Source organism: Neisseria sp. 20925_1_37 (assembly GCF_041433255.1).
GTDB classification, from domain to species: domain Bacteria; phylum Pseudomonadota; class Gammaproteobacteria; order Burkholderiales; family Neisseriaceae; genus Neisseria; species Neisseria flavescens_D.
The window spans coordinates 1-56,532 of sequence record NZ_JAPWBC010000007.1 but is presented as its reverse complement, the minus strand read 5'-3'; the positions used below and the strand labels follow the sequence as shown (position 1 = coordinate 56,532).

General features: G+C 48.3%; 58 protein-coding genes, 3 tRNA genes and 2 pseudogenes (1 of these 63 only partly in view). 31 read left to right on the top strand and 32 right to left on the bottom strand.

Annotated elements, in window-relative coordinates; translation table 11 throughout:
- Positions 1-286, top strand: partial view of a methyltransferase gene (locus tag O3661_RS07090; protein WP_371492808.1) — the 3' end only. It extends 830 nt beyond the left edge of the window; the window shows 286 of its 1,116 coding nt (coding positions 831-1,116); its start codon lies off the left edge, out of view; it ends in the stop codon at positions 284-286.
- 121 nt (positions 287-407) lie between these two features.
- Here O3661_RS07090 and bfr (O3661_RS07085) read toward each other — a convergent pair whose 3' ends face one another.
- Together bfr (O3661_RS07085) and bfr (O3661_RS07080) are read right to left on the bottom strand one after the other, a co-directional pair.
- Complete coding sequence (gene bfr, locus O3661_RS07085) at positions 408-881, bottom strand: bacterioferritin (RefSeq protein WP_371492807.1); 474 nt, start codon at positions 879-881, stop codon at positions 408-410.
- Between the two features lie 29 nt (positions 882-910).
- A complete protein-coding gene (gene bfr, locus O3661_RS07080; protein WP_049322266.1) occupies positions 911-1,375 on the bottom strand; it encodes a bacterioferritin in 465 nt (154 codons plus the stop codon).
- A gap of 419 nt (positions 1,376-1,794) precedes the next feature.
- On the opposite strand from bfr (O3661_RS07080), the gene typA reads away from it, so the two are divergent.
- Complete coding sequence (gene typA / locus O3661_RS07075) at positions 1,795-3,606, top strand: translational GTPase TypA (RefSeq protein ID WP_107696847.1); 1,812 nt, start codon at positions 1,795-1,797, stop codon at positions 3,604-3,606.
- A gap of 101 nt (positions 3,607-3,707) precedes the next feature.
- Here typA and O3661_RS07070 read toward each other — a convergent pair whose 3' ends face one another.
- The gene (locus tag O3661_RS07070; protein WP_371492876.1) at positions 3,708-4,664 is read right to left on the bottom strand and encodes a cupin domain-containing protein; all 957 of its coding nucleotides are present in this window, start codon (positions 4,662-4,664) and stop codon (positions 3,708-3,710) included.
- A 128-nt stretch (positions 4,665-4,792) separates the two neighbouring features.
- On the opposite strand from O3661_RS07070, the gene O3661_RS07065 reads away from it, so the two are divergent.
- Both O3661_RS07065 and O3661_RS07060 read left to right on the top strand, forming a co-directional pair.
- Entirely contained in the window at positions 4,793-5,128 is a 336-nt protein-coding gene (locus O3661_RS07065) for a carboxymuconolactone decarboxylase family protein (RefSeq protein ID WP_003686488.1), read from the top strand.
- Between the two features lie 112 nt (positions 5,129-5,240).
- Entirely contained in the window at positions 5,241-5,609 is a 369-nt protein-coding gene (locus tag O3661_RS07060; protein WP_371492806.1) for a rhodanese-like domain-containing protein, read from the top strand.
- A 55-nt stretch (positions 5,610-5,664) separates the two neighbouring features.
- Here the strand turns inward: O3661_RS07060 and O3661_RS07055 are convergent, their stop codons facing one another.
- Positions 5,665-6,003: a hypothetical protein gene (locus O3661_RS07055; RefSeq protein ID WP_371492804.1), complete on the bottom strand. Its 339-nt coding sequence runs from the start codon at positions 6,001-6,003 to the stop codon at positions 5,665-5,667.
- Between the two features lie 98 nt (positions 6,004-6,101).
- Here O3661_RS07055 and surE point away from each other — a divergent pair, with 98 nt between their 5' ends.
- From surE to htpX, 6 genes are all read left to right on the top strand, one after another.
- The gene (surE, locus tag O3661_RS07050) at positions 6,102-6,857 is read left to right on the top strand and encodes a 5'/3'-nucleotidase SurE (RefSeq protein ID WP_371492803.1); all 756 of its coding nucleotides are present in this window, start codon (positions 6,102-6,104) and stop codon (positions 6,855-6,857) included.
- A 93-nt stretch (positions 6,858-6,950) separates the two neighbouring features.
- Complete coding sequence (locus tag O3661_RS07045) at positions 6,951-7,862, top strand: peptidoglycan DD-metalloendopeptidase family protein (protein WP_070608900.1); 912 nt, start codon at positions 6,951-6,953, stop codon at positions 7,860-7,862.
- 78 nt (positions 7,863-7,940) lie between these two features.
- Entirely contained in the window at positions 7,941-9,464 is a 1,524-nt protein-coding gene (locus O3661_RS07040; RefSeq protein WP_371492802.1) for a phospholipase D family protein, read from the top strand.
- 43 nt (positions 9,465-9,507) lie between these two features.
- On the top strand, positions 9,508-10,041 hold the full coding sequence (locus O3661_RS07035) for a C40 family peptidase (protein WP_371492800.1): 534 nt from the start codon (positions 9,508-9,510) through the stop codon (positions 10,039-10,041).
- A 197-nt stretch (positions 10,042-10,238) separates the two neighbouring features.
- Entirely contained in the window at positions 10,239-11,147 is a 909-nt protein-coding gene (gene hemF, locus O3661_RS07030) for an oxygen-dependent coproporphyrinogen oxidase (protein ID WP_371492798.1), read from the top strand.
- 189 nt (positions 11,148-11,336) lie between these two features.
- On the top strand, positions 11,337-12,176 hold the full coding sequence (htpX, locus tag O3661_RS07025) for a protease HtpX (protein WP_371492796.1): 840 nt from the start codon (positions 11,337-11,339) through the stop codon (positions 12,174-12,176).
- Between the two features lie 48 nt (positions 12,177-12,224).
- On the opposite strand, the gene hpnC is transcribed toward htpX, so the two are convergent.
- Genes hpnC through miaA form a run of 3 tightly spaced genes read right to left on the bottom strand, consistent with a single transcriptional unit; the run spans position 12,225 to position 14,761 of the window.
- A complete protein-coding gene (gene hpnC, locus O3661_RS07020; protein ID WP_371492795.1) occupies positions 12,225-13,040 on the bottom strand; it encodes a squalene synthase HpnC in 816 nt (271 codons plus the stop codon).
- 53 nt (positions 13,041-13,093) lie between these two features.
- Positions 13,094-13,816, bottom strand: a complete 723-nt coding sequence (gene tadA, locus O3661_RS07015; RefSeq protein WP_371492793.1) for a tRNA adenosine(34) deaminase TadA — start codon at positions 13,814-13,816, stop codon at positions 13,094-13,096.
- A gap of 3 nt (positions 13,817-13,819) precedes the next feature.
- The gene (gene miaA, locus O3661_RS07010) at positions 13,820-14,761 is read right to left on the bottom strand and encodes a tRNA (adenosine(37)-N6)-dimethylallyltransferase MiaA (RefSeq protein ID WP_371492792.1); all 942 of its coding nucleotides are present in this window, start codon (positions 14,759-14,761) and stop codon (positions 13,820-13,822) included.
- Between the two features lie 217 nt (positions 14,762-14,978).
- Between miaA and bioB the strand changes: the two genes are divergently transcribed.
- Positions 14,979-16,031, top strand: a complete 1,053-nt coding sequence (gene bioB / locus O3661_RS07005) for a biotin synthase BioB (protein WP_003746495.1) — start codon at positions 14,979-14,981, stop codon at positions 16,029-16,031.
- A 44-nt stretch (positions 16,032-16,075) separates the two neighbouring features.
- Here the strand turns inward: bioB and O3661_RS07000 are convergent, their stop codons facing one another.
- The 4 genes from O3661_RS07000 to O3661_RS06985 form a co-directional block, all read right to left on the bottom strand.
- A complete protein-coding gene (locus O3661_RS07000; protein ID WP_371492791.1) occupies positions 16,076-17,086 on the bottom strand; it encodes an adenosine deaminase in 1,011 nt (336 codons plus the stop codon).
- A 77-nt stretch (positions 17,087-17,163) separates the two neighbouring features.
- Positions 17,164-17,943, bottom strand: a complete 780-nt coding sequence (locus tag O3661_RS06995; protein WP_128582580.1) for a ferredoxin--NADP reductase — start codon at positions 17,941-17,943, stop codon at positions 17,164-17,166.
- A 98-nt stretch (positions 17,944-18,041) separates the two neighbouring features.
- Positions 18,042-18,485 carry an META domain-containing protein gene (locus O3661_RS06990; protein WP_371492790.1) on the bottom strand — a complete coding sequence of 148 codons (444 nt, stop codon included), beginning with the start codon at positions 18,483-18,485 and terminating at the stop codon, positions 18,042-18,044.
- Positions 18,486-18,554: 69 nt separating this feature from the next.
- Positions 18,555-19,712, bottom strand: coding sequence for a PLP-dependent aspartate aminotransferase family protein (locus O3661_RS06985; RefSeq protein WP_314574890.1), 1,158 nt, complete (start codon positions 19,710-19,712; stop codon positions 18,555-18,557).
- 177 nt (positions 19,713-19,889) lie between these two features.
- On the opposite strand from O3661_RS06985, the gene folE2 reads away from it, so the two are divergent.
- The gene (gene folE2 / locus O3661_RS06980; RefSeq protein WP_003685690.1) at positions 19,890-20,663 is read left to right on the top strand and encodes a GTP cyclohydrolase FolE2; all 774 of its coding nucleotides are present in this window, start codon (positions 19,890-19,892) and stop codon (positions 20,661-20,663) included.
- A gap of 217 nt (positions 20,664-20,880) precedes the next feature.
- On the top strand, positions 20,881-22,686 hold the full coding sequence (locus O3661_RS06975; RefSeq protein WP_371492789.1) for a protein-disulfide reductase DsbD: 1,806 nt from the start codon (positions 20,881-20,883) through the stop codon (positions 22,684-22,686).
- A gap of 61 nt (positions 22,687-22,747) precedes the next feature.
- On the opposite strand, the gene O3661_RS06970 is transcribed toward O3661_RS06975, so the two are convergent.
- Positions 22,748-23,920, bottom strand: a complete 1,173-nt coding sequence (locus O3661_RS06970; RefSeq protein ID WP_371492788.1) for an L-lactate dehydrogenase — start codon at positions 23,918-23,920, stop codon at positions 22,748-22,750.
- Positions 23,921-24,281: 361 nt separating this feature from the next.
- Here O3661_RS06970 and iscR point away from each other — a divergent pair, with 361 nt between their 5' ends.
- The 7 genes from iscR (at position 24,282) to iscA (ending at position 28,116) form a co-directional block, all read left to right on the top strand.
- Positions 24,282-24,728 carry a Fe-S cluster assembly transcriptional regulator IscR gene (iscR, locus tag O3661_RS06965; protein WP_300480923.1) on the top strand — a complete coding sequence of 149 codons (447 nt, stop codon included), beginning with the start codon at positions 24,282-24,284 and terminating at the stop codon, positions 24,726-24,728.
- A 51-nt stretch (positions 24,729-24,779) separates the two neighbouring features.
- The gene (locus tag O3661_RS06960; protein ID WP_004519895.1) at positions 24,780-25,994 is read left to right on the top strand and encodes an IscS subfamily cysteine desulfurase; all 1,215 of its coding nucleotides are present in this window, start codon (positions 24,780-24,782) and stop codon (positions 25,992-25,994) included.
- 76 nt (positions 25,995-26,070) lie between these two features.
- On the top strand, positions 26,071-26,679 hold the full coding sequence (locus O3661_RS06955; RefSeq protein ID WP_070588455.1) for a hypothetical protein: 609 nt from the start codon (positions 26,071-26,073) through the stop codon (positions 26,677-26,679).
- A gap of 113 nt (positions 26,680-26,792) precedes the next feature.
- The gene (locus O3661_RS06950; RefSeq protein WP_004519897.1) at positions 26,793-26,921 is read left to right on the top strand and encodes a hypothetical protein; all 129 of its coding nucleotides are present in this window, start codon (positions 26,793-26,795) and stop codon (positions 26,919-26,921) included.
- Positions 26,922-26,989: 68 nt separating this feature from the next.
- Positions 26,990-27,376: a Fe-S cluster assembly scaffold IscU gene (gene iscU, locus O3661_RS06945; protein WP_003674559.1), complete on the top strand. Its 387-nt coding sequence runs from the start codon at positions 26,990-26,992 to the stop codon at positions 27,374-27,376.
- Between the two features lie 107 nt (positions 27,377-27,483).
- Entirely contained in the window at positions 27,484-27,729 is a 246-nt protein-coding gene (locus tag O3661_RS06940; protein WP_371492787.1) for a recombinase RecA, read from the top strand.
- A gap of 66 nt (positions 27,730-27,795) precedes the next feature.
- A complete protein-coding gene (gene iscA, locus O3661_RS06935; protein ID WP_003680782.1) occupies positions 27,796-28,116 on the top strand; it encodes an iron-sulfur cluster assembly protein IscA in 321 nt (106 codons plus the stop codon).
- Here the strand turns inward: iscA and O3661_RS06930 are convergent.
- Positions 28,076-28,298, bottom strand: a pseudogene (locus O3661_RS06930) (alternative ribosome-rescue factor A). The gene iscA and the pseudogene O3661_RS06930 overlap by 41 nt on opposite strands.
- Before the next feature lie 79 nt (positions 28,299-28,377).
- Here O3661_RS06930 and hscB point away from each other — a divergent pair.
- Entirely contained in the window at positions 28,378-28,878 is a 501-nt protein-coding gene (gene hscB, locus O3661_RS06925) for a Fe-S protein assembly co-chaperone HscB (RefSeq protein WP_101755215.1), read from the top strand.
- A 152-nt stretch (positions 28,879-29,030) separates the two neighbouring features.
- On the opposite strand, the gene O3661_RS06920 is transcribed toward hscB, so the two are convergent.
- The 8 genes from O3661_RS06920 to O3661_RS06885 form a co-directional block, all read right to left on the bottom strand.
- Positions 29,031-29,603 carry a 50S ribosomal protein L25/general stress protein Ctc gene (locus O3661_RS06920; protein ID WP_004519902.1) on the bottom strand — a complete coding sequence of 191 codons (573 nt, stop codon included), beginning with the start codon at positions 29,601-29,603 and terminating at the stop codon, positions 29,031-29,033.
- Between the two features lie 65 nt (positions 29,604-29,668).
- Positions 29,669-30,652, bottom strand: a complete 984-nt coding sequence (locus tag O3661_RS06915; protein WP_101755247.1) for a ribose-phosphate pyrophosphokinase — start codon at positions 30,650-30,652, stop codon at positions 29,669-29,671.
- 176 nt (positions 30,653-30,828) lie between these two features.
- A tRNA-Gln gene (locus O3661_RS06910) sits at positions 30,829-30,904 on the bottom strand.
- A gap of 11 nt (positions 30,905-30,915) precedes the next feature.
- Positions 30,916-30,991: transfer RNA gene (locus O3661_RS06905), tRNA-Gln, on the bottom strand.
- Between the two features lie 10 nt (positions 30,992-31,001).
- Positions 31,002-31,077, bottom strand: a tRNA-Gln gene (locus tag O3661_RS06900).
- 5 nt (positions 31,078-31,082) lie between these two features.
- Positions 31,083-31,958, bottom strand: coding sequence for a 4-(cytidine 5'-diphospho)-2-C-methyl-D-erythritol kinase (ispE, locus tag O3661_RS06895; protein ID WP_371492786.1), 876 nt, complete (start codon positions 31,956-31,958; stop codon positions 31,083-31,085).
- On the bottom strand, positions 31,940-32,524 hold the full coding sequence (gene lolB / locus O3661_RS06890) for a lipoprotein insertase outer membrane protein LolB (protein ID WP_371492785.1): 585 nt from the start codon (positions 32,522-32,524) through the stop codon (positions 31,940-31,942). The genes ispE and lolB overlap by 19 nt, the downstream gene beginning before the upstream one ends.
- Positions 32,525-32,580: 56 nt before the next feature.
- Positions 32,581-34,443, bottom strand: coding sequence for a tetratricopeptide repeat protein (locus O3661_RS06885; protein ID WP_371492783.1), 1,863 nt, complete (start codon positions 34,441-34,443; stop codon positions 32,581-32,583).
- A gap of 175 nt (positions 34,444-34,618) precedes the next feature.
- On the opposite strand from O3661_RS06885, the gene O3661_RS06880 reads away from it, so the two are divergent.
- Entirely contained in the window at positions 34,619-35,224 is a 606-nt protein-coding gene (locus O3661_RS06880; protein WP_049336772.1) for a CoA pyrophosphatase, read from the top strand.
- Between the two features lie 53 nt (positions 35,225-35,277).
- Here O3661_RS06880 and cysG read toward each other — a convergent pair whose 3' ends face one another.
- Positions 35,278-36,675, bottom strand: coding sequence for a siroheme synthase CysG (gene cysG / locus O3661_RS06875; protein ID WP_371492781.1), 1,398 nt, complete (start codon positions 36,673-36,675; stop codon positions 35,278-35,280).
- A 299-nt stretch (positions 36,676-36,974) separates the two neighbouring features.
- On the opposite strand from cysG, the gene aroA reads away from it, so the two are divergent.
- Complete coding sequence (gene aroA / locus O3661_RS06870; protein WP_371492780.1) at positions 36,975-38,267, top strand: 3-phosphoshikimate 1-carboxyvinyltransferase; 1,293 nt, start codon at positions 36,975-36,977, stop codon at positions 38,265-38,267.
- Positions 38,268-38,414: 147 nt separating this feature from the next.
- Positions 38,415-39,461 (top strand): recombinase RecA, encoded by a 1,047-nt coding sequence (gene recA, locus O3661_RS06865; RefSeq protein WP_003680794.1) that lies wholly within the window; start codon positions 38,415-38,417, stop codon positions 39,459-39,461.
- Between the two features lie 95 nt (positions 39,462-39,556).
- Here the strand turns inward: recA and fghA are convergent, their stop codons facing one another.
- A complete protein-coding gene (gene fghA, locus O3661_RS06860) occupies positions 39,557-40,405 on the bottom strand; it encodes an S-formylglutathione hydrolase (protein WP_371492778.1) in 849 nt (282 codons plus the stop codon).
- Between the two features lie 496 nt (positions 40,406-40,901).
- On the opposite strand from fghA, the gene O3661_RS06855 reads away from it, so the two are divergent.
- Entirely contained in the window at positions 40,902-42,614 is a 1,713-nt protein-coding gene (locus tag O3661_RS06855; RefSeq protein WP_371492777.1) for a proline--tRNA ligase, read from the top strand.
- A 66-nt stretch (positions 42,615-42,680) separates the two neighbouring features.
- Here the strand turns inward: O3661_RS06855 and pflA are convergent, their stop codons facing one another.
- The 5 genes from pflA to O3661_RS06830 form a co-directional block, all read right to left on the bottom strand.
- Positions 42,681-43,487: a pyruvate formate lyase 1-activating protein gene (gene pflA, locus O3661_RS06850; RefSeq protein ID WP_070827042.1), complete on the bottom strand. Its 807-nt coding sequence runs from the start codon at positions 43,485-43,487 to the stop codon at positions 42,681-42,683.
- Positions 43,488-43,626: 139 nt separating this feature from the next.
- A complete protein-coding gene (gene pflB, locus O3661_RS06845) occupies positions 43,627-45,912 on the bottom strand; it encodes a formate C-acetyltransferase (protein WP_371492776.1) in 2,286 nt (761 codons plus the stop codon).
- Between the two features lie 303 nt (positions 45,913-46,215).
- Entirely contained in the window at positions 46,216-47,514 is a 1,299-nt protein-coding gene (locus tag O3661_RS06840) for an adenylosuccinate synthase (protein ID WP_371492774.1), read from the bottom strand.
- 43 nt (positions 47,515-47,557) lie between these two features.
- The gene (locus O3661_RS06835; protein ID WP_371492773.1) at positions 47,558-48,715 is read right to left on the bottom strand and encodes an ATP phosphoribosyltransferase regulatory subunit; all 1,158 of its coding nucleotides are present in this window, start codon (positions 48,713-48,715) and stop codon (positions 47,558-47,560) included.
- Between the two features lie 331 nt (positions 48,716-49,046).
- On the bottom strand, positions 49,047-49,850 hold the full coding sequence (locus O3661_RS06830; protein WP_003680807.1) for an outer membrane protein assembly factor BamD: 804 nt from the start codon (positions 49,848-49,850) through the stop codon (positions 49,047-49,049).
- Between O3661_RS06830 and rluD the strand changes: the two genes are divergently transcribed.
- The 6 genes from rluD to O3661_RS06800 all read left to right on the top strand — a co-directional run bounded on the left by rluD (position 49,849) and on the right by O3661_RS06800 (position 54,609).
- Entirely contained in the window at positions 49,849-50,973 is a 1,125-nt protein-coding gene (gene rluD / locus O3661_RS06825; RefSeq protein WP_249551780.1) for a 23S rRNA pseudouridine(1911/1915/1917) synthase RluD, read from the top strand. The two genes, O3661_RS06830 and rluD, sit on opposite strands and share 2 nt — an antisense overlap.
- Positions 50,974-51,053: 80 nt before the next feature.
- A complete protein-coding gene (gene pgeF / locus O3661_RS06820; RefSeq protein WP_128582564.1) occupies positions 51,054-51,824 on the top strand; it encodes a peptidoglycan editing factor PgeF in 771 nt (256 codons plus the stop codon).
- Between the two features lie 120 nt (positions 51,825-51,944).
- Positions 51,945-52,424 (top strand): LPS assembly lipoprotein LptE, encoded by a 480-nt coding sequence (gene lptE / locus O3661_RS06815; RefSeq protein ID WP_371492772.1) that lies wholly within the window; start codon positions 51,945-51,947, stop codon positions 52,422-52,424.
- Positions 52,424-53,425, top strand: coding sequence for a DNA polymerase III subunit delta (holA, locus tag O3661_RS06810; protein WP_371492770.1), 1,002 nt, complete (start codon positions 52,424-52,426; stop codon positions 53,423-53,425). Before lptE ends, holA begins: the two co-directional genes overlap by 1 nt.
- 148 nt (positions 53,426-53,573) lie before the next feature.
- A complete protein-coding gene (locus tag O3661_RS06805; RefSeq protein WP_003746427.1) occupies positions 53,574-53,993 on the top strand; it encodes a hypothetical protein in 420 nt (139 codons plus the stop codon).
- A gap of 91 nt (positions 53,994-54,084) precedes the next feature.
- A complete protein-coding gene (locus O3661_RS06800; protein ID WP_371492769.1) occupies positions 54,085-54,609 on the top strand; it encodes an RDD family protein in 525 nt (174 codons plus the stop codon).
- A gap of 82 nt (positions 54,610-54,691) precedes the next feature.
- Here O3661_RS06800 and O3661_RS06795 read toward each other — a convergent pair.
- From O3661_RS06795 to O3661_RS06780, 4 genes and pseudogenes are all read right to left on the bottom strand, one after another.
- Positions 54,692-54,835 (bottom strand): annotated as a pseudogene (locus tag O3661_RS06795) (beta-ketoacyl-ACP synthase); the annotation flags it as partial.
- An 89-nt stretch (positions 54,836-54,924) separates the two neighbouring features.
- Entirely contained in the window at positions 54,925-55,254 is a 330-nt protein-coding gene (locus tag O3661_RS06790; RefSeq protein WP_371492767.1) for an NGK_0946 family protein, read from the bottom strand.
- 40 nt (positions 55,255-55,294) lie between these two features.
- Positions 55,295-55,543, bottom strand: coding sequence for a hypothetical protein (locus tag O3661_RS06785; RefSeq protein ID WP_371492765.1), 249 nt, complete (start codon positions 55,541-55,543; stop codon positions 55,295-55,297).
- Positions 55,544-55,772: 229 nt separating this feature from the next.
- A complete protein-coding gene (locus O3661_RS06780) occupies positions 55,773-56,429 on the bottom strand; it encodes a cytochrome b/b6 domain-containing protein (protein WP_371492764.1) in 657 nt (218 codons plus the stop codon).
- Positions 56,430-56,532: the final 103 nt, after the last annotated feature.

The window sequence follows — 56,532 nt, the reverse complement described above, 5'->3', positions numbered from 1 at the left end:
TGCCCTTTACGACCCCAATCATGCCATGCTAACTACGTTCCTCAACGGCGTACGTCATCACTTAAATCCAAACGGCGAAGCCTGGCTGATTATTTCCGACTTGGCAGAACACTTGCATTTGCGCGACAAAGACTTTCTAAACCAATGCTTTCAGACGGCCTCGCTCAATGTAGTCGATATTTTGAAAACCAAACCGAAACACAAAAAAGCAATAGATGAATCCGATCCTTTGGCATTTGCCAGAAACAAGGAAACTACTTATCTGTACCGTTTAAAAGTGATATAAAATCAAGGCCGTCTGAACATTCAAACGGCCTTTAAGCATTTCTATAAAAGAAAACGGCATATCCGTAAAGATATGCCGTTGATGGGAGCAGGGACTGCTATATTTGGCAGTGGTTTGTGTTTTAGTCCTCTTGCGCCGCTGTTTGCAGGTAGTTTGGCAAACCAACTTTACCAATCAATTCCTGCTGAGTTTCGAGCCAGTCGATGTGTTCTTCGTTGATGTCTTTTTGTTTTTCCAACAAATCACGGCTGACGTAGTCTTGTTGCTCTTCTGCAAGAGCGATGGCTGCAACCAGAGCATCATGTTTTTCATACTCTTTTTTCAGATCGCAGGCAATGATTTCTTCGGTAGATTCACCGATCAACAGTTTACCCAATTCTTGCAGATTAGGCAGGCCTTCCAAGAACAAAATACGCTCGATCAAATCATCTGCGGATTTCATTTCGCGGATGGATTGTTTGTAGAAATGACTACCCAATTCTTCAAAGCCCCAGTTTTTCAAAATGCGGGCATGCAGGAAGTATTGGTTAATGGTAATCAGCAACAAACCTAAGTTTTTGTTCAGCTCGCGAATAACTAAGCGATCGCCTTTCATATTCAGCTCCTTATATGTTATAGGCTAGATTACAGTTGGCTTTGGTAGTAGTTGCCTTCGCCGACCAATTCGATCAGACGCAGTTGTTGTTCCAACCAGTGAGCGTGATCTTCTTCAGTGTCTTTCAGTTGGGCAACCATCAAATCGCGGGTAACGTAGTCTTGAGCTTCTTCGCACAATTTGATGCCTTTTTTCAGCGCATCGCGTACTTCGTATTCAGTGTTCAAGTCTGCTTTCAGGCAAGAGATTACGTCAGTACCGATATTCAGTTCGGCACGGGTCATTTTAGGCGTACCGCCCAACATCAGGATACGACGGATGAAGTCTTCGGCGTGAGTGGTTTCTTCTTCCATCTCGTGGCTCAAACGTTCGAACAGTTTGGTGTAACCCCATTCAGAGTACATGCGAGAGTGGATAAAATATTGGTCGCGAGCAGCCAACTCACCAGACAATAATTCGTTCATGTAATCAATAACTGCTTGGTTGCCTTGCATAATTCTTTCTCTTTCTTTTAAAAGTTGATAATCACGAAATGAAGATTCGTGTGTTGTAATGGAATGAGGTAATTGTATGCACAAGTAGCACTTTTGACAAATTTTCTATTTAAAATACAAACAATTATCAAAAAATTTAACCCGCCTAAAAGGCCGTCTGAAAAATTAATCCCCTGTTTTTAATAACAATTTTTTGACATTGGTATTAAGAATCCATTGCATTATTCAAAAACATTTACATTCGTTAACCATAAATAAAAGCAAATAATCCAACAAAATCAATCAAATTTAATTATGAATTATTCTCAACTGCTTTTGCCTTATTTTTTTGAATCTTCTACTCGGTCAATACTTAGGAATCGTGCTATAATTACCAGTTATCTTTTTTTTAAGCACCTAGCTGAAACACATAAATCATCATGAAACAAATCCGCAATATTGCCATCATCGCCCACGTCGACCATGGCAAAACCACATTAGTTGACCAATTGCTGCGTCAGTCCGGCACATTCCGTTCCAACCAGCAAGTCGAAGAACGCGTCATGGACAGCAACGATCTTGAAAAAGAACGCGGCATTACCATTCTCGCTAAAAATACCGCCATCGAATACGAAGGCTACCACATTAACATCGTAGATACCCCGGGACACGCCGATTTTGGTGGCGAGGTGGAACGTGTATTGGGCATGGTTGACTGCGTCGTACTATTGGTTGACGCACAAGAAGGCCCTATGCCGCAAACCCGTTTCGTGACCAAAAAAGCCTTGGCTTTGGGTCTGAAACCTATCGTTGTTATCAACAAAATTGACAAACCGTCTGCCCGTCCAAGCTGGGTTATCGACCAAACATTCGAATTATTCGACAACTTGGGCGCAACAGACGAACAATTGGACTTCCCTATCGTTTACGCTTCCGGCCTCTCCGGCTTTGCCAAATTGGAAGAAACCGACGAGAGCAACGATATGCGTCCTCTGTTTGAGACCATCTTAAAACATACGCCTGCACCAAGTGGCAGTGCGGACGAAACGCTGCAACTGCAAATTTCCCAACTGGACTACGACAACTACACCGGCCGCCTCGGTATCGGCCGCATCTTGAACGGCCGCATCAAACCCGGCCAAGTCGTTGCTGTTATGAATCATGAAGAACAAGTCGCCCAAGGCCGCATCAACCAGCTGTTGGGCTTCCAAGGCTTGGAACGCGTACCTTTGGAAGAAGCTGAAGCCGGCGACATCGTGATTATTTCCGGTATCGAAGACATCGGTATCGGCGTAACCATTACCGACAAAGACAATCCTAAAGGCTTGCCTATGTTGAGCGTGGACGAGCCGACCCTGACCATGGACTTTATGGTCAACACTTCTCCTTTGGCCGGTACTGAAGGCAAATTCGTGACTTCCCGCCAAATCCGCGACCGCCTGCAAAAAGAATTGCTGACCAACGTTGCCCTGCGTGTTGAAGATACTGCCGACGCTGATGTATTCCGCGTTTCCGGCCGTGGCGAATTGCACCTGACCATTTTGTTGGAAAACATGCGCCGTGAAGGCTTTGAATTGGCAGTCGGTAAACCGCGCGTGGTATTCCGTGAAATCAACGGTCAAAAATGCGAGCCTTACGAAAACCTGACCGTGGACGTACCGGACGACAACCAAGGCGCCGTTATGGAAGAGCTTGGCCGTCGCCGTGGCGAATTGACCAATATGGAAAGCGACGGTAACGGTCGTACCCGTTTGGAATACCATATTCCTGCACGCGGCCTGATCGGTTTCCAAGGTGAATTTATGACCTTGACCCGCGGTACCGGCTTGATGAGCCACGTTTTTGACGACTATGCTCCGGTTAAACCTGATATGCCCGGCCGTCACAACGGCGTACTGGTTTCTCAAGAGCAAGGTGAAGCTGTTGCTTACGCCCTGTGGAACTTGGAAGACCGCGGCCGTATGTTCGTTTCTCCAAACGACAAAGTCTACGAAGGCATGATTATCGGTATCCACAGCCGTGATAACGACTTGGTGGTAAACCCTCTGAAAGGCAAAAAACTGACCAACGTCCGTGCCAGCGGTACAGATGAGGCCGTGCGCCTGACTACGCCTATCAAATTAACTTTGGAAGGTGCAGTTGAGTTCATCGACGATGACGAACTGGTTGAAATCACGCCACAATCCATCCGCCTGCGTAAACGCTACCTGAGCGAATTGGAACGTCGCCGTCATTTCAAAAAACTGGACTAATACCGTCTGATTGACGCATTTTAAAATTAAGGCCATCTGAAAAGTGTTTTAGAAATCCTAGATTTCTTTTTTACACTTTCAGACGGCCTTTTATCATCTGTTCAAATAAAATAAATCGGCATTTCTTCCGCTTGTGCTGCCGCTTCATCAGTACGATCATTTTTTCGATATTGCCCCGGCGATATTCCATATTGCTTTTTAAATGCCTTGCCAAAATGCGTTTCCGATTGAAAACCGACCGAGAGCGCAACCGATAAAACCGAATCCGCCGTCTGTTTCAACAATAATGCCCCCTGCTGTAAGCGGATACTGTTTACAAAGGCATGCGGGCTTGTTCCCGTCTGCTGCTTAAATACCCGCATTAACTGGGCGCGAGACAAGTTGGCAATCGCGGTCATTTTCTCGATATTCCATTCCTCTTCCGGCTTATCCACTACTGCCTGAAGCAGATTCCGCAGGCGTTTGTCCTGCCAACCATTCAGCAAACCGCTTAATTGTGCTTCCCCATTTTTCTCCAGGCTAGCTCGAAGTAGAAATACCAGCAACACAGAAGCCAATGCATTCACAACCGCTACCGAACCGGACAAAGCCTGGCTGCTCTCATATTGCAACAATGCCACCAAATACTGTAAAGAAGGATGGTTGATATTCAGCAAAACTGTGTCAGGCAGCCCCACCATAATATCTGCCTGCGCTTCATATTCAAACCGCGCGCAGAAAAGATGCAAAGCCGCATCGCCTCCTGCATGACTCTGCTTGACTTTAAATGCGCCTTTTTCACTCGTCAGCACGTTGACGCCGAGATTTTCACAACTGCTGTCGCTACTCAAAGTATGCCCTACGCTTCGCGGGAAAAAAATGATATCCCCCGCACTCAGCAGCCTAGCCTCTTGCTCCCCATCAATTCGGATATAACCCGAACCGGCAGTTACGATATGTACCAAACCATGCGCACGCTTTGATTCATGCCGTACATACCACTCCCCCTGAAACAGACATTGAACATCCACGCTGCCTCTTACCTGCGCCAATTCGACCAGCCTATCCAAAATATCCATAGTGTTTTTTACCAATAAATGAGATGTTTTGACGATTTTATTCTTCCAATTATTGCAATAATACACACACCAAACACAAACGGATAGGATTTTTTATCTTATCCACTCACATTAAGAAAGGACATATCATGTTTAAAGACTGGCCTGAACATACCGCCTTGGTAAAAAAAGCATTCGGCGAACTGGGTAAAAACCATCCTAAAATGCTGCAAGCCTACGGCGCACTGGATCAAGCAGCCGCTGCCGAAGCACTGGATGCCAAAACACGCGAACTGATCGCCATTGCCGTTGCCATTACCACGCGTTGCGAAAGCTGCATCAGCGTGCATGCAGCCGCCGCAGCCAAAGCTGGGGCAACCGAAAGTGAAATCGCCGGCGCATTGGCCACTGCTATCGCCCTGAACGCAGGTGCCGCTTATACCTACGCTTTACGCGCTTTGGAAGCAGTAGAAACCCAACGCTAATCGGTTTGTAAAATCAGGCCGTCTGAAAGCCAACTCCCCTTTCAGACGGCCTGATGAAATGCTAAACTGATAAAGTTATCATATTGTTTTCTGTCTAATAGGAGATTGAACCATGAAGGAACTGCTGACCGCCGTACTTTTTGCCGCCGCTATTGCCACTCCTTTGGCCGCTTCCGCAGCCTCTATGCCTAAAGTTGAAAAAAGCGCGGCACAACCTGCAAAAGCAAAAGGCGTTTGGATTGATGTCCGCTCTGCCGAAGAATTTAAAGAAGGCCATTTGCAAGGTGCGCTCAATATTCCGCATGACCAAATCGTTGACCGCATCAAATCCGTCAGCCCGGATAAAAACGCACCGGTAAACCTCTACTGCCGCAGCGGCCGCCGAGCAGAAGCTGCGCTGACTGAGCTGAAAAAAGCCGGCTACACCAACGTAACCAACCATGGCGGTTATGAAGACTTGGTGAAAAAAGGTTTGAAATAAATCTAGTTGATTTTAAAAAGGCCGTCTGAAACTTTTCAGACGGCCTTTATTGCCATTACAGACAGCAACTTCCAAATCTCAAACGTTTGCTGAGACCTGTTTCGTGAATTAATTGTTTGATAACCAAAATATTGGTGTTATCAGCTAACGCGCGAATGCTGTGCGCTTCCATCGGCTCAAGACGGATAACTTGCAAGCCTTCAGTCTGCAAAACTTCGTCCACCGTTTTGATTTCGGCTTTGCCGTTTAAAACCAAAAGCAAAATAATCGCATCCGCCTCATATGCCGGAATTTCATTGTTCTTCTGCAGTGAAAGCTGAACAATCTCCTGATTGCCGTCTGAAGCAATCACGCTGCCCAATAAAGCTTTGGGGTCTAACTCATAATGTTTCATTATTATCCTTTCCGCCCAAACGTTGCCGATTCGTGGACAATCGCTTAAGCAAACCAGTACAATACCGCCCATCTTACCGATAGACACAATATTGTCACATGAACATATTAATCTCAAACGACGATGGTTATCTTGCGCCCGGTTTGGCTGTTTTGGCAAGAGTGTGCGCAGAATTTGCCAATGTCAGGGTGGTTGCGCCCGAACGCGATCGCAGCGGCGTCAGCAATTCCCTGACTTTAGACCGTCCTTTACAACTGAAACAGGCGGAAAACGGGTTTTACTATGTTAACGGTACTCCGACCGACTGCATTCATGTCGGCCAGCATGCCCTTGCCGACTTCAAACCCGACTTAGTCTTGTCCGGCATTAACAACGGCGCGAACATGGGCGACGATACGCTTTATTCCGGTACGGTTGCCGCCGCGACGGAAGCCTATTTAATGGGCATTCCTGCCATTGCTTTCTCGCTTGCCGACTCCAGCGGCCGTTATTGGGAAACTGCAGAAAAAGCCGCTTGGATGCTGCTTTCCTACTTTCTCAAACGCCCTATTTCCGAACCCATCTTATGGAACATCAATATCCCTGCCGTCGCACCTGAGGATATCCAAGGCATAAAAATGACACGGCTTGGTCGTCGCCATCATGAACAAAGCATTGTTCCCATGTATAATCCACGTGGCGAACAAATTTATTGGATTGGGCCGGTCGGCGATGTTTCCGACAGCGAAGAAGGTACCGACTTTGGCGAATGCGCGTCCGGCTTCATCACGATTACCCCCCTGCAAGTCGATTTGACTGCCTACGGACAAATGGAGCAAACCGCTTCCTTTTGGTCAGAAATCCCTGCGCCTTAACAGTCCCTAACAGCCGAACACTTGAGAAACAAGCATATTTTTATTATGATATGCTCCGACGAGAACAATTACCCGAATACGAAAGTCATTAACATGTTGAAAAAAAGTGTATCTTATGCCGGATCGGCAGCTTTGGTTTTATTACTTGCAGCCTGTGCCAGCCAACAACCGGCTCCTGTAGTCGTCGGCACACAAAGCGGTGGTTCAACAACAGGCTCTACCGCTGACAATCCTTACGGTGCAGCGCCTTACAATACCAACACCAGCCCAGCGGCAGATGCTCCATACACTCCGCCGGCAAGTACACCTGCTCCAACATACAACAGCGGCAGCACCGGCACTTACACGCCTTCTTACGCGCCTGTTGATATTAATGCAGCGACACATACTGTTGTTCGTGGTGATACCGTTTACAACATCTCCAAACGCTACAACATTACCCAAGACAATCTGCGTGCATGGAATAACTTGGCCGACAACACTATCAGCATTGGTCAAACCCTGCGCGTGAAACCTGAAGGCTACGTTGCACCTGCAGCTTCAGCAAGCAAACCTTCTACTCCAACAACGACAACCACTGCTCCGGCCCCAAGCACTCCTGCCAATACGCCAACCGTATCTACTGGCAGCAGCCGCAACGTAAGCGGCATCACATGGCAGCGTCCGACTACCGGTAACGTTATCGCCAACTTCGGCGGCAGCAACAAAGGTGTGGATATCGCCGGTACGCAAGGCCAGCCTGTTGTTGCAGCGGCAGACGGTAAAGTCGTTTACGCAGGCTCAGGGTTACGCGGTTACGGCAACTTGGTCATCATCCAACACAACTCCTCATTTTTGAGCGCATACGGCCACAACCAACGCCTGCTGGTTAATGAAAACCAAACCGTGAAACGCGGCCAAACCATTGCGCACATGGGTAATACCGATGCATCTCGTACCCAGTTGCACTTTGAAATCCGTCAAAACGGCAAACCGGTCAATCCGGCAAATTATGTTGCCTTCTAAGCTGATTCAAGCAACCTAATTTCAATTCGATCCCTGCCTAAATGTCATTTAGGTAGGGATTGTTTGTACCGGTTTCCCATGAAATTTCATCTTCCCTTTCTTTATACCCTGCTATTGGGCGGTTGCGCCGCGTTTTTGCCATCACTGGACGAACGCACCCAAAGCAGTTATCTTGACATCCCTTCAACGCCGCGACTGGACAGTGCCTTAAGTATTCCTTCTACCCCCTCCAATGCCAATATTTCCCATATCTATCTGCTGAACGATGCCCATGAAGCCTTTGTTGCCCGAGCAGCCTTAATTGAATCCGCCGACCATACCCTCGATTTGCAGTACTATATCTGGCACAACGACATCTCCGGCAAGCTTCTGTTCAACCTGATTCATCGCGCGGCCGAACGCGGCGTCCGTGTGCGTTTGCTTCTGGACGATAATAACACCAACGGCATGGATGATCTCCTTCTGGCACTCGACAATCATCCCAATATTGAAGTCCGTCTGTTTAATCCCTTTATTTTCAGAAAATGGCGTGCACTCGGCTACGTTGCCGACTTCCCGCGACTTAACCGCCGGATGCACAACAAATCGTTTACCGCCGATAACCGTGCCACCATTTTGGGCGGACGCAATATCGGCGACGAATATTTTAAGGTTAACGACGATACCATCTTTGCCGACCTCGATATCCTCGCCACAGGCCGCGTAGTAACCGAAGTTTCCCAAGACTTCGACCGCTATTGGGCAAGCCATTCCGCCTATAATGCGACCAGTATCATCAAATGGGGAAACCTGCAAAAAGGACTGGCCGAACTTAATTACACTGACCAAGATAAGAATCAAACGCTCATCCGCTATCGCCAAAGCATCGAGCATTCCAGTCTCTATCAAAAAATGCAGAGCAACCTTATGGAATGGCAAAGCGTCAGCACACGTTTAATCAGCGACGATCCGGCCAAAGGCTTAGACCGCGACCGGCACAAACCACCTATTTCCGAACGCCTGCAAGATGCCCTCAAGCAACCAGAAAAAAGCGTTTACCTTGTCTCCCCTTATTTTGTACCCACAAAATCAGGCGTTAAGGCCATAGAAAAGCTGATTCACAACGGCGTGGACGTTACCGTCCTGACCAATTCCCTTCAGGCGACCGACGTTGCTGCCGTCCATTCCGGCTACGTCAAGTACCGCAAACCCTTGCTTAAAGCCGGGGTCAAACTTTACGAGCTCCAGCCAAACCACGCCGTTCCGACCTCCAAAGACCGCGGCTTGACCGGTAGCTCCGCCACCAGCTTGCACGCCAAAACATTCATCGTAGACGAGAAACGTATTTTCATCGGCTCATTCAACCTCGACCCACGTTCCGCACGGCTCAATACCGAAATGGGTGTCGTCATCGAAAGTCCTGAAATTGCAGGCCAAATGCAGCGCACCCTCGTTACAACCACCCCAAACTACGCCTATCAGGTAACGCTTGGCAATTACAATAAACTATACTGGTATGACCCAAGCGAAAAACGAACTTACGCACAAGAACCAGAAGCCAAATTCTGGAAACGGGTTACTTCAAAAATCCTGTCCATCCTGCCCATAGAAGGATTATTATAGAGGCCGTCTGAAAACATAAATCATGCGGCCGGAGGAATTCATCATGTCTCGACTCATCTGCAAAACCCTATTTGTTTGTACTACCGGCCTATTGTTGGCCTCCTGCGGCACCACCGGCAAGCACAAATCCCACAAGCCGCAAACAACCGCCAGAAAAGTCCAACCTGTCCGCATTTCCCATATCAACCGCACACAAGGTTCGCAGGAATTGATGCTTCACAGCATGGGTCTGATCGGCACGCCCTACAAATGGGGCGGCAGCACCACAGCCACAGGCTTTGACTGCAGCGGCATGATCCAATTCGTCTATAAAAACGCCCTCAATGTTAATCTGCCACGCACCGCACGCGATATGGCCGCCGCCAGCCGTAAAATTTCCGATGACAAATTAAAAGCCGGCGATCTGGTCTTTTTCAACACCGGCGGCGCACACAAATATTCCCATGTCGGCCTCTACATCGGCAACGGCGAATTTATCCACGCACCCAGCAGCGGCAAAACCATCAAAACCGAAAAACTTTCCACCCCGTTTTACGCCAAAAACTATTTGGGCGCACATACTTTTTTTACTGAATAAATCAAGGCCGTCTGAAAGGTATCGCCACATCATCGATACCTTTCACTCTATTGCTGATGAGTCAAGCTTGATTACAAGATAAGCTCATGCAAAAATTTACCCATAACAAAGCAATAGTAAAATAACACTCAGTTTTAAAAGCTTAAATCATCTTTCGCCCTGTCATTTTGTAAGTACAAAACCATCAAGGAAATATCATGCACACAGAATCTGTTCTAAACCTCCTCAAAACCCTGCAAAACCAAATCTGCGCCGCTTTGGAGCAAGAAGATGGCGAAGCCGAATTTGTGCATGAAGCATGGACGGGGAAACTGGGCATCGGCGAAACACGCGTATTGAAAAACGGCGCAGTATTCGAGCAGGCCGGTGTGAATTTTTCTCATGTGAAAGGCAGCAAAATGCCTGCTTCTGCCACGGCCCATCGTCCTGAACTGGCGGGCGCGGCGTTTGAAGCCATGGGCGTGTCGCTGGTCATTCATCCGAAAAACCCTTATGTCCCGACCAGCCATGCGAACGTGCGCTTTTTTATTGCCTATCCTGAAAATGCCGAGCCGGTTTGGTGGTTTGGTGGTGGCTTTGATTTGACGCCGTTTTATCCTTTTGAAGAAGATATTGTGCATTGGCACACCGTAGCGCGAGACGTATGCGCGCCATTTGGTGAATCGGTTTATCCTGAATTCAAACAATGGTGTGACGAATATTTCTACTTGAAACACCGTAACGAAACACGCGGCGTGGGCGGTCTGTTTTTTGACGATTTAAACCGCTGGGATTTCGATACCTGCCTGAATTTTATCAAGACAGTTGGGGAAGGCTATATCGCAGCGTATCTGCCGATTGTGGCCAAACGCAAAAACACGCCTTATGGGGAACGTGAACGCGATTTCCAACTCTACCGTCGCGGACGCTATGTGGAATTTAACTTGGTTTGGGACAGAGGCACGCTGTTCGGCCTGCAAAGCGGCGGACGCACGGAAAGCATTTTGATGTCCCTGCCGCCTTTGGTGCGCTTTGAGTATCAATATGCGCCGGAAGAAGGTTCGCCCGAAGCACGCCTCAATCAATTCCTCATACCGCGCAACTGGCTGGAAGAAGCCGGCAGATAGTTTTACCTATCAAAGACCGTCTGAAAAGCGATTCTCACTGATTGAGACTGCCTTTTCAGACGGCCTTTGCTTCAATTGCTTTGAATTTGCATACCTTTGCCTATCATGCTGTTTCATCTCTATAGAGTTTTTGAGACAATGCGCCCATATAAAAATCACCTCACAAACCGCACTAAAAAGGAATAATCGGTGAAACGCATTTTCTTGTTTATCGCAACCAATATCGCCGTTTTGGTTGTCATCCGTGTTGTTTTGGCCATCTTGGGCATCAACAGTACCGACCAAGTCGGCAGCCTGTTGGCGTATTCCGCAGTCGTCGGCTTCAGCGGCTCGATTGTCTCCCTGCTGATGTCGAAAACCATCGCCAAACATTCGGTCGGCGCCACCGTCATCAATCAACCCCAAAGCGAAGAAGAAGCTTGGCTGTTAGCAACCGTTGAAGCGCAAGCCCGCCAATGGAATCTGAAAACGCCGGAAGTCGCCATTTACAACTCGCCCGAGCCTAACGCCTTCGCAACCGGTGCCACCAAAAACAGCTCGCTCGTCGCTGTCAGCACCGGCCTGCTCGACCACATGACCCGCGATGAAGTCGAAGCCGTTTTGGCACATGAAATGGCACACATCGGCAACGGCGATATGGTAACGCTGACACTGATTCAAGGTATTGTGAATACTTTTGTCGTCTTCTTGGCACGTATCGTTTCCAGCATGGTGGCGCGAAACAATGACGGCAGCACTTCTCAAAGCACATATTTCATGGTCAGCATGGTCTTGCAGGTTGTATTCGGCTTCCTTGCCAGCATTATTGTGATGTGGTTCAGCCGCCAACGCGAATACCGTGCCGATGCGGGTGCTGCAAAACTGGTGGGCGCGCCGAAAATGATTGCCGCCCTGCAACGCTTGAAAGGCAACCCCAGCGATTTACCGCAAACCATGACGGCAATGGGCATTGCCAGTGATGCCAAAGACTCTTGGTTCAGCACCCATCCTTCTTTGGACAACCGCATCAGCCGTTTGAAAAACCGCTAATAGAAAACATCAAGGCCGTCTGAAACCTCAATTTCAGACGGCCTTTTTTTATTTCTTCATCAAAGCCCGTTTGATGATAATCATCCAGTCTTTTTTATCCAACAGCGGCCGCTGGTTAAACAAATCATATTTGCAACCGTCCAGCTTCTGTAAAATCAACTGGCCGCCGACAATAATCATGCGCAGCTCAAAACCGATTCGCCCTTTGAGGGTTTTGCCCAACGGCGAGCCGGCCTTCAGCATTTGAAAAGCACGTTGGCACTCATGCGCCATCAGCCGTTGAAAAGCAAAGTCGGCTTTGCCGGCCGCAATCTGCTCTTCACTAACTTTAAACTTCTGCAAATCTTCCTGAGGGATGTACACGCGACCTTTTTGCCAATCTACCGCCACGTCCTGCCAGAAATTAATCAGCTGCAAGGCAGTGCAAATGCCGTCGCTTTGCGCCATACTCACTTCATCGGTTTGCCCGTACAAATGCAGCATAATGCGCCCCACCGGATTGGCGGACAAACGGCAATAAGCAATCAATTCGCCAAAGTTTTCATAACGGGTTTTGACCACATCCTGACTGAACGCCGCCAGCAAATCATAAAACGGCTGCAACGGCAATTGAAACGGCACAATCGCTTCGTTGTACAAACGCTGCATCAAAGCCGTTTGCGGTTTCCCGTCTTGTGCAATACGGTCTAACTCTGCCTTTAGTTCGTCCAGTTGGCGCAGGCGTTCGGCTGCTTCGGCATTGCCTTCGTCGGCAATATCGTCCGCCGTCCGTGCAAAAGCGTAAACGGCGTGAACCGGCTTGCGCAAACGGCGCGGCAGCACAATGGAGCCGACTGGGAAGTTTTCGTAATGATTGACTGACATGGGAAATCCGAAAATTTAAAATAAAGTATTTTTGCCGACAGGCCGTCTGAAATTCAGACGGCCTTCCGTTTGGCCGCAAAGAAATCCTGCAATACGCTTTGGCATTCGTCTGCCAATATACCGCCGAAAATTGCGGTATGCTTGTTCAGACGTTTGTCGGCAAACAAATCAACCACGCTGCCTGCCGCGCCGGTTTTGGGTTCAGCCGCACCATAAATCACGCGCCCGACCCGTGCCTGTATCAAGGCAGAGGTGCACATGGTGCAAGGTTCTAATGTGATGTACACATCGCAATCTTCCAAACGATAGTTTTGCAAGGCCTTACCTGCGGTGGCAAGCGCATTGATTTCGGCGTGGTGACTGACATTGTGGTCGCCAATGCAGGTATTGTGTGCTGCTGCGATTACCTCGCCTTGATGTACGATGACCGCGCCAACGGGTACTTCGCCCAATGCCGCCGATTGTCTGGCCTGTTCTATCGCCAACCGCATAAAGGCTTCCATATCGTTTTGCGAAGGGAAAACGGCAACAGGCGGATGGTTTTTCAAGGCCTCGCCCAGCTCCGTCTTTCTCTCCTCGGAAATATGCCGGACATCCACACCTGAAACCAACGCATCCAGTTGCCACAAGGTGCTTTTGGTTATGGTCAAACCCGATGCTTTCAGCAATAGAAACGCGCGGACTGCGCCGATTTTTTGCAAATCTTCCAGTGTGTAAATACCTAATTCTTTTAATGCGGCCAACGTCTTAGGCGCAAGTGGTGGCGTGGTCAGCATGGATTATTCCTGAAAATGCCGACGCGCCAAGGCTAAGGCCGTCTGAACATAATCGCTGTCTGCGTAAGGATCTAACGTGTGCGCCAAAGGAATTTTCCGTAACCAGGTCAACTGGCGTTTGGCAAGCTGGCGCGTGGCGATAATGCCTTTTTCGACAAAGGTGTCATAATCGGTTTCGCCTTCGAGATAATCCCAAGCCTGACGGTAGCCCACGCAGCGCATAGACGGCATGTCGGCATGCAGTTGCGGATAATCACGGCGTAAGGCGTGCATTTCATTAAGGAAACCGTGTTCCAGCATATTTAAAAAGCGTTTTTCGATTTGGCGGTGTAACAAATGACGGTCTTCGGGAATCAGGGCAACCGTACATAAATCCAATAAAGGCGCGGCCTGCTTCTGCTCTGTAAAATGTTCGCTCAAAGGCTTGCCGGTCAGAAGATAGACTTCCAAAGCGCGTTCAATACGCTGGCTGTCATTGGCTTTCAGACGGCCTGCCGTAATCGGGTCCACTTCCTGCAAACGGCGATACAGTCCTGCCAGACCGTGTTCGTTCTTTTCCGCCTGAAGCTGTGCGCGCACCGCCGCATCCGCGCCGGGCAAATCGTTCAAACCTTCCGTCAGCGCGTGGAAATACATCATCGTGCCGCCGACAATCAGCGGATAGCGACCGCGCGCATGTATTTCGTTCACCAAGCGCACGCAGTCGCCGACAAAATCCGCCGCGCTGTAACTTTCCAGCGGCGAGATAATATCAATCAAATGATGCGGTACGGCGGCAAGCTCTTCGGCAGTCGGCTTGGCCGTACCGATGTCCATGCCGCGATACACCAGCGCGGAATCCAAACTGATGATTTCCACCGGCAACGATTGGGCAATATTTAAGGCCAGTGCGGTTTTACCGCCGGCTGTCGGGCCGAGTACGGCGAAGGCTTTGGGCGCGTTCATAAGAAAACGGAAAAATTAAAAATGCGATTATAGCAAACCCGGGCAGACCATATTTCAGGCCGTCTGAAACATTTGCCCTACATTATCAAAAGCGTTACACTTGCTGCGCCGTTTCAGACGGCCTTTTATATTGATTTCAAACCTGCTGCTGCCGTCATTGCGCCGGCAGTCAAGCCGTCAGCGACACTGCGCCGCTGTAAACACGAAAGAACACACTATGACCGTATCTCCCGTAGCCTTGCGCCGTCAAACCGAGCGCAAGCCGCATCCGACTGCGCGTTATTGGAAAAAATGCGATGTCGAGGCTTTATTCGGACTGCCTTTCCTCGACCTCGTTTTCCAAGCCGCCGAAATCCACCGCCAAAACTTCAATCCGCGCGAAATCCAACTCTCCACCCTGCTCTCCATCAAAACCGGCGGCTGCCCTGAAGACTGCGCCTACTGTCCGCAATCGGCACACCACAACACCAATCTGGGCAAAGAGCAGATGATGGATGTGGACGAAATCGTCGAAAAAGCCAAAATTGCCCAATCGCGCGGCGCCAGCCGTTTCTGCATGGGCGCGGCATGGCGCGGCCCTAAACCTAAAGACGTGGCTGTCGTTTCCGAAATCATCAGCGCGGTAAAAAGCTTGGGCATGGAAGTGTGCGGCACCTTCGGCATGCTCGAAGACGGCATGGCGGAAGACTTCAAAAAAGCCGGCCTGGACTACTACAACCACAACCTCGACACCGACCCCGAACGCTACAACGACATCATCCACACCCGCAAACATGAAGACCGCATGGATACTTTGGGTAAAGTCCGCAATGCCGGTTTGAAAGTCTGCTGCGGCGGCATCGTCGGCATGAACGAAACCCGCGCCGAACGCGCAGGCCTGATTGCCAGCCTTGCCAACCTCGACCCGCAACCCGAAAGCGTGCCGATCAACCAGTTGGTCAAAGTGGAAGGCACGCCGCTGGCCGATGCCGAAGATTTAGATTGGACGGAATTTGTCCGTACCATCGCCGTCGCGCGCATTACCATGCCGCACAGTTACGTCCGCCTATCCGCAGGCCGCAGCAATATGCCCGAATCCATGCAGGCCATGTGTTTCATGGCGGGTGCAAACTCGATTTTCTACGGCGACAAGCTGCTGACTACGGGCAATCCAGACGAAGACGGCGACCGCCTGCTGATGGAAAAATTGAATTTGTATCCGCTGCGCTTTGAATTGGAAGAAGAATACAAAGCCGCGCAGGAAACGCCTAAAATTAAAGTCGACTATTAACCGCCATGATAAAAGGCCGTCTGAAACTTTCAGACGGCCTTTTATCATGATTCAACATGAAAACTTTCAATCTTCCGTATCCATTCTTCCTTTTCCGCCTCACTTAAAAACGAAGCGCGGAACGAATTGGCGCACAAGGTTTTGATTTCTTCCACACTCAAATCCAAAGCCTCGGCAAGCGCTTCAAAATTGCGGTTCATATAGCCGCCGAAATACGCCGGATCATCGGAATTGACGGTTACCAACACGCCGCGTTGCAACATACGGCGCAAATTGTGTTTTGCCATTTCAGGGAACACTTTTAATTTCAAATTGCTCAATGGGCAAACGGTCAACGGCATTTGCTCTTTAATCAAACGCGTCATCAATGCCTCATCTTCTTCCGCCCGTACGCCATGATCGATACGGCGGACATGCAGCAAGTCCAAAGCCTCGTAAACATATTCCGGCGGACCTTCTTCTCCGGCATGTGCCACCGTCAACAAACCCTCCGCCCGCGCCTGCGCAAACACGCGCTCGAACTTGGACGGCGGATGCCCCTGCTCGCTCGAATCCAAGCCTACGCCAATGATGTGTTCCTTATAAGACAAAGCCTGATTTAAGGTTTCAAATGCGCTTTCTTCCGACAAATGACGCAGGAAACACATAATCAAACGCGTGCTTATTCCCCATTGCTGTCCGGCTTCATGACAGGCGCGGACAATGCCGTTAATCACGGTTTCAAACGCCACACCCCGCGCAATATGGGTTTGCGGATCGAAAAATATTTCCGTATGCACGACATTGTCTTCACGGCAACGCTCAAGATACGCGCGGGTCAAATCGTAAAAATCCGCCTCGTGCAACAATACGCCGGCACCGGCATAATAAATATCCAAAAACGACTGCAGATTGTGAAAATCATAAGCCTGCCGTACCGCATCGACATTTTCATAAGGAATTGCTATATGGTTGCGCTTGGCGATTTCAAACATCAGCTCCGGCTCGAACGTCCCTTCGATATGAACGTGCAACTCGGCTTTGGGCAGGGCTTGGATAAATTGTTTGATATTCATATTTTCTCTGATTTTCTGTTTATATTTAATATTGAAGGCCGTCTGAAACTTTCAGACGGCCTTTGACCATTTATCTGTTAAAAACCATTTTCCATCATGATTTCGCCGGGGATGCGGTTGCGGTGCATGGCGTAGCCCAAATCCATCAGGGCTTGGAAAGTATCTTTGACCATTGCCGGATTGCCGCAGACCATAAAGCGCGTATCGGCTTTGGTAAACTTGAAGCCGACTTTTTCTTCCAAGCCGCCATTCTTCAGCAATTCGGGAATCCGTTTACCGCTCAATGCGCCTTCCGTTTCCTCACGCGTGGTGACCGGAACAAAAGTGAATTTATGGAAATATTCTTCAATCAGCGGATGCCCTTTCAAATCAGCAAGGCGCTGGTTGAAAATCAACTCGTCGGCATAAGAGACGGAATGCGCCAAAACCAAACGGTCGAAACGCTGCCAAATTTCAGGCTGCTCGATAATGGAGAGGAAAGGCGCAATGCCGGAACCCGTGCAGAGCATGACCAAGTCTTTGCCGTCGGGGAATCGCTCGGGCAAGAGGAAACCGGTAGCCGTTTTATCCAGCAAAATGGTGTCGCCCTCTTTCATCGCAGCAAAACGCGCCGACATCGGGCCGCCTTCGATTAACACCGCGAAATACTCAAGCGTATCGGCGTATTCGGCAGACACGACGGAATACGCACGCCAAATAAAGCCCTCGCCGTCACGGAAACCAAGGCGCGAAAACTGCCCTGCCGAAAAACGGTAGGACTCGGGACGGCTGATGGCAAAAGTCATCAGCTTAGGTGTATGGTGTTTGATCCACAAGACTTTTTCTTCGGTAAACTTGGCTTCTGGAGAAGCTGCCATAATAGGTTTCCTTGATATTCGGTATCAGTTTCAAATAGGGCTTATTATAAAGATTCAAAAGGCCGTCTGAAATATTTATTTTCAGACGGCCTTTAAGATTATTCACGACGCAAACGGATACTGATGCCTTTTTGTTCCAAAATCAAATCGTTACCGTCAAAACGATAGTTCCACACGCTTTGTTTGCGCAAAAACGCATCTTCCAGCTTCATGTCTTCACACAGCATCATGCTTACCGCAATATGGCCAAAATCAATTTTGCCCGCTCCGATTACATTCGCTTGAAACATCATACCGTTGCAACCCATATTGCCATAAGCCTTAGGCATTTTGCTGAAATCCAAATAGGCGTTTTTATCTGCCAATTCTTTTTCAGCGAATTTATTGAAAGCGACAACACGCCATTTGGCGGCTAAAGTAGGTTGCGCAGCTTGTTGAGTTTGTACCTGCGCTTTAGAGGCTTGTTCAGGCTGAGATGCTGAAGGAGATGTACAAGCTGCCAAAACTACCACACTCATTAATGCACCGAATAATGTTTTCATATCTATTCCTTGTTTATTGCTAAAGGCCGTCTGAAAACTATCCACCTTCAGACGGCCTTTAAGCCTTATTTACAAAGTTGTATCCAATGCTTTGGAAATATCGTTCCAAATATCGTCCACATCTTCGATACCGACAGAGAAACGCAGCAGGCCGACTTTGATGCCCATTTCCATTTTCACATCATGCGGCACGCCGCTGTGGGATTGGGAATAGCAATGGTTGACCAGACTTTCCACGCCGCCGAGGCTGGAAGCCATTTTGACCAGTTTCATGTTTTTAATCACGCTATTGGCCGCTTCACGCGTGTCGTTTTTGAGATAAACCGTTACCACGCCGCCGATGCCTTTGGGCATTTGTGCTTGAGCGAGTTCGTAATGTTCGTGCGACGGCAGGCCGGGATAGAACACTTTTTCAATGGCAGGATGACCTTCCAAACGGCGCGCGATTTCGAGTGCGTTTTGACAATGGGCGTTCATGCGCAGAGCCAGCGTTTTAATACCGCGCAACACCAGCCAGCAGTCCATCGGCCCTGCAATCGCGCCGGTATGTACCATCATGTCGTGCAAAGGCTGTGCCAGCTCTTTGGTTTTGGCCACAACGATGCCCATCAATACGTCGGAATGGCCGCACAAATATTTGGTAGCGGAATGGAACACAAAATCGCACCCCATATCCAGCGGCTGTTGCAGATACGGCGTGGCAAAAGTGTTGTCGATGCCGACCAGCGCACCGGCCGCTTTGGCTTTCGCGGCCAGCGCTTTGATGTCTACCAAACGCAAAAGCGGATTGGACGGCGTTTCCAGCCACACCAGTTTGACATTGTGCACTTTGAGCAACTCGTCCAAATTGTCAGGATTGCCCAAATCGGCAAAAACAACGTTCCCCCCCCATTTTTGATAAACATCGACCAATAAATCATAAGCGCCGCCGTAAATATCGGCGACGGCAACAATGGTATCGCCAGGTTGCAGGAAAGTGCGCCACACGGCATCAATCCCCGCCATACCGCTGGAAAACGCAAAACCGGCCGCACCGTGCTCCAAATCGGCAACTGTATCTTCCAAAACTTGGCGGGTCGGGTTGCTCAGGCGCGAATAGCGGTAAGGCACATTTTCGCCAATCTCATGCAACGCAAACATACTGTTTTGATAAATCGGCGGCATCAGCGCGCGGTTGTGTTCGTCGCAATCGTAGCTGGAATGGATGGCTTTCGTGGCGAATTTCATTTGGTCTCTGCCTATGTAGATGTGAATAATCGAAGATTTTATCACTATCTGAAAAATAGAAACAATCAATGCAGGCAGATAAAGCAAGTGATATAATCTCGCATTTGCAAATCGGCCGACACGAGCCGATTCCCCTACACGCATCTCAACAATCCTATCATGAAGGACATACAACGCATGAACGCCATTGCAGACGTGCAATCCAGCCGCGATTTACGCAACCTGCCGATTAATCAGGTCGGCATCAAAGACCTGCGCTTTCCGATTTCCCTCAAAAGCAAAGAAGGCGAACAATCCACCGTCGCCCGCCTGACCATGACGGTTTTCCTGCCTGCCGACCAAAAAGGCACGCATATGTCGCGCTTTGTCGCCCTGATGGAAAAACAAACTGATGCTTTGGATTTCGATACGCTGCACAAGCTGACCGCCGATATGGTTGCCCTGTTGGATTCGCATTCCGGCAAAATCAGCGTTTCCTTCCCGTTTTTCCGCAAGAAAAGCGCGCCTGTCTCCGGCATCCAATCGCTGCTCGACTATGATGTTACCCTGACCGGTGAAATCAAAAACGGTACATACAGCCACAGCCTGAAAGTGATGGTTCCGGTTACTTCATTGTGTCCGTGTTCCAAAGAAATTTCTCAATACGGCGCGCACAACCAACGTTCGCATGTAACGGTCAGCCTGATTGCGAATGCGGATGTAGGCATTGAAGAAATCATCGATTACGTTGAAGCACAGGCAAGCTGCCAGCTCTACGGCTTACTCAAACGCCCTGACGAAAAGTATGTAACGGAAAAAGCATACGAAAATCCGAAGTTTGTCGAAGACATGGTTCGTGATGTGGCCACGGTGTTAATAGCCGACAAACGCATTGAATCATTTGTCGTCGAAAGCGAAAACTTCGAATCGATACACAACCATTCCGCTTACGCTTATATCGCTTATCCTTAAAGTTAAGCCAAATAGCAACAAAGGCCGTCTGAACGTTTCAGACGGCCTTTGGCATAAATTGAACGATAACATGAGACTATCGCTCATGTACGGTTAACTGTAATCCGATATAATTCAAAAGAATTAGACAACTCGCGTAATCTTTAACTTAAATTAAGCCGATTGTTTTCCCCATCATTTATAATGACGGTTTCTCAACGGCATATCCGTAGATACTATGAAAAAATTCCTTTATTTCCTCATTGCATTTTTAGGCTTGAGCAGCTTCGCATTCGCAGTAGATGCCAATGATTTGCTGCCACCCGAGCAAGCCTTTGTGCCTCAAGTCAATGTAACTGATCAAGGCGTCAGCGTGCAGTTCAAAATCGCTGACGGCTACTATATGTACCAGTCCAAAATCGTTGCGGCGACCGATCCGGACAAAGTCTTGGGTGAACCCAAATTCAGCAAAGGCGAAGAAAAAGAAGACGAATTCTTCGGCAAACAAACGGTTTACCACCATACCGCACAGGTTGACCTGCCTTACAAACAAGCCGCGCCGCAATACAAACTGACGCTGACTTATCAAGGCTGCGCCGAGGCCGGTGTGTGTTATCCGCCGGTGGATACCGAGTTTGACGTAAAAGGCAACGGGGTTTACCAGCCGCAAAGCGATGAGCCGGTTTCCGCCAAAGACCGCTTTTTGCAACCGTCCGCCTCTTCAGACGGCCCAATGCCTGCCCAGCCCAGTGCAAACAATCCCGACAGCAGTCGCTTCAAGCTCTCTTGGGATACTTTAAACGCCAATCTGTTGGCGTTTTTTGTCGCAGGTTTGGGCTTAAGCTTTACTGCCTGCATGTATCCGCTCCTGCCGATTGTTTCCAGTATTGTCGTGGGCGATAAAAAAGCCGGCAAAGGCCGCGCGTTTACCTTATCTATGGTTTATGTACAAGGTTTGGCACTGACCTATACCTTGGTCGGCGTGATTGCCGGTTTGACCGGCGCGCTGTTGACCGTATGGCTGCAGCAGCCGTGGGTCGTACTTGCCTCCGCCGCGTTGATGGTGGTACTGGCAATGTCCATGTTCGGCCTCTTCAACATCCAACTGCCCAACTCCGTCCAATCCTATTTCCAAAACCAAAGCAACAAACTCTCCGGCGGCAAAATCATTTCCGTCTTCATCATGGGTATTTTGTCCGCGCTGATTGTCGGCCCTTGCGTTGCACCTCCGCTGGCATTTGCTTTGGGCTATATCGGCCAGACCGGCGATGCCGTCTTGGGCGGTCTTGCGCTTTATGTCTTGGCACTCGGCACCGGCGTGCCGCTCATCATCATCGGCACATTCGGCGGCCATATCCTGCCTAAAGCAGGCGACTGGATGAACGGCATCAAATACGCATTCGGCTTCATCTTGCTGGCCGTTGCCGTATACCTTGCCACACCGCATCTACCTTATTTAGCAGTAGTCAGCCTCTACACCTTGCTGATAATTGTTCCCGCCCTTATGCTTTTGGCGAAATCCGGCAAACAAAAAGGCCGTCTGAAAACAGTTGCCGCCGTATTGGGCTTTTTACTGTTGATTGGCGGCTCGTGGTTTGGCTGGCAAAGCTTCAATAAACAAACCACCGCCCTGCACCACTTCTTAACGCTGGTTCCGCCATCCGAAGCCGGACAAGAAACCGACCACGGCAAGATGTTTACCGATGTCGGCGAACTCAAAGCCGCTATGGATGCCGCCTTGAAAGCCGATCCAAGCAAACCTGTGCTGATTGATTTCTACGCCGACTGGTGCGTATCCTGCAAAGAAATGGCCGCCTACACGCTCAACCAGCCGCAGGTACACGAAGCGGTCGATATGCAGCGCTTCTTCCAAATTGACGTAACCGCCAACACTCCCGACCATCAAGCCTTACTGAAAGAATACGGTCTCTTCGGCCCTCCGGGCGTGTTTGTTGTCCGCGCCGACGGCAGTCATAGCGAACCCTTATTAGGCTTTGTCAAACCCGATGCCTTCATTGAATGGTATCGCAAAAACGAGAAATAGCCGTCTATAAAAAGGCCGTCTGAAAACAGATTTTCAGACGGCCTTTTCTTATGTTTAAAAATTAAAATTCATCTTGAGCCCAACGCGTAGAACGTAAAATGCTGAAATCCACATCTTGAATATTGCGATGACCGGTAAATGCCATGGAAATATCCATTTCTTTATACAGGATTTCCAGCGCACGGGTTACGCCTTCTTCACCATACGCACCCAAACCATACAGGAACGCCCGACCTATCATCGTACCTTTCGCACCCAAAGCCCAAGCCTTCAAAATATCCTGACCGCTGCGGATACCGCTGTCCATCCAAACCTCGATGTCGCTGCCCACCGCGCTGACCACATCAGGCAAAGCCTTAATAGCAGACACAGTATCGTCAAGCTGACGGCCGCCATGATTGGAAACGACCAATGCGTCCGCGCCGCTTTTCGCTGCTTTTTCCGCGTCTTCGGGTTCCATAATGCCTTTGATAATCAGCTTGCCGCCCCACAAATCTTTAATGCGTGCTACATCGTCCCAGCTCAGGCGCGGGTCGAATTGTTCGGAAGTCCATGAAGACAGCGAAGACAAATCACCCACGTTTTTCGCATGACCGACAATATTGCGGAAGGTGCGGCGTTCCGTGTTCAGCATTTTCATACACCATTCCGGTTTGGTCGCCAGATTGATTAAATTGGCGATGGTCGGTTTCGGTGGCGCAGACAGGCCGTTTTTGATGTCTTTGTGGCGCTGACCCAAAACCTGCAAATCGGCTGTCAATACCAAAGCCGAACAATTCGCATCTTTTGCACGCTTAATCAGGTTCTCCATAAACTCACGGTCGCGCATCACATAAAGCTGAAACCAAAACGGCGAGCTGGTGTTTTCAGCTACATCTTCAATCGAACAAATGGACATGGTCGACAGCGTAAACGGAATACCAAATTTTTCCGCCGCCCGCGCCGCCAAGATTTCACCGTCGGCGTGCGCCATGCCCGTGAAACCGGTCGGCGCAATCGCCACCGGCATTTTCACATCCTGACCGATCATTTTAGTCTCAAGGCTGCGTCCTTCCATATCAACCAATACTTTTTGACGGAAACGGATGTCTTTAAAATCCGAAGTATTTTCACGATAAGTGGTTTCCGTCCAAGAACCTGAGTCAATATAGTCATAAAACATACGCGGCATTTTACGTTTGGCAACAAGGCGCAAGTCTTCGATACAGGTTATTTTGCTTAAATCAGATTTCATTGTCGATTGCCTCTGTTAAGGTAAAGATGGATGGTCAAGGCCGTCTGAACATTTCAAACACCTCATTTATTTTACTCCATCAAAACAACTAAATTTTAAGAATAATTTTGATAATCTATATCAGTATCAATATTAAATCAAAACATTTTAACCCTGAAATTTGTAGGGTTGATAGCCTTTTTTCAGACGGCCTTAAATTCAAATTGAAGAAAAATAAAGAAAATATTTTCCAATTTAAAAATCAGCCAATGCCACCATTTAAACAAACAATCAAACCGAGCCGCCACATACTTGACTGAAACACTCAGATATTAGACAATTCCCCCCACTAATAAAAACGCCCCACACAGGCAACCACACCATGAGACTGACTACCAAAGGGCGATTTGCAGTAACCGCCATGATAGATTTGGCGATGAACGCGCAAACTGGCGCTGTCAAACTCAGTGCCATCAGCGAACGACAAAGCATATCGCTCTCCTACCTCGAACAATTATTCAGCAAGCTGCGCCGTGCCGGATTGGTTGAAAGCCTACGCGGCCCAGGCGGAGGCTATATCCTTGCCGCACCCGCCGAGCAAATCAATATTGCACAAATCATCTCCGCAGCCGAAGACCGACTGGATGCCACACAATGCGGCAGCAAAGCAAACTGCAACCACGGTGCCCCCTGCCTGACCCACGACCTTTGGGAAAACTTAAATAAAACCATCAATGACTACCTCAGCAGCGTTACGCTGAAAAGCATCATTGAACAAAAAAACTGCAGCGACAGCAGTCATGTCGTTACCTTTACACACATTCATTAAACCGACTTGCGGCAAAGACCGCAGGCAGATGACCAAACGAAAGAGCAAACCATGACCGTCAAAACCCCCGTTTATCTCGACTACGCCGCCACCACTCCCGTTGACCGCCGCGTTGCCGAAAAAATGATTCCCTACCTGTCCGATATTTTCGGCAACCCAGCCTCCAACAGCCACAGCTTCGGCTGGGAAGCAGAAGAAGCGGTAGAAAAAGCACGCGCAGACATTGCAGCCCTGATTAACGCCGACTCCAAAGAAATCGTTTTTACCAGCGGCGCGACCGAATCCAACAACCTCGCCATCAAAGGCGCGGCGCACTTCTACAAATCTAAAGGTAATCACCTCATTACTGTGAAAACCGAGCACAAAGCCGTGCTCGACACCATGCGCGAACTCGAACGCCAAGGTTACGAAGTGACTTACCTGGACGTACAAGAAAACGGTTTGGTTGATTTAGACGTACTGAAAGCCGCCATCCGCGAAGACACCATCCTCGTTTCCGTCATGTGGGTAAACAACGAAATCGGCGTGGTTCAAGATATTCCTGCCATCGGCGAAATCTGTCGCGAACGCAAAATCATTTTCCACGTTGACGCAGCACAAGCATGCGGCAAAGTGCCTGTTGATGTTGAAGCCGCCAAAGTTGATTTGCTGTCTATGTCCGGCCACAAAGTATACGGCCCTAAAGGCATCGGCGCCCTGTATGTACGCCGTAAACCACGCGTCCGCCTCGAAGCCCAAATGCACGGCGGCGGCCACGAACGCGGTTTCCGTTCCGGCACTTTGCCGACCCACCAAATCGTCGGCATGGGCGAAGCCTTCCGCATTGCCAAAGAAGAATTGGCACAAGACACTGCACACTACCTGAAACTACGCGACATCTTCCTCAAAGGCATCGAAGGCATCGAAGAAGTCTATATCAACGGCGACCTCGAACACCGCGCCCCGAACAACCTGAACGTCAGCTTCAACTTCGTCGAAGGCGAAAGCCTGATTATGGCAGTGAAAGAACTCGCTGTATCCAGCGGCTCCGCCTGTACTTCCGCAAGCCTTGAGCCAAGCTACGTTTTACGCGCACTCGGCCGCAACGACGAATTGGCACATTCCTCCCTGCGCATCACCTTCGGCCGCATGACCACCGAAGAAGAAGTCCAATTCGCAGCAGAACTGATCAAATCCAAAATCGGCAAACTGCGCGAACTGTCTCCGCTGTGGGAAATGTTTAAAGAAGGTATCGATTTGAACTCGATTGAATGGGCAGCGCATTAATCAAGGGAAAAGGTCGTCTGAAAAATTCAAAAGACCTTTACCTTTTCAGACGACCTCATCAAGAAAAATACTAAAAATGACGATAATAAAAAATAAAATACGCCACTTACTTTCTTGTCTGATTCTATGCTCTGCTCCGCTGGTTTCAGCACAGACACAACCTGATTGGTCACCTATATTCAAATCATTTGAAAACGGCTGCCAATTCGATAAGCGTTTGGAAAACCTGTTGGAACCATTTAGTGATGTAAGCGATAACTGGAACGATAAAGACTCTAAATATCAAAACCTACGTTTGAATCATCCCAATAGAGTCCAGCTGCCAAAGGCTTACCGTGATCTTGTGCACCCGCCGATGACTTTGCACCGCGCGGAGTTTAGTGAAGATGGAGAACAGTTCATTCTTGATCAAACCCGTTTGAAACTCAGCGGTACTTACTATGACTTACCTGTGGTTCATATCAGCCAGACATTCCAATTAGAAACCGCAGGTTACAGCTATACCCGTTTGTTGTTGGATGTACCTTTGGAACAGGCACGCAAGGTGTTAAAAGGAAAATATCGTCCTGTTCGAAAATACAGTTTGATTTTAGAAGAATACGAAACCCTGCAAGCAAAACTAAAACCGATTAATGTTAACGGAAAACCCCAAACAATTTTAGAATGTGCCTTTATAAATGGCTGATAAAACAACTGTAATAGGCAATCAACTTAGACCTTAAAAAGGACGTCTGAAACCTTAAAAAACCTTTTCAGACGACCTAAAAACTACAATCTTCAAATTAAGGATACAAGCCCATGGACGAACAAGAGCTCGACCTCGACAATCTCGACAACCTGCTCGAAGATTTTGACGGCGTTACCGTAGAAGGCGGCGTTGATTCGGAAAACGACGACGGCTGCGAAGGCGGCGCGTGCAAAATCTAAACTTCAGGCCGTCTGAATATTCGTAAACAAACCATTTACACCACTAAAAACACAAAGGAAACCACATCATGGCATACAGCGATAAAGTAATCGACCACTACGAAAATCCCCGCAACGTTGGTACTTTCGACAAAAATGACGAATCTGTCGGCACCGGCATGGTCGGCGCGCCCGCCTGCGGCGACGTAATGCGTCTGCAAATCAAAGTAAACGATGAGGGTATTATCGAAGATGCAAAATTCAAAACTTACGGTTGCGGTTCCGCCATCGCTTCTTCCAGTCTGATCACCGAGTGGGTTAAAGGCAAAAGCCTTGATGATGCACTGGCAATCAAAAACAGCGAAATTGCCGAAGAACTGGAACTGCCACCTGTGAAAATCCACTGCTCTATCTTGGCTGAAGATGCGGTAAAAGCGGCTGTTGCCGACTATCGCAAACGTCAGGAAAACAAATAATCTTGTTTGCCAGATACTTAGTTTGTGGATATTAATGCCTAAATCGGCTTGATAAGTCCAACTTGCCATATAAGTGCGCCAGTACCTGCAAAATCAAAGAAGACGATATGCCTTTTACTGATGAAGAAATCCAATCCCTACTTGCTGTCAAAGGCATAGGTAAAACCATATTGCAGCGTTTGCAGCAAATGGGATTGGATGATATTGCCACTCTGGCGGTTGCGGATTTAGACGATATTTTGGAACAGGGCACACAATTGACCGGCTCAACCTGTTGGAAAAATAGTACGCAAGCAAAAGCTGCCATTGCCGCCGCAATAGAGTGGGCAAAACAGCGTTTTCAGACGGCCTGAAAATCAAGAGACCGTCTGAAATAAAAACTGGCAAACAGAAAATAATTGCAAAATGAGGAAAAAAGTATGATTACCATCACAGAAAACGCAGCCAAATACATCAATAACTACCTGACCAAACGCGGCAAAGGCTTGGGCGTGCGCTTGGGTGTGAAAACCAGCGGCTGCTCAGGCATGGCATACAACCTTGAATTTGTCGATGAAGCGAACGAAGACGACCTGATTTTCGAAGAACACGGCGCGCGTATTTATATCGACCCGAAAAGCTTGGTTTATCTAGACGGCACGCAAGTCGATTACACCAAAGAAGGCTTACAGGAAGGTTTCAAATTTGAAAACCCAAACGTCAAAGACTCTTGCGGCTGCGGTGAGAGCTTCCACGTTTAAAATATAAAAAATGGCGGGAAAGTATCAAAACCATCCCGCCATTTTTTGGCTTCTTGCCTATTATAGCTACCCTTGCCTTTTCTTTTTCGTTCTACTTCATGTCGGAACAAATCAGATTTGACTAAGGCTTTTAAGGCATTGTCTCGTATCTTGCCTTTATTGTGTTGCACCTTACCGGTCATATTGTTTTCCTTTCGTATAAACAGTTTCCGGATTATATCGTAAAATAATCCTGTTCTTTAGATTTTTTCCCTTAATATCATGTCTCAATATTTCAACCTCTTTCAGCTTGAGCCATCTTTCAATATTGATACCGAAGCACTCGAACAGACCTATCGAGCTTTAGCTGCCCGATTTCATCCCGATAAATTTGCTTCTGCTTCAGCTTTTGAGCAGAAACAAGCCGTTATGATGTCTTCTACAATTAATGATGCCTACCGCACATTAAAAAGCCCCATTGATCGGGCCGCTTATCTCTTGAAAAGCCAAAATATCGATGCTGATGCACCTGAACACACTTCGTTTTCACCAGAATTCCTCATGCAGCAGATGGAATGGCGGGAAACATTGATGGATGCACAAATGGAACAAAACCATGATGCCATCCGAGCACTGGATCAAGAAATTCAAGAAGTACAAAGCAGCCTATATCAAGATTTACAACAAGCATTTGAACAGCAGGATTATGAATCAGCTGCACAATGGGTACGGCATGGACGCTTTCTTAATAAGCTTCGCAAAGAAATTGCTTCAATCTTATAAAACGTATTGCTTTACGCTATACCCAAGTTTTATAGCAAATGACTTTATAAGATACTTTGGATTTATCTCCATTATTTGAATTTATCGCCTCTTACATCAAATAAAAACCGTATCAGATTTATCTGATACGGTTTTCTTATATTAACTAACTATTAGCGCTTTTTACCGGTAACAGTAGCAACAGCCAGGTTTTCGTTACGTTTCAGAGAAACGCTTTCAACACCTTCTGGCAATTTGATGTCTGACAAGTGCAGAATATCGCCGGCAACTACTGATGCACAATCCAGCTCCAAGAAGGCAGGAATGTTTGCAGGCAAAGCAACTACTTCAACAGAAGTGTTCAACAGAGATACGCGACCACCTTGCAATTTAACAGCTTGAGAGTTTTCAGCGTTAACAATGTGCAGAGGAACACGGATGCGTACAGGTTGATCAGCTTTTACAGCTTGGAAGTCGATGTGTTGAACTTCGCGACGGAATGGGTGCATTTGGAAGTCACGCACGATAACGTCTTTAGTTTCACCGTTCAAAGACAGTTTAATCAAAGCAGTATGGAAAGATTCTTTTTCCAATGCGTAGAATACAGTTTTGTGGTCTACAGCGATAGCAACAGGCTCTTGACCTTCACCGTACAGAATGCCAGGGATTTGGCCTTCGCGACGCAGGCGGCGGCTCGCACCAGTGCCTTGGGCTTCGCGAACAGAGGCTTGAATTTCGTAAGTCATGTTTAATACTCCAATTTAGATAAAATCGTCGTCATCGGCCGCGACCAGCTTAAGACGACATCGGGTTATGGCAGCAACATGCCGCCAGTCATCACATCTTCATTGAAAAGATATGAGACAGATTCTTCATTGCTGATACGGCGTACCGTTTCAGCCAGCAAACCGGCAATAGTAACTTGACGGATGCGTTCACATTTTTTAGCTGCTTCAGACAACGGAATCGTATCTGTCACAACTACTTGGTCAATTTCGGAAGAAGCAATTCGATTCACTGCTTCGCCGGAGAATACTGCATGGCTGGCGTATGCCAGTACACGATCGGCACCGCGCTCTTTCAGGGCAACGGCTGCTTTACACAAGGTGTTTGCCGTATCAATCATATCATCTACGATCAAGCAAGTACGGCCTTGGATATCGCCAATAATGTTCATCACTTCAGCCACGTTGGCTTTAGGACGACGTTTGTCGATAATGGCCAAATCAGCATTTAAAGATTTAGCAACAGCACGTGCACGTACAACACCACCGATATCAGGACTGACAACAGTCAGATTGTCGATACGTTGTTGTTTAATATCGTTCAATAAAATCGGGGTTGCGTAAATATTATCCACCGGAATATCGAAGAAACCTTGAATTTGGTCGGCATGCAAGTCAACAGTCAATACGCGGTCAATACCTGCTGAGTACAACATATTCGCTACCAATTTAGCAGAAATCGGTACACGAACAGAGCGAGGACGACGATCTTGACGCGCATAGCCAAAGTAAGGAATCGCGGCAGTAATACGACCGGCAGAAGCACGTTTAAGTGCATCAGCCATCGTCAAAATTTCCATCAGGTTGTCATTGGTTGGCGCGCAGGTAGGTTGCAAAATAAACACATCACGACCACGCACATTTTCCAACAATTCAATGGCTACTTCGCCATCAGAGAATTTGGAAACGGTGGCTTCACCGAGTGAAATATCCAAATGTTTGACAACACGTTGCGCCAATTCCGGATTTGCATTACCGGTAAACACCATTAAACTGTCATAAGCAGCCATATCTTCACCTGATTCAAGATTTGATTTACGCGCAGAAAACATTACGCTTCCCTTTGCCCTATGTCTAAGACACTAATTACGCGATTATACGCGTAAAGACGGGTAAAAAAAAGTTTTTCAGCGTTATTTTGCTCTTAGCGTAAAAAAGCGTGTAAGAAAACTTACACGCTTTTATTTGGCTGGGGAGGAAGGATTCGAACCTTCGCATGCTGGAATCAAAATCCAGTGTCTTAACCGCTTGACGACTCCCCAATAAAGGGTGTTGGCTGGGGAGGAAGGATTCGAACCTTCGCATGCTGGAATCAAAATCCAGTGTCTTAACCGCTTGACGACTCCCCAACAAAGGGTTTGGCTGGGGAGGAAGGATTCGAACCTTCGCATGCTGGAATCAAAATCCAGTGTCTTAACCGCTTGACGACTCCCCAACTTACTAAATCATATGGTACAGCGGATGAACATCTAATCCTTCCACACAATAAGCTTCATATGATTGAGAAACCTGTTGGTAAATTGTATGTGCTTCTTGATGAGATTCACTTGCTATAAACAAACAAGCCCCGGAACCAGTCATTAATGCATGACTATATTGGGATAACTCAACATAAGCCTTCCAAACTTCAGGATATTCCTGAAACACAACCGCCTGCATATCATTTTGAAACGGCTGTAACGATTGGAAAGTCGGCATTATGCTGGGTTTGGAATCCCGTGTCAAGCCTTCATGCGCAAAAATTTTAGCTGTTGCCACATGGACGGGGGGCTTAACGATAACATACCATTGTTTAGGGGCATCTATTTCAGCCAGCTTCTCGCCTACGCCTTTGGCAAAAGCACTTCTGCCAAAAATAAAAAAAGGAACATCTGCACCAAGACTTACGCCTAAATCAATCAGTTGCTGCCTACTCAAACCGCATTGCCACCATTGGTTTAAAACCATTAAGACCGTGGCTGCATCAGAGCTGCCGCCGCCCAATCCGCCTCCGGTCGGAATCACCTTATCCAACCAGATTTCAACGCCGTGCGGCACGTTTGCATAGGGCAGTAATAATTTAGCCGCCCGATAAGTCAAGTCTTGCTCAGGCTTAAGCCCTTCAACCGGCGTATGTAGAATAATCTGCCCATCAGTACGCATTTTCAGATGAACGGTATCGTATAAGCCGATCAAACAGAAAATACTTTCCAAATTATGATAACCATCGCTCCTGCGGCCGGTAATCCTCAAATCCAAATTTAATTTAGCTGGCGCAGAAAAGGCTTGGATTTCCTCTGAAACTGACATGGCATCCTCTATTTGCGTGCTGCGCATCGGGTTTGTCCATTCTTATCCAAAGAGTGGTTTACCGTGTCAAACACCAAGCGGATATTAAACTTAGCATTCTCAAGTTGAAGCGTTTTGGGCTGTCCTGAACTATTTAAAGTACGCGATATTGTCCAGTCAAACTGTTCCAGACGACCATCAGGCAGGATTTTGTATGGCGCATTTGCAACGCGTTTACCATCAGCCCAAATATGCAGATATTGAACCGGCAAAGTAAAGCCCAAAAGCTGTCTGCTTAATTCCTCAGCCGTCTCCGCCTGATAAACCTTACCCTTACTGTCTACTGCCAATACGCCTTCACTGTCTTGACATAGCTGACCTACGGTATTGCCCAACGGTGTATTCACATCAATGGTTTGAACCGCGTTCTGATAAGTCCAGTCGAAATTGGCATAAGAGCCTTTTCCTTCCACTTTGACAGCCAAGCGACCGTCTGCGCTAAAATCCTGCACCTGCTCTGCTGCTTGCCAACCGTTTTGTTGAGGTAAGTTTGGCTGCGCACAGGCAGCCAAAAGCAATAAGGCTGCAACCGATGATAATTGTTTTAAATTCATGGATATTCCTTCATAGGCCGTCTGAAATCAAACGCTTTTCAGACGGCCTCTTGGTTTTATTTGTGTTTTTGAGTATGCGGTTTGCTGGGCGTTATACCGAATTTGGACATTGTCTCTTTTAATACTCGGAGATTACTTCCGCGTTTCAAACCGTCATTCCAGATTTCTTTGGCCTTCTCTTGATCTCCAAGCGTCCATAGGACTTCGCCCAAATGTGCGGCTACTTCAGCTTCAGGTTCTTTTTCGTAGGCATATTGGATATACGGCAAAGCCATTTGGGCATCGCCTTTAAGATAATAAGCCCAGCCCACACTGTCATTAATGGCTGCGCTTTCCGGCTCCATTTGATAGGCCGTCTGAACCATTTTAAACGCTTCTTCCAAATCCTTGCCGTTGGACAGCAAGGTATAGCCCAAAGCATTCCAACCGTGCGGATTGTCCGGATACAGCTCTACCACACGGCGCAAATCGGCAATCGCCTTGCTTGGCTGATTCAGCTTCTCATAAACCATCGAACGCTGATACAGCACATTGGCAAGCAGCTCCGGAGAAGCTTGGGTTTTCAAGGATTTTTCGGTGGAACTTACCAAACTGTTCAAAGCGTTCAACGATTCTTGAAGATTGGTATTTTTAGACAATACGAACAAAGCCGTACTCAACAAATCCTTAGCTTCAAAATAACGTCCTCTTTGCTCGGGCATTTTTTGTGCGCGTTGTACCAAAGCCCAAGCCTCTTTATGGTTGCCCTGTTTGGCTTCGATGGAAGCGGCCAAAATGGTTTTATCAAATGTATAAGCCGTAGCCGTTACCTTATCCAACCATTGTTTGGCTTTGGCCAATTCTTCAACATCATTATAAGAAACTGCACCAATCAACGCCGCACGGCTGCGCTGCTCTTCCGTACCGGCTTTATAAGCCTTTTCCAGATAGCTGTTTACCACAGAAATATTTTCCGTCTTGCTGGCTGACAATAAGGCGGCCTGAATATACAAATCAGGGTTAGGATTTTCTTCCAACAAAGTCTGTAAACGCTTAAAAGCCTTATCATTTTGGCCATGGGCGATCAAATTGGCGATGTCCAACTCCTGCCAAATCGGAGATAAGGTTTTGGTGTCTGTCTCTTTGAAAAAGCCGTCCAGAATATCAGGATGCCGTTGCGCCATCAGACGCAGGGTAACAAAAGTCGGCGGCAGAATTTCGTTGTCCAACTTGGCCAAGCGTTGCAATGCGGCAATGGCATGTTTCTTTTGACCGTCTTTTGCACTAAAAATTGCATCCGCAATCGCCGCTTCAGGGAAGTCTTTATAATTTAATGCCGTTTTATGCACCTGTTTGACCGCATCACTGGTCAGATTCGACTGTTGGGCTGCGGTTTGTGCCAAAAGCAGGAACACGCGCTTTTGCTCATCTTCACTACCGCCGGCAATCACCTTGTCCAATCCGCTCAAATTCTTATCGGCTTTGCCCAGCAGCAAATTGCGCAACCAAGTCATACGCTTTTGAGTTTCACCAGGCTCCGGCTCGATTTCGCGCCATTTTTGGTAAATGGCTTCAGCCTGTTCAAAGGCATTTAAAGAAACCGCCATCTCCAACGCGCGTTCGGCTACTTCGGGAGATTTGGTGCGATGCAACGTTAAAATATAAGTAAACAGCGCAGAAGCCGCATCACCCTTTTGCAAGGCAAGTTCTGAATTTAACAAAGTGAAAACCTGAGATGTACGGTTTTGTATACCCAACAGACGTATCCGCTCCTGCTCGCGCTCTTCGGGAGAAAAACGGTCGGCACGGCTTTTCTTTTTAATAATCTTAGCCGATTCAAAAACTGTATTTGAATCGCCGGGCGCGGCAAAAGTTTGTGTAACAAACAACATCATGACAGCCGCAGCTGCTACTTGAATACGGGATGGGGAAAACAACATAACTATCCTTTTTGAGAACCTGCCGGCATTTTCAGACGGCCTAAGCACTTGCAGAACAGACGCAGAGCTTTATTTATCATTCAGGCATAACTGTAACACACGCACCCTATTTTGTTGACACGGTAACCGTAAACCTTGTGTAATCCTCATCTGCATAAAACGATCAGCGCCAAAAATGAATACCGACCACCTTATCCATTTCCTAACTCAAGCTTCACGCTTCAGCAGCCGTATGCAAGCAGAGCGCAATCAATTAGTTACCACTAAAACGGTCAAAGAAGCAGCCGTTTTGGTCGGCATCGCCTTGCATGAAGGAGCGTGGCAAATTTTACTGACCAAAAGGGCCGAGACCTTAAGGCAACACACCGGACAAATCGCCTTTGCCGGCGGCCGCAAAGATGCCCAAGACGACAGCCTAACGGCAACGGCGTTAAGAGAAGCTTACGAAGAAACCGCCATTCCGATTGCCGCATGGCAGACTTTTGCGCCGCTACCCTTTTATGACACACCTTCCGGCTACCGTGTTACGCCTGTTCCGGCAATTTGCACCCAGCCCGTCAACCCCAAAGCAAATCCCGATGAAGTAGCAGAAATTTTTTATCTGCCTTTGGACTTCACCTTAAACCTGCAAAACTACTCATACCGTCATCTTCATCACAACAATCAAACCCTCGCCCTCCCCGCCCTGCCTTTCCGACACTACGACATCTGGGGGCTGACAGCAATCATCCTATATGGACTGGCAGAACGTTATCAGCAATATTGCCAAGCTTTTAAATAAGGCAAGGCCGTCTGAAAACCAATATTCAGACGGCCTTGTTTGATCAATCCTCTTTACGCAGCTTCTTCATAGCATTCGACAAATTCCCCAAACCATTTCATCTCATCACGCAGGGCAACCACTTCGCCAATCACCATTAAAGCCGGACGCTCTGCTTCGGCAGCCAGCAAGCCCAAATCTTTCAGACGGCCTGTCCGCACGGTTTGATGCGGTAAAGTCCCATTGGAAATCACGGCAACAGGTGTAGAAGGCTGCCTGCCATAAGCCATCAGTTTTTCCGCAATCTCAGCCGCTTTAAGCGTGCCCATATAGATTACCAGCGTTTGACAGCTTAAAGCCAAAGTCTGCCAATCAGGCTGATTGCCCTCGTGTTTACTGTGGCCAGTTACAAATAAAGCACTTTGGGCGCAATCGCGATGGGTTAACGGAATACCGGCATAAGCAGTAGCTCCAAGTGCAGCAGTAATGCCCGGCACAATGCGGTAGGCAATTCCGGCCTGATGCAGGGTTTGCACCTCTTCCCCACCACGTCCGAACACAAAAGGATCGCCGCCTTTCAACCTCACTACGCGCTCGCCTTTTTGAGCGTGTTCAACCAATAGACGGTTGGTTTCTTCCTGCTGAACATGGTGCGCACCGGCACGTTTACCCACGCTGATTTTCACCGCATCTTTACGCACCATCGCCAAAATCTCATCCGACACCAAAGCATCGTAAAACACGGTATCCGCAGCCTGAATCGCCTGCAAAGCATGTATGGTCAGCAAACCCGGATCTCCCGGCCCTGCGCCCACCAAAACCACTTCGCCGCCAAACGGCGTTTCCCGGTTTAACTGCGTGATCAATTCACGCTCTGCCGCTTCGATATTGTTTTGAGCCGCAAAAATACCAAAACGGCCGTCAAACAACTTCTCCCAAAAATAACGGCGGCGCTCGACATGATGAATAGTCTGTTTAACCTTTTCGCGCCATTTGCCGGCAATACGCGCCATCGTGCCCGTATGCAGCGGAATCAATGTTTCAATAATCTGCCGCCATTTCCGCGCCAATACAGGCGCAGTACCGCCGCTGGATATGGCTATCTTCAACGGCCCCCTATCCACAACGGCAGGCACGATAAATGAACACAAATCCGCCGTATCCACCGTATTGCACAATTTCGCCCGTCGTTCCGCCGCTTCAAAAACACGGCGGTTAAACATTCCATTATCCGTCGCCGCAATAACGAAATACACCTCGTCCAGCATGGCTTCTTCAAACAAGCCGCCCAACCAAACTATTTTCCCTTCAGCCGCCCATTGCTGAAACTGCGGATTCAAAGTTTCCGCAACAACGCGCACGCGCGCTCCGGCAGATAACAGGCTTTCCGCCTTGCGCTCGGCAATCTTGCCCGCACCTGCCAGTAAAACAGGACGGTTTCTCAAATCGGCAAACAAAGGATAATGGCTCATGGTCGTGTTCTTGCTTTATCAATGATTGTCCGCCGATATTAAAGGCCGTCTGAAAAAATAGGAAAGAATGGTTTCTGATTTTCTTATGGTGTTTGGTTATATACCTGCCACAACAAAATAAGTTATAGCGGCAAACACAAAACAGAAGCAGAAAATTTCAAAACAAATGATTGGAAAATAGCGTAACTATATAAAAATTCATTTTTTCACAAATAAATTGCGCCCTCTTCATTTTTCAGACGGCCTTTGCCTGCGTATAATATCGGTCTATTTACAATTCAAATGAGCTTAGTCCAGCCATGACCGAATCCATCCGCCTGCCCGCTTCTACACTCAAGCCCTCCACCGTTGCCCTGCCCGGTTCCAAAAGCATCAGCAACCGCACGCTGTTCTTGGCGGCACTCTCCGACAACGTTTGCGAAATCCATTCTTTGCTCAAATCCGACGACACCGACCGAATGCTTGAAGCACTCGACAAACTCGGCGTGCAAATTAAATCTTTACCTGAAGGCCGTCTGAAAGTTCATGGCACCGGAGGCCGCTTTCCCAACCCAACCGCCGATTTGTTTTTAGGCAACGCCGGTACGGCATTCCGCCCCTTGACTGCCGCGCTTGCCGTTTTGGGTGGCGACTATCATCTGCATGGCGTGCCGCGTATGCACGAACGCCCCATCGGCGATTTGGTGGATGCGCTGCGCATTGCAGGTGCAGACGTACAATATCTGGGCAATGAAAACTATCCGCCGCTTCAGATCGGCAAACGCCAAGACAACGACGAGCGCGTTATTCCGATTAAAGGCAATGTTTCCAGCCAATTCCTGACCGCCCTGTTGATGGCTTTGCCCTTGACCGGACAAGCATTTGAAATTCACATGGTAGGCGAGTTGATTTCCAAACCTTATATCGATATCACGCTCAAGCTGATGGCGCAGTTCGGTGTGAACATCATCAATGAAGACTACCGTGTATTTAAAATCCCGGCCGGTGCCAAATATCATGCGCCCGAACATTTATATGTAGAAGGCGATGCATCCAGCGCGTCTTATTTCTTGGGCGCAGGCCTGATTGCGGGTACACCCATCCGCGTGACCGGCATCGGTGCACACAGCATTCAAGGTGACGTTGCCTTCGCACGCGAATTGGAGAAAATCGGTGCGGATGTCATTTGGGGCGAAAATTTTGTTGAAATTTCCCGTCCTGCCGAGCGCAAGATTCAGGCTTTTGATTTGGATGCAAACCATATCCCTGACGCGGCCATGACTCTGGCTATCGTCGCACTGGCCACTAAGCAACCATGCACCCTGCGCAATATCGGCTCATGGCGCGTCAAAGAAACCGACCGCATCGCCGCCATGGCAACCGAACTGCGCAAACTGGGTGCAGAAGTCATTGAAGAAGCCGAAGCCATCCATATTATGCCACCCGAAACACTTACCCCCGATGCCGTCATCGATACTTACGACGACCACCGCATGGCCATGTGTTTCTCGCTGGCTTCGCTTTTGAGCGTCCCCGTCATCATCAACGACCCGAAATGTACGCATAAAACTTTCCCCGACTATTTCCAAGTTTTTGCATCATTGACCAACTGATTGATTATTCAAAGTTTCAGACGGCCTGTTGCATACAAAAAACACAGGCCGTCTGAAAAATAAAAATAAAACTATACTTTTTCTTAATTTATGCGATAATAGCTAAATAAATTCTTAGCGATTCATATTTCCTTTCGGAGAGAAAACATGTCAGACGAAAAAAGCAAAGCCTTAGCCGCCGCCCTTGCCCAAATCGAAAAAAACTTCGGCAAAGGCTCCATCATGAAAATGGACGGCAGCCAACAGGAAGAAAACCTTGATGTTATTTCCACCGGCTCCCTCGGCGTGGACTTGGCGCTCGGCGTTGGCGGTTTGCCCCGCGGCCGCGTGGTTGAAATTTTCGGCCCGGAATCCTCCGGTAAAACCACACTCTGTCTCGAAGCCATTGCCCAATGCCAAAAAAATGGCGGCATCTGCGCATTCATCGATGCCGAGCATGCTTTTGACCCGATTTACGCCCGCAAACTCGGCGTAAAAGTCGAAGAACTCTATCTCTCCCAACCGGATACCGGCGAGCAAGCATTGGAAATCTGCGATACCTTGGTACGCTCCGGCGGTATCGATATGGTCGTTGTCGATTCTGTAGCGGCACTTGTGCCTAAAGCCGAGATCGAAGGCGAAATGGGCGACAGCCACGTCGGCTTGCAAGCCCGCCTGATGAGCCAAGCCCTGCGCAAACTGACCGGCCACATCAAACGCACCAATACATTGGTTGTTTTCATTAACCAAATCCGTATGAAAATCGGCGTGATGTTCGGCAGCCCTGAAACCACGACCGGCGGTAACGCGCTCAAATTCTACGCCTCCGTCCGCCTCGACATCCGCCGTACCGGTCAGATTAAAAAAGGCGATGACGTTATTGGTAACGAAACCAAAGTCAAAGTCATCAAAAACAAAGTTGCGCCTCCATTCCGTCAAGCCGAATTCGATATTCTTTACGGCGAAGGCATAAGCTGGGAAGGCGAATTGATCGACTTGGGCGTCAAACATGACATCGTTGAGAAATCCGGTGCATGGTACAGCTACAACGGCGCAAAAATCGGCCAAGGTAAAGACAATGTACGCGTTTGGCTGAAAGAAAATCCTGATATCGCCAACGAAATTGATGCCAAAATCCGTGCAGCAGTCGGTATCAATGTCGATATTACCGAAGGCAAATTGGACGATACCGACGGCGAACGTCCTGAGGAATAAGTCTGTTTGAAATAAAAGGTCAAAAAAGACCAAATAAAGGCCGTCTGAAATCCGACCATTAATCGGATTTCAGACGGCCTTTTATTTAATATAGTTTAAAGCCCTAATGCCTGAGCGTGAAACTCAATATGCGAATCGATAAAGCTGGCAATAAAAAAATAGTCATGCCCATAGCCCGGGCGTACTTTATATTGGATATTGAAACCTTTTTCTCGTGCTGAGCGGACGAACCCTTCCGGTTGCAGGACTTCAGGATACAAAGCATCTTCACTGCTGACATCAATCAAAACAGGCAATTTATGCGAGGCCGTCTGAAGCAGCTCTGTACTGTCATAGTGTTTCCATGTTTCCACGTTTTGACCCAAATAAGCTGAAAACGCCTGCCTGCCGCCTTCCGTATCGATGGGATGACATAAAGGCGCAAAGGCAGAAACCGCAGCATATCGGCCAGGATGCTTCAAAGCCAAATGCAGCGCACCATGCCCACCCATGCTGAAACCTGCAATGCTGCGCTCTTGCGTTACCGGAAAATGATGCTCGATCAAATCAGGCAATTCTTGGCTTATATAGCTTTCCATTTGATAATGCTGAGCCCAAGGTGCTTCAATTGCGTTGACATAAAATCCGGCACCTTGTCCAAGATAATGCTCTTCACTGTCGGCAACATGCTGACCGCGTGGTGAGGTATCCGGGAAAACCACGATAATATTCCATTGCGCCGCAAAACGTTGGATCCCGCTTTGTTGAATCAATTCAGAACCATCACTATTTAAGCCGGAAAGAAAATATAAAACAGGCGCGGGATAGCCTTTTAAGACTTGTGGCGGCAGATAGACATCAAATACCATATCCGTCTGGCAGGTTTGAGAAAAGTGGCGGTACCGTTCCTGATGCCCATTAAACATCTTTCTGCGTTCCAGCAAATGCAATTCTGAATTTTTCATTTTATTCCTTGTAGGGAAGCAACAATAAGCAGAATGTTAGCGCAAAACCTGCCCATCGTGTTGTTGCCCCATCCTTTTAAGTCAACCCAATCTGCTTTAAACAAGGCTTGCCAATCATGCGAAATCATTACGCCAACAGCATTTAAAATCTATACACAATCTCTGTGGATAAATCTGTTGATAAGCTTTGGGTAATCGTAAAATTTTCTTTAGGAACAAACTAAGTCTTAAATTGACTAAATTTTAATCAAATAAAACATAATAAAATCAGATAGTTATATTTATAAGATTTTACTATAATCATACAGTGAAAATTTATAGGTAAAACAAGGTTATGCGGCTTTGTGCATAAATTAGGGTTGACATCCCTAAAAATCACCCCGAATCAAAAGCTGCGTAAAACAACGGCCGATTTCATCAGATGCCATTCAAAAGACACGCGGCCATACATTTTGCGTTACAATACGCACTTATTTTTAAGAAAGAAAAATACGCCATGAAAGCCTCCCAGTTCTTCATTTCTACCCTTAAAGAAGCCCCTGCCGAAGCCGCACTTGCCAGCCACAAGCTGATGATTCGTGCCGGCTTGATCAAAGCCAACGCATCCGGTCTTTATACTTGGATGCCGATGGGTCTGCGCGTATTGCGCAAAGTTGAAAATATCGTGCGCGAAGAAATGGCCCGCGCAGGTAGCGTGGAGCTGCTGATGCCGGTGGTACAACCTGCCGAACTGTGGCAGGAATCCGGCCGCTGGGAGTTTTACGGTAAAGAACTGCTGCGCCTGAAAGACCGTCATGATCGTGATTTCTGTATGGGTCCTACTTGTGAAGAAGTGATTGCCGACATCGTGCGCAAAGAAGTCAACAGCTACAAACAACTGCCGAAAAACTTTTACCACATCCAAACCAAATTCCGCGATGAAGTACGTCCGCGCTTTGGCGTGATGCGCGCGCGCGAGTTCGTCATGAAAGACGCTTATTCCTTCCATGCCGACTATGCCTCGCTTCAGACGACCTATCAGGATATGTACGACGCTTACTGCCGTATCTTCACCCGTTTAGGTTTGGAATTCCGTCCTGTTGCCGCGGATACCGGCAGCATCGGCGGTACTGGCTCTCACGAATTCCAAGTATTGGCTGAAAGCGGCGAAGATGTTATTGCATACAGCGATACTTCCGATTACGCCGCCAATATCGAATTGGCGCCTACCTTGCCGCTTAAAGGCGAACGCGCTGCTGCTCAGGCTGAATTGACCAAAGTACATACGCCAAACGTCAAAACCATTGAGTCTTTGGTTGAATTCCTCAATATTCCAGTTGAACAAACCCTCAAATCCATCGTGGTTGAAGGCGAAAACGAAGGCGAACTCGTCCTGCTACTGTTGCGTGGCGACCATGAGTTTAACGATATTAAGGCAGAAAAACTAGCTGGCGTGAAATCACCGCTGACCATGGCAAACCCTGCCGCGATTGTTGAACAGTTCGGCGCAAACGGCGGCTCTCTCGGCCCTGTCGGCTTCAAAGGTAAAGTCTATGCGGATTTCGCTACCGAAAAAGGCGCAGATTGGGTTATCGGCGCAAACGAAGACAACTACCACTATACCGGCTTTAACTTCGGCCGAGATGCTGCCGAGCCTGAATTTGTCGATTTGCGCAATGTCATCGAAGGTGACATCAGCCCCGACGAACAAGGCCGTCTGAAACTGGCGCGCGGTATTGAAGTCGGCCATGTCTTCCAATTACGCGACAAATATACCCAAGCCATGAACGTCAGCTTCTTGGACAATAACGGCAAATCCCAAATTATGGAAATGGGCTGCTACGGTATCGGTATCACCCGCGTTGTGGCTGCAGCCATCGAGCAAAACAACGACGAAAAAGGCATTGTTTGGACCAAAGCAATGGCACCGTTTGAAGTCGTGATTGTACCGATGAACTACAAAAAATCTGAATCTGTACGCGAAGCCGCCGACAAAATCTATGCCGAGCTTTTGGCTGCCGGTGCGGATGTATTGTTGGATGACCGCGACGAACGTGCAGGCGTATTGCTGAATGACTCCGAGCTGTTGGGTATTCCTCACCGCATCGTAATCGGCGATCGCGCATTGAAAGAAGGCAATGTCGAATATGCCGAACGCCGTGACAATCAGGCTCAAGCCGTTGCAGTATCAGAAGTTGTCGCCAAGGTTCTGGCCGCATTGAACGTTTAAGTTTTTTTCAATCATGAAAAGGCCGTCTGAAACTGATTATTTCGTTTCAGACGGCCTTTTTCTGTTTTAATAAATAATGTTTTTTCCGTAGCTCTCTAATATTTCTTTGATTTTCAAAATGGTTTCTTTAGGCGGCGGATGTACGCCTTTTAACTTGTATTCGTCGCCGCATAAAGCCCATTTATGTGCGCCTAATTCGTGATATGGCAAAAGCTCAACCATTTCTACATTATCCATATCACCGATAAACTCGCCCAATAAATGCGCTGAACGCTCATCATCGGTATAACCGGGAACAACCACATAACGAATCCGCGTCGGCTGATTGCGTTCGGCAAGATAGCGCGCGAATTTCAGCGTTTTGGTATTTGGGATACCGACAAGCACTTTATGGATTTCAGGATCGATTTGTTTTAAGTCGAGCATAACCAGATTAGTATGATCGAGCAAATCATCCAAAATCGAGTCATAGTGCAAAGCATAGCCATTGCTGTCGAGACAGGTATGGATATCGTGTTCCCGACAGGCCGTAAACCAATCGCGTACAAACTCATATTGCAATAACGGCTCGCCTCCGGTTGCCGTTACGCCTCCGCCTGTCGCACGCAGATAATGACGATAGGTCATAACCTGCTTCATCACGGTTGCTACATCCAATTCCTGCGCCTGCTCGGTATGGAGATCCCATGTGTCGCGATTATGGCAATACAGGCAGCGCATCAGACAACCTTGCAAAAAGAGCACGTAGCGCAAGCCCGGACCATCGACAGCACCGCAAGATTCAATCGAATGAATAATGCCTTTGCCGTTATAGTGACGGTGGCCAAGGTCTTTCAGTTCCGGCTCGGGGGTAATGGCAAAAGTCGTGGACATAGTGTTCGGCTCAAAAATATTTTTGCTTATATGGATTGTACGATAATAAAGGCCGTCTGAACATTTCAGACGGCCTTGGAGCTTTGTTTCAAAACAAACCAAATGCAAATTTAGCTGCCGGTTTGTTTTTCCACCCGGATCACATGGTTTCTGTGAACGTACGGGTAATCACGTCAAGCTGTTGTTCGCGGGTCAGCGAGTTGAAGCGAACCGCATAACCGGACACACGAATGGTCAACTGCGGATATTTCTCCGGATTGTGCATTGCATCTTCCAAAGTCTCGCGATTCAATACGTTGACGTTCAAGTGTTGACCGCCTTCCAAAATACCGTCTTCATGGTGGAAATAACCGTCCATCAGACCGGCAAGGTTGCGTTCGCGAGAATGCTCGTCTTTACCCAACGCGCCAGGAATAATGGAGAAGGTATAGGAAATACCGTCTTTTGCAAACTCAAATGGCAGTTTGGCTACGGAAGTCAATGAAGCGACTGCACCGTTGACATCGCGGCCGTGCATTGGGTTTGCACCCGGACCAAACGGAGCGCCTGCACGGCGGCCGTCTGGAGTATTACCGGTTTTCTTACCGTAAACAACGTTGGAAGTAATGGTCAGTACGGACTGAGTCGGAGTGGCGTTGCGGTAAGTTTTGTGGGTTGCCACTTTTTTCATGAAGCGTTCAACCAAATCGCAAGCAATATCGTCAACGCGGTCATCGTTGTTACCAAATTGTGGGTATTCGCCTTCGATTTCGAAGTCAACGGCAATGCCATTTTCATCACGAATCGGTTTTACTTTGGCGTATTTAATGGCAGACAAAGAGTCGGCAGCCACAGACAGACCGGCAATACCGCAAGCCATCGTACGGATCACATCACGGTCATGCAATGCCATCAATGCAGCTTCGTAGCTGTATTTGTCGTGCATGTAGTGAATGATGTTCAGCGCGGTAACGTATTGGGTTGCCAACCAATCCATGAATTTGTCCATGCGCTCAAAGACAGTGTCGTAGTCCAAAACTTCGTCCATAATCGGCTCGGTTTTCGGACCAACTTGCTCTTTAGATTTCTCGTCCACGCCGCCGTTGATTGCGTACAGCAGAGTTTTAGCCAAGTTGGCGCGTGCGCCGAAGAACTGCATTTGTTTGCCGACCACCATCGGGCTGACGCAGCAGGCAATGGCGTAGTCGTCGCTATTGAAGTCAGGGCGCATCAAATCGTCGTTTTCGTATTGGATGGACGAAGTATCGATGGATACTTTGGCACAGAATTCTTTAAAGCCTTGCGGCAGTTGTTCTGACCACAATACAGTGATGTTTGGCTCAGGAGACGGGCCCATGTTGTACAGAGTATGCAGCACGCGGAAGTTGGTGCGGGTTACCAAGGTACGGCCATCCAAGCCCATGCCACCGATAGATTCGGTTGCCCAAATCGGGTCGCCGGAGAACAGTTGGTCGTATTCGGGCGTACGCAGGAAACGGACCATACGCAGTTTCATCACCAAGTGGTCAATGAATTCTTGCGCTTGGGTTTCGGTAATCACACCGTTTTTCAGGTCGCGTTCGATGTAGATGTCCAAGAATGAAGATACACGGCCAAAAGACATCGCAGCACCGTTTTGAGATTTAACGGCAGCGAGGTAGGCAAAGTAAGTCCACTGGATGGCTTCTTGTGCATTTTTTGCAGGGCCGGAAATGTCGTAGCCGTAAGAAGCCGCCATTTCTTTCATTTGACCCAAGGCTTTGTATTGTTCGTTGATTTCTTCACGACGGCGGATCACTTCTTCCAAGTCCACACCGTTTTCCAAATCGGCTTGCAGTGAATTGAACTGGTTGAGTTTGTCTTTCATTAAGAAGTCAATACCGTACAATGCAACACGACGGTAGTCACCGATAATACGGCCACGGCCATAAGCATCCGGCAGACCGGTAATCACACCTGATTTACGGCAACGGCGGATATCGGGAGTGTAAACGTCAAACACGCCTTGGTTATGGGTTTTGCGGTATTTGGTGAAAATTTCGCTGACTTCGGGATTCAATTCAACGTTGTACACCTTGCACGCGTCTTGCACCATTTTCAAACCGCCAAACGGCATGATAGAGCGTTTTAAAGGCTCGTCTGTTTGCAGGCCGACGATGGTTTCCAAATCTTTGTCGATATAACCTGGAGCATGGCTGGTAATGCCGGAGACGATTTGCGCGTCGATTTTATACGGCTCGTGTGTACGGTTTTCAACCTTGATGCCTTCCATCACTTCCGCCCACAGTTTGGTTGTGGCTTCGGTTGCAGGTGCCAAGAAAGAGGCATCGCCTTCATATGGCGTGTAGTTTTTTTGAATAAAATCGCGGACATCTACGTTGGTTTCCCAGTTGCCACCGACAAAACCTTCCCAAGCGGCTGGACGTTGCTGAACATCATTTGACATATCAAGCTCCTAATTTTATTGAAAATATAGACTGTAAATTTTCTAAAAGGATAACATCAATACCCATTTATTTACAGGGGTTTTTGTGAAATAAAATTACAGATTTGGTTTTTCTTGATTTACGTCAATGAGAATAATTGTTACTTGGCACTACAGCGCAGTTTCTAAACATTCGCACTTAAAAACGGCGTAGAATACAAAATTCAGCCCCGAAGACAGGTGCTCTTCAGGGCTGATTTTTTATTGCATTGCATATATAAAGGCCGTCTGAAACATTCAGACGGCCTTTATTCACTTCATCAATTAAGCAAACGGATGGTGCAGAACGATGGTTTCTTCACGATCAGGACCGGTTGAAACAATAGCCACAGGCGCACCGCAAACTTCTTCAATACGTTTCAGATAAGCTTTAGCGTTTTCAGGCAGCTTGTCGTACTCTTTCACGCCAAAAGTCGACTCGCTCCAACCCGGCATGGTTTCGTAAATCGGTTTGCAGGTTTCCACCGCATCGGAGCCGCAAGGCAGAATGTCGGTTTTACTGCCATCAGGCAATTCATAACCTACGCAGATATTGATGTTTTCAATACCGTCCATCACGTCCAGCTTGGTGATGCACATGCCGGAAATGCCGTTAACTTGAATAGAGCGTTTCAGAGCAGCCGCGTCAAACCAGCCACAACGACGCGCACGACCGGTTACAGAACCGAATTCATGGCCGCGTTCAGCCAAACCTGCGCCCACTTCGTCAAACAATTCAGTCGGGAATGGACCGGAACCCACTCGGGTGGTATAGGCTTTAACGATACCCAAGACGTAATCCAGCATTTGCGGACCTACGCCTGCACCGGCAGATGCGGTACCTGCCAAGCAGTTGGAAGAAGTGACAAACGGATAAGTACCGTAGTCGATATCCAGCAACGTACCTTGCGCGCCTTCAAACAACAGGCTTTCACCTTTACGGTTTTTCTCGTTCAAAATACGGGAAACATCGGTAATCATCGGCGTAATGCGCGGTGCAACTTTTTCGATGACCGCCATCACATCTTCAACTTTTACCGGCTCGGCATTGTGCAGGTGTTGCAACTGAACATTGTAATAAGCCAAAACAGCTTCCAGTTTTTCAACCAGTTTTTCAGGGTGCAACAAGTCCACCACGCGAATCGCGCGACGGGCAACTTTATCTTCATAGGCTGGGCCGATGCCGCGACCGGTTGTACCAATTTTGCTTTTACCGCGGGAAGCTTCGCGTGCTTGGTCAAGCGCAATGTGGTAAGGCAGGATCAATGGGCAGGTCGGCGCAATTTTCAGACGGCCTTCAACGTTTTTCACACCGGCGGCGTTCAATTCGTCGATTTCACCCAGCAATGCTTCAGGAGAAACGACAACACCTGAGCCGATGAAGCAGTCCAAAGTCTCATGCAAAATGCCGCTTGGAATCAGGCGCAAAATGGTTTTTTTGCCACCGACTACCAAAGTATGGCCGGCATTGTGGCCGCCTTGGAAACGTACTACACCGCTGGTTTCTTCCGCCAGCCAGTCAACAATCTTACCTTTGCCTTCATCACCCCATTGGGCACCGATTACGACAACATTTTTAGCCATAGCCATCTAACCTTATTTCAGATACAAAATTTCAAAATAAAACTCAATCGTTCAAAGCGATTACTTTCCAAACACCGTCTACCTGTTTCAGACGGCCTGTAACCTCTTCCGAACCGTTATAGCCGATACCGTAATCGATAACGACACATTGTCCTTGTTCGCGCAAAGCATCTACCGCTTCTTGAGCCGCAGGCATGTCCTTTACATCGACAGCCACCACGGATTCCCGTCCGATAGCAGGAAGGCGGCCGATGAAGCTGCGCAAATCAAAACTGAATCCGGCCGCAGGACGCGCGCGTCCGAAGTATCCGCCCAATCCGTCATACCGTCCGCCGCGTGCTACGGCATCATGACGGTTTGAACCATAAGCCGCGTAAAGCAAACCGGTATGGTAATTGTCAACACGCAATTCCGACAAATCGATATGCACTTTTTGATTTGGGAACGCATCGCATACTGCCTGCAATTCATCCAAAGCCGCACTGACTGCGGACAATTCCGGTAATTTCTCTCTAGCCACAGTCAGCACTTCACGACCGCCATACAATCGGGGCAACAATGAAAACGCTTTTGCCCACATGCCATCAAGTTTCCACTCTTTGACCAACTGGCTGACAGCCTCGGCATCTTTGTCCTGCATCGATGACAGCAGGGTTGCCGATTGTTGCTCATCCAAATGCGCGGCATTTGCTAAAGAACGGAATACGCCGATATGGCCTAATGAAAGCAAAACTTCGCCCATGTCGGCAATCTTCATGCTTTTCAGCATCAAATCAATCAATTCGATATCCGCTTCAATGCCTTCCAAGCCGTACATTTCCGCACCCGCCTGCAAAGGTTCGCGCATATTGAGCAATCCGTCAGGCCGAGCATGAAGCACCGAACCGGCATAGCATAAACGGTTGATGCCTTGATTGGCAGAAAGCAAGTGGGCATCAATACGCGCAACCTGCGGCGTAATATCCGCGCGGATACCGAGCTGACGGCCGCTAAGCTGATCGACGACCAAAATGGTTTTCAAAGACAAACCGGCATCGATATGCGTCAATAAGGAATGGCTGTATTCCATCAATGGCGGTTGCACCAATTCATAACCATGCACGCGGAACAAAGCCAACAGCCGCTCACGGGCGCTTTCCAGTTGTCGGGCATTGGTCGGCAACACGTCGGCAACGTGTTCAGGAAGCTGCCAAGACTTCATGAGAATCTACCTCTGTTTTTTTTGTAAACATAAAGGGCTGCTTAAATTTAAAACCAAATCAGCCTGACGACTGAAATTTTCCTGAATGCATCAACGGCAAATCCGATGCAGCTTCAACAAAACTGATTTTAAATTTAAACAGCCCCTGAGTAACGGCTTCAAACCGTCGAGTTATTAAAATCAGACTTTACCATATTAAAACGAATTTTGCACCCTGTTTACAGAGAACGTAAAAAACATTAAAAACATTAAAAATAAAGGCCGTCTGAAAACCAAATGCATAGCTGCATCGTTTTCAGACGGCCTTATTCATGCCTGAACAACCCGACGCTTAGCGCCAGTAACGCCACCAAGGCATATCGTCAGATCGCCATTCGTGTTGCAAGAACGGACTTTGCGGGAAGTTGGTTTCCAAAACACGGCGTGTATCGGCAGCCAGTTGCGGCTTGTCCAGTTTCTTATACGCCAATTCCATCATCGCCAAAGCTTCTTCGACGTAACGGGTATTTTGGTAACGGCTGACGATTTTTTGCGCACGGTTGGCCGCTGCGACATAAGCACCGCGTTTCATGTAATAACGCGCCACAGATATCTCGTTACCACCCAAAGCGTCCACCAGCTTGGCCATACGTTCGGTTGCATCGGCAGCGTATTTGCTGTTTGGATAACGTTGAACCAACTCGGCAAACGCCTGATAAGCATCGCGATTGGCTTTCGGGTCGCGGTCGGACCAGTCTTGGGAAGCCAGCTTGTTCAAGAAAGACTGGTCTTCGTTAAACAGAACCAAACCTTTCAAGTACAGCGCGTAGTCCATATTCGGATGTTGCGGATGATGGCGTTGGAAGCGCGCAATGGCAGCCAAGGCTTTTTCCGGCTCATCGTCTTTATAATAGGCATACGCCGTATCCAACTGGGACTGCTGGGCATAGCGGCCGTTTGGAAAACGGGATTCTAAAATTTCGTATAACTTGACAGCTCGCGTATAATTGTTGCTGTTCAATTCGTCTTGCGCTTCGGCATAAAGCTTTTCCACACTCCAATCTTGAGTAATTTGGGCGTCTTTATCGATTGTGCCTTTATTTGCGCAGGCACTCAGTGCCAAACCTAAAGAAACTACTAAAAGAATTTTTTTCATGCAGAATACTTCCTTTGATAACGAAGCCGATTATAGCGATGATTTAGACTTTCCGTCATCCCCTGAAACAGAAAGTTGTGTTAATTTGACCGTTCCGCTCGAAATGGCGGGCGGAAGGCTGGATGCCGTATTGGCCAAACTCATGCCCGACTACTCGCGCAGCCGCCTGAGTTCGTGGATTAAAGAGGGTGCAGTCATTGTAAACGATAAGCCTGCTCAACCCAAAGATAAAATGATAGGCGGTGAATTGATTGCCGTTACGGTACGTCCGAGCGAAGAAAACCTCGCGTTCACGCCTGAACCGATGGATTTGGACATCATTTATGAAGACGATACCGTCATCGTCATCAACAAACCGGCTGGGTTGGTCGTCCATCCTGCCGCAGGCAACTGGAGCGGCACCCTGCTCAACGGCCTATTGGCGCACTGTACGGAATTAAGCCAAGTGCCGCGTGCGGGCATCGTACACCGTTTGGACAAAGAAACCAGCGGCCTGATGGTGGTCGCTAAAACCTTGCCGGCACAAAACTCATTGGTTCAACAGCTTCAAGAGCGCACAGTCAAACGCATTTACCGCGCAGTCGCCAACGGCATTGTTCCTTTCGACGGCAAAATCGAAACCCAAATCGGCCGCGACCCGCACAACCGCCTGAAAATGGCAGTCGTCAAATTCGGCGGCAAACCTGCCATTACCCACGTCAAAGTGTTGGAACGTTACCTGGCGCACAGCTACATCGAATGCTCGCTCGAAACCGGCCGCACCCACCAAATCCGCGTTCATATGCGCGAAGCCAACCATCCGCTGGCCGCCGACCCTGTTTACGGCAACCTGCGCCATCCATGCAGCGATGCGGTTAAAGAAGCCATCAAAGCCCTCGGCGCGCGCCAAGCCCTGCACGCCTACCGCTTGAGCTTTGTCCATCCGAAAACCGGCGAAACCGTTTCCTTTGAAGCGCCTATACCTGACGATATGTACCACCTGCTTTCCGTCCTGCGTCTGGAAGCCGGTTTGGATTCATCCCTAAGCAACGAGGAAGAATGGCAAGAGAAATTTGGCATGGACGATGACGACGATTGGAATGAAGACGACTACGATGTCGAAGTCGTTTATGTAAGGGATTAAACCCATTTTTCAGACGGCCTAAAATATTATTTGAGGCCGTCTGAAATCAATCCGTTCCAATATTCAACGATTCAAAGATTATGAAAACCATCACAGATACCCTAAACCTCGCTCCGCAAGGCAAGAACTTTTTGACTGCTGACTGGCCTGCCCCTGCCAATGTTAAAACGCTTATTACCACGCGCAACGGCGGTGTCAGCGAAGGCGTATATCGCAGCCTGAATGTCGGCTCACACGTCGGCGACAATCTGGAAGCCGTGCTCCGCAACCGCGAAATCGTACAGGAACAAGTCGGCCTGCCCGTTGCCTACCTTAATCAAATCCACAGCACCATTGTTGTAAATGCCGCCGAAGCGTTAGGCAATACGCCCGACGCCGATGCCTCGGTTGATACGACGGGGACGGTCGCCTGTGCTTCTATGACTGCCGATTGCCTGCCTGTCTTGTTTTGCGACAAAGCAGGGACGGTGGTTGCAGCAGCCCATGCAGGTTGGCGCGGTTTGGCCGGTGGCGTTTTGCAAAACACCATTGCAGCAATGAATGTCGAGCCGCTGGAAATCATGGCCTATCTCGCCCCTGCCATCGGCCCTGATGCGTTTGAAGTGGGGCAAGATGTATTTGATGCGTTTTGCACACCCATGCCGGAAGCTGCCGATGCGTTTGAAGACATCGGCGGCGGCAAATACCTTGCCGACATTTACGCTTTGGCGCGCATGGTTCTGCACCGCGAGGGCGTGAACATGATTTATGGCGGCACCCATTGCACCGTCTTGGAACGCGATACTTTCTTCTCCTATCGCCGCGACGGACAAACCGGCCGCATGGTCAGCCTGATTTGGTTGGAAAAATAAGATTTTCGCCATCAAAGACAAGGCCGTCTGAAAGACTTTCCGTTTACGGTTTCAGACGGCCTAAACATTATTCGTTATAATCCGACGATACCGTAACCGGTTTCAACGAAGGAATATCCAATGAAAAAAATCCTATTGCCTGCACTCGCCCTATTGCTTGCCTCTTGCGGTTTCCACCTGAAAGGCACTGGCGTAACTTCGCAGCCACTGCCTTATCAAAACTGGCATGTAGAAGGCGGAGCCGTCATGCAAAAAGCGCTGGAAAATGCCTTACGCCGTGCCGACGGGCATCCGGTTAGCGAAGCCGAATCACAAATCACCCTGCGCGTTGTCGACTTTCAACAACGCCGCGACATCTACACCATCACCCGTGCCGCCGTGATCAACGAATACCTGCTGGACATGACCGTCAAAACCCAAGCCTTCCGCAGCGGCAAGCCGGTTGGCGAACCGATGGAAGTTAAAGTTCACCGCACCATGAATTACACCGACAGCGAAGCTTTGGGCAAACAGGAAGAGGAAGAAAGCATTTGGTCTGAAATGCGTATCGACGCAGCAGATCAAATCGTCCGCCGCCTGACTTTCCTAAAGGCGCAATAATGGCTGCCGCGCCCATTGAGAGCCTGCGCCCCGATACGCCGCTTAAACCGTTGTACATTATTCACGGCGAAGAGGATTTGTTGCGCATCGAGGCTTTGGATACGCTGCGCGCAGCCGCAAAAAAACAAGGTTATCTCAACCGCGAAGTCTATACCGCCGAAAACAATTTTGACTGGAACGAGCTGTTGCAAAGTGCCGGCAGCGCAGGTTTGTTTGCAGATTTGAAACTGCTGGAAATCCACATTCCCAACGGCAAACCCGGCAAAAACGGAGGCGATGCCCTGCAAACCTTCGCCGAACTCCTACCCGAAGATACGGTTACGCTCATCCTCCTACCCAAGCTTGAAAAAGCGCAAATCCAGTCTAAATGGTTTTCCGCATTGGCAGGCAAAGGCATCGTCTTAGAAGCCAAAGCCGTTGCGCCACATGCTTTGCCGCAATGGATACAGGGCCGTCTGAAACAGCAGGGTTTGGACATCGAACCTGAAGCACTCGCCCTTTTTGCCCAGCGTGTCGAAGGCAATCTCTTGGCCGCCCGTCAGGAAATCGAAAAACTCACCCTGCTCCATCCCCAAGGCCATTTGATCAATATTGCCGACGCGGAGGCCGCGGTTGCCACCGTCGCCCGCTTCGATGTATTCCAACTAGCAGGCGCATGGATGAAAGGCGATGCCCTGCGCGTTTCCCGTTTGCTGGACGGCTTGGAAGAAGAAGGCGAAGAGCCGGTTTTGCTGTTGTGGGCAGTTGCAGAAGACATCCGTACCCTAATCCGACTCACTGCCGCACTCAAGCAAGGCCAAAACATCCAAAGCCTGCGCAACAGCCTGCGTTTATGGGGCGACAAGCAGACTCTTGCACCGATGGCGGCCAAACGCATTTCCATCAACCGCCTGCTCGACGCGCTCAAAACCTGCGCTAAAATCGACCGCATCATCAAAGGCGCGGAAGAAGGCGATGCATGGACTGAGTTCAAACAGCTCGTCACTTCGCTGGCAGCCTGAAAACCGTTGCCACGCGTCAAGAAACTTGCACGCAATACGCCCCAAAAACAGAAAATACTGTAAAATAGCGTAAACATTAAATTCAGGCCGTCTGAACTTCGCATTTCAGACGGCCTCTTCCAGCAAAAAACAAGGAAACACCAACCATATGGATAATAAAACCAAACTTCGCATCGGCGGTCTGGCCCTGCTGACCACTGCCGTATTAAGCCTCATCATCGTTCTGATCGTCGATTCATGGCCGCTGGCCATCCTGTTGGCCGTCATCATCGTGGCCGCTGCCGCAGGCGGTTTCGTTTGGACTTCACGCCGTCAGCAACGCCAATTCCTCGAGCGCCTGAAAAAATTCGACATCGATCCGGAAAAAGGCCGTATCAACGAAGCTAACCTGCGCCGCATGTACCACAGCGGCGGCCAACATCAAAAAGACGCAATTACCTTGGTTTGCCTGTCACAAAAATGTTCCGTTGACGAAGCGCACGCCATCTTCAAAAAACGTCCGACCCGTCAGGAAATGAACCAAATGGCTGCCCAACAGGCACGCGGTCAAAAACGTCCACATCGCTAATCCCGACAGTAACAGGCCGTCTGAACATCCTATCCCGTTTCAGACGGCCTGTTTTTATTTCCATCAAACCCATTTCCGTTTCCATCGCATTATGACCCGTCTTCCTACCGCCCCACTCAAACGCCGCCTCGCCGCACTGGTTTACGAACTTCTGCTGACCGGCGCCGTGACCAGCATTGCCGCCCTTGCAGCCGGTATTGTCGCCATCTTTCTCAATCCCGTTTCCACGCGCCTGTCCATGCTGGCAACCTGTCTGATTCTGTTCTACGCATGGTGGCTCTACTTCCGTGCCAACTGGCACAAAAAAGGCCAAACCCTCGCCATGCAGACATGGAAAATCGGTTTAGCCGATAAAAACGATACCCAGCCGCCCCTGCCGCAGCTGCGCCTGCGCTTTATTTGGGCCAGTATTTTTATTGTCTTCATTCCCCTGTTTGCCTACGCCGGATTGCGCCATCTGCTCAATATCCCTCCCAAAGGCGCATTCGGCGCAGCGCTCATTTGGCTTATCCTGCCATGGGGTTTCGCCCTATTCCATTCCGACCGCCAATTCCTCTACGACTTCTTGGCCGGAACAAGGCTGGTGGATTTAAATCAGAAGAAAACAAACGAATAAAATCCAAAAGTGCATAAAATAAAGGCCGTCTGAAACTCAAGATAAGTTTCAGACGGCCTTTAATCATAACATCAAGCAATGATTATTCTTGCCAACGTTTGAACACCAGCGAAGTATTGACACCGCCAAAAGCAAAGTTATTGCTGACCACATAATCGGTTTGAATCTCGCGTCCGCCTGTTTGAATGTAATCCACCTTACCGCAACGCGGATCGATGTTTTCCAATGTAAAAGTTAAGATAAAGGTCATAATTGTTTATATAGAAAAATAAAAACGGCCAATACACAATTGGCCGTTTTATAAGTTCTATTAAATTAGAACCATGCTTTAAGCAATGCAGCAGTACCAGCAATACTACCGACTAAACCAACAGCCCCAGCTGCGGTACCCATTGCTCCATTAACTTGGTCACGTTTGTTGGCGCGTTTCTCACGCTCAAGTGCCAATTCTTCAGAAACGTTAGCACGTTGACGACGATGTTGCTCCAACTCGGCACGAGACAATTGTGCAGAAGCACGATTACGACCGGCTTTGATGGCTGCGGAATCATCACCGATTGCCATATCACCAACAGAGTTTCCTTGGGTAGCACAACCAGTTACTACCATAGAGGATAAAAGCAGGACAGCAATTGTTTTTTTCATATTTTTTACCTAAGAAATAATAATTACGTTAAATCATAAGTTAGTGGAGGATATATACTTTGCGATCGCCGTAGGCACGTTTGATAGCATCAGCTTCATCCATCATTTCTTCACGACGTTCACGACGGCGCTCAGCACGCTCAACACGTTCGTCATCCTGTACTCTACGAGAATTAGCCTGCATCGCAGCTTCTTGCTCTTGGGAAGGATAGAAACGTTGATCACCGTAGGTAACACAGCCTGTTAAAGCAGCCAACAAGAGGGACATCAAAATGGTTTTATTCAACATAACAGATTCACTTATTTACCAAAAATGAGTTAGATTGTATTAAGTCCACTCACTTTATATTATTTTTATGAAGTTGGCAATTGAATTTTATATTTTCATAGATAATTGAAGATAAAAAGACACAAGTTTAAGCAACTTTCTCTTTGTGATAATCATATAATTAACTATATTCTTATCAATATTCAACATGCTTTTAAAAATATCAAATTCTGCATAAAACCCTTCAATACTAGCCGCGCAACATCCATACTGCGCACACTACCGCAATCACCACCAACAAAGCGGCAAGCAGTTGTCCCATTCCTGCCAATTTAGGCTGTTGGGCATCAATGGTTTTAAAGCCGTTAATCATCGGCGTAATCAAATCCTGTTTTTTCACAAAGCGGTACAGCAAAACGGCCGCGATATGTACGCCCGCCAAAACAGCCAAGACATTAAAAAAATTGACATGGATTTTTCGTGCCAGCGTACCGGTATGTTCGCTGACCAAATGATTCAAAAAGCCAGGATTGGTAAACGTATTTTCATCGGCGGCAAATAAGCCTGTGGCCGTCTGAAAAACCAAGGCGGCCAATAAAGCAATGACCATCAGCGCGCCCAAAGGATTGTGGCCGACCAATTCGTCTTCAGACATTTGGCCTTGCGTGTAGCGACGGATTTCGGGAAACGGTCGCACAAATCGGCTGAATTTTGCCGTATCGCTGCCCCATATCCCCCAGCACAAGCGGAAAACCACCAATGCCAGCATCAACAAGCCGCCGCGCAAGTGCCATACCAGCATATCGCCGCCTTGGGTGGCGCTGTACCACATAAAACCCATCAATAACACCAAGAGCCAATGGAACAGGCGCGTAGGTGCGTCCCAAACTTTTATTTTTTGCTTCATTACCTTTTACTTTCTGATTTAAAATTAAATTTCTTATCTTGGAAGGTTACGCCATGCAGCCCATCTACACGCTTCCTGAATCGCTTCAGGCCTTTCAGACGGC

Excerpts from the sequence above, each read along its gene's own strand:
- bfr (WP_371492807.1), bottom strand. The coding sequence starts at position 881 with ATGAAAGGCGATCGCTTAGTTATTCGCGAGCTGAACAAAAACTTAGGT.
- bfr (WP_049322266.1), bottom strand. The coding sequence starts at position 1,375 with ATGCAAGGCAACCAAGCAGTTATTGATTACATGAACGAATTATTGTCT.
- typA (WP_107696847.1), top strand. The coding sequence starts at position 1,795 with ATGAAACAAATCCGCAATATTGCCATCATCGCCCACGTCGACCATGGC.
- O3661_RS07070 (WP_371492876.1), bottom strand. The coding sequence starts at position 4,664 with ATGGATATTTTGGATAGGCTGGTCGAATTGGCGCAGGTAAGAGGCAGC.
- O3661_RS07065 (WP_003686488.1), top strand. The coding sequence starts at position 4,793 with ATGTTTAAAGACTGGCCTGAACATACCGCCTTGGTAAAAAAAGCATTC.
- O3661_RS07060 (WP_371492806.1), top strand. The coding sequence starts at position 5,241 with ATGAAGGAACTGCTGACCGCCGTACTTTTTGCCGCCGCTATTGCCACT.
- O3661_RS07055 (WP_371492804.1), bottom strand. The coding sequence starts at position 6,003 with ATGAAACATTATGAGTTAGACCCCAAAGCTTTATTGGGCAGCGTGATT.
- surE (WP_371492803.1), top strand. The coding sequence starts at position 6,102 with ATGAACATATTAATCTCAAACGACGATGGTTATCTTGCGCCCGGTTTG.
- O3661_RS07045 (WP_070608900.1), top strand. The coding sequence starts at position 6,951 with ATGTTGAAAAAAAGTGTATCTTATGCCGGATCGGCAGCTTTGGTTTTA.
- O3661_RS07040 (WP_371492802.1), top strand. The coding sequence starts at position 7,941 with ATGAAATTTCATCTTCCCTTTCTTTATACCCTGCTATTGGGCGGTTGC.
- O3661_RS07035 (WP_371492800.1), top strand. The coding sequence starts at position 9,508 with ATGTCTCGACTCATCTGCAAAACCCTATTTGTTTGTACTACCGGCCTA.
- hemF (WP_371492798.1), top strand. The coding sequence starts at position 10,239 with ATGCACACAGAATCTGTTCTAAACCTCCTCAAAACCCTGCAAAACCAA.
- hpnC (WP_371492795.1), bottom strand. The coding sequence starts at position 13,040 with ATGTCAGTCAATCATTACGAAAACTTCCCAGTCGGCTCCATTGTGCTG.
- tadA (WP_371492793.1), bottom strand. The coding sequence starts at position 13,816 with ATGCTGACCACGCCACCACTTGCGCCTAAGACGTTGGCCGCATTAAAA.
- miaA (WP_371492792.1), bottom strand. The coding sequence starts at position 14,761 with ATGAACGCGCCCAAAGCCTTCGCCGTACTCGGCCCGACAGCCGGCGGT.
- bioB (WP_003746495.1), top strand. The coding sequence starts at position 14,979 with ATGACCGTATCTCCCGTAGCCTTGCGCCGTCAAACCGAGCGCAAGCCG.
- O3661_RS07000 (WP_371492791.1), bottom strand. The coding sequence starts at position 17,086 with ATGAATATCAAACAATTTATCCAAGCCCTGCCCAAAGCCGAGTTGCAC.
- O3661_RS06995 (WP_128582580.1), bottom strand. The coding sequence starts at position 17,943 with ATGGCAGCTTCTCCAGAAGCCAAGTTTACCGAAGAAAAAGTCTTGTGG.
- O3661_RS06990 (WP_371492790.1), bottom strand. The coding sequence starts at position 18,485 with ATGAAAACATTATTCGGTGCATTAATGAGTGTGGTAGTTTTGGCAGCT.
- O3661_RS06985 (WP_314574890.1), bottom strand. The coding sequence starts at position 19,712 with ATGAAATTCGCCACGAAAGCCATCCATTCCAGCTACGATTGCGACGAA.
- folE2 (WP_003685690.1), top strand. The coding sequence starts at position 19,890 with ATGAACGCCATTGCAGACGTGCAATCCAGCCGCGATTTACGCAACCTG.
- O3661_RS06975 (WP_371492789.1), top strand. The coding sequence starts at position 20,881 with ATGAAAAAATTCCTTTATTTCCTCATTGCATTTTTAGGCTTGAGCAGC.
- O3661_RS06970 (WP_371492788.1), bottom strand. The coding sequence starts at position 23,920 with ATGAAATCTGATTTAAGCAAAATAACCTGTATCGAAGACTTGCGCCTT.
- iscR (WP_300480923.1), top strand. The coding sequence starts at position 24,282 with ATGAGACTGACTACCAAAGGGCGATTTGCAGTAACCGCCATGATAGAT.
- O3661_RS06960 (WP_004519895.1), top strand. The coding sequence starts at position 24,780 with ATGACCGTCAAAACCCCCGTTTATCTCGACTACGCCGCCACCACTCCC.
- O3661_RS06955 (WP_070588455.1), top strand. The coding sequence starts at position 26,071 with ATGACGATAATAAAAAATAAAATACGCCACTTACTTTCTTGTCTGATT.
- O3661_RS06950 (WP_004519897.1), top strand. The coding sequence starts at position 26,793 with ATGGACGAACAAGAGCTCGACCTCGACAATCTCGACAACCTGCTCGAA.
- iscU (WP_003674559.1), top strand. The coding sequence starts at position 26,990 with ATGGCATACAGCGATAAAGTAATCGACCACTACGAAAATCCCCGCAAC.
- O3661_RS06940 (WP_371492787.1), top strand. The coding sequence starts at position 27,484 with ATGCCTTTTACTGATGAAGAAATCCAATCCCTACTTGCTGTCAAAGGC.
- iscA (WP_003680782.1), top strand. The coding sequence starts at position 27,796 with ATGATTACCATCACAGAAAACGCAGCCAAATACATCAATAACTACCTG.
- hscB (WP_101755215.1), top strand. The coding sequence starts at position 28,378 with ATGTCTCAATATTTCAACCTCTTTCAGCTTGAGCCATCTTTCAATATT.
- O3661_RS06920 (WP_004519902.1), bottom strand. The coding sequence starts at position 29,603 with ATGACTTACGAAATTCAAGCCTCTGTTCGCGAAGCCCAAGGCACTGGT.
- O3661_RS06915 (WP_101755247.1), bottom strand. The coding sequence starts at position 30,652 with ATGGCTGCTTATGACAGTTTAATGGTGTTTACCGGTAATGCAAATCCG.
- ispE (WP_371492786.1), bottom strand. The coding sequence starts at position 31,958 with ATGCGCAGCACGCAAATAGAGGATGCCATGTCAGTTTCAGAGGAAATC.
- lolB (WP_371492785.1), bottom strand. The coding sequence starts at position 32,524 with ATGAATTTAAAACAATTATCATCGGTTGCAGCCTTATTGCTTTTGGCT.
- O3661_RS06885 (WP_371492783.1), bottom strand. The coding sequence starts at position 34,443 with ATGTTGTTTTCCCCATCCCGTATTCAAGTAGCAGCTGCGGCTGTCATG.
- O3661_RS06880 (WP_049336772.1), top strand. The coding sequence starts at position 34,619 with ATGAATACCGACCACCTTATCCATTTCCTAACTCAAGCTTCACGCTTC.
- cysG (WP_371492781.1), bottom strand. The coding sequence starts at position 36,675 with ATGAGCCATTATCCTTTGTTTGCCGATTTGAGAAACCGTCCTGTTTTA.
- aroA (WP_371492780.1), top strand. The coding sequence starts at position 36,975 with ATGACCGAATCCATCCGCCTGCCCGCTTCTACACTCAAGCCCTCCACC.
- recA (WP_003680794.1), top strand. The coding sequence starts at position 38,415 with ATGTCAGACGAAAAAAGCAAAGCCTTAGCCGCCGCCCTTGCCCAAATC.
- fghA (WP_371492778.1), bottom strand. The coding sequence starts at position 40,405 with ATGAAAAATTCAGAATTGCATTTGCTGGAACGCAGAAAGATGTTTAAT.
- O3661_RS06855 (WP_371492777.1), top strand. The coding sequence starts at position 40,902 with ATGAAAGCCTCCCAGTTCTTCATTTCTACCCTTAAAGAAGCCCCTGCC.
- pflA (WP_070827042.1), bottom strand. The coding sequence starts at position 43,487 with ATGTCCACGACTTTTGCCATTACCCCCGAGCCGGAACTGAAAGACCTT.
- pflB (WP_371492776.1), bottom strand. The coding sequence starts at position 45,912 with ATGTCAAATGATGTTCAGCAACGTCCAGCCGCTTGGGAAGGTTTTGTC.
- O3661_RS06840 (WP_371492774.1), bottom strand. The coding sequence starts at position 47,514 with ATGGCTAAAAATGTTGTCGTAATCGGTGCCCAATGGGGTGATGAAGGC.
- O3661_RS06835 (WP_371492773.1), bottom strand. The coding sequence starts at position 48,715 with ATGAAGTCTTGGCAGCTTCCTGAACACGTTGCCGACGTGTTGCCGACC.
- rluD (WP_249551780.1), top strand. The coding sequence starts at position 49,849 with ATGCAGAATACTTCCTTTGATAACGAAGCCGATTATAGCGATGATTTA.
- O3661_RS06830 (WP_003680807.1), bottom strand. The coding sequence starts at position 49,850 with ATGAAAAAAATTCTTTTAGTAGTTTCTTTAGGTTTGGCACTGAGTGCC.
- pgeF (WP_128582564.1), top strand. The coding sequence starts at position 51,054 with ATGAAAACCATCACAGATACCCTAAACCTCGCTCCGCAAGGCAAGAAC.
- lptE (WP_371492772.1), top strand. The coding sequence starts at position 51,945 with ATGAAAAAAATCCTATTGCCTGCACTCGCCCTATTGCTTGCCTCTTGC.
- holA (WP_371492770.1), top strand. The coding sequence starts at position 52,424 with ATGGCTGCCGCGCCCATTGAGAGCCTGCGCCCCGATACGCCGCTTAAA.
- O3661_RS06805 (WP_003746427.1), top strand. The coding sequence starts at position 53,574 with ATGGATAATAAAACCAAACTTCGCATCGGCGGTCTGGCCCTGCTGACC.
- O3661_RS06800 (WP_371492769.1), top strand. The coding sequence starts at position 54,085 with ATGACCCGTCTTCCTACCGCCCCACTCAAACGCCGCCTCGCCGCACTG.
- O3661_RS06790 (WP_371492767.1), bottom strand. The coding sequence starts at position 55,254 with ATGAAAAAAACAATTGCTGTCCTGCTTTTATCCTCTATGGTAGTAACT.
- O3661_RS06785 (WP_371492765.1), bottom strand. The coding sequence starts at position 55,543 with ATGTTGAATAAAACCATTTTGATGTCCCTCTTGTTGGCTGCTTTAACA.
- O3661_RS06780 (WP_371492764.1), bottom strand. The coding sequence starts at position 56,429 with ATGAAGCAAAAAATAAAAGTTTGGGACGCACCTACGCGCCTGTTCCAT.